Origin of the sequence: Variovorax boronicumulans (assembly GCF_019352895.1) — a bacterium.
Classification (GTDB): Bacteria; Pseudomonadota; Gammaproteobacteria; order Burkholderiales; family Burkholderiaceae_C; genus Variovorax; species Variovorax boronicumulans_A.
Map to the genome: position 1 here is coordinate 1 of NZ_JAAAFX010000004.1, position 56,218 is coordinate 56,218.

Genomic DNA, 56,218 nt, shown 5'->3' on the forward strand with positions numbered 1-56,218 from the left:
CATACCACCAGGAGAAAGCATCATGAACGGCAAGATCGGACTCGAAGAACATTTCGCTACCGCTGAGACGCTGCAGGACTCGGCCGGCTACCTGCCGGCGAGTTCGTGGAAGGAATTGAGCAGCAGGCTGCTGGACATCCACGGCAAGCGCCTGCAGCAGATGGACGAGCACGGCATGGAGATGATGATCCTGTCGCTCAACGCGCCCGCGATCCAGGCCGTGCCCTCGCCGGCACTGGCCAACGACATGGCCATCCGGAGCAACGACTTCCTCGCCGAGCAGGTCGCCAAGCGCCCCGATCGCTTCCAGGCCTTCGCGGCGCTGCCGCTGCAGGACCCGGAGATGGCTTCGAGAGAACTCGAACGCTGCATCCAGCAGTTGGGTTTCAAGGGCGCGCTCGTCAACGGCTTCTCGCAGGTCGACAGCCCGGAGAACGTGGTGTACTACGACGCACCCCAGTACGCGGCGTTCTGGGCCGAGGTCGAGCGACTCGATGCGCCGTTCTATTTGCATCCGCGCAACCCCGTGCCGTCGCGGGCCCAGATCTACGAAGGACATCCATGGCTGATGGGCCCTGTGTGGGCCTTCGGTCAGGAGACCGCCGTGCATGCGCTGCGGCTGATGGCCTCCGGACTGTTCGACAGGCACCCGGAGCTCAAGATCATCCTTGGCCACATGGGCGAAGGCCTGCCCTACAGCATGTGGCGCGTCGACAACTGCAACGCCTGGGTAGACGGTCCGAAGGCGTATCCCGCGAAGCGGCCGTTGGGCGAGTACTTCGCCAACAACTTCTACCTGACCACGTCAGGCAACTTCCGTACCCAGACATTGATCGACGCGATGCTCGAGGTCGGTGCCGACCGCATCTTGTTTTCGACCGACTGGCCCTTCGAGAACGTCGACCATGCGACGTCCTGGTTCGATGCCGCAAGCATCAGCGAGGCGGACCGCATAAAGATCGGTCGCACCAACGCGCAGAAACTGTTCAAGCTGCCCGTCGACGCGCCCGCTTCGCCCGACGCATCTCGCCGCATGGTGGGAGCGCATCGATGAGCGCCACCGGACAGGCGACCGCAACGCCGGATCGCTCCACCGGCGTCAGCACCCGATCGCCCAATCCCTGGTGGGTGGTGCTGGCCGCCGTGCTGGGCACCGCGGTCTCCAACGGCCCGCTGCTGCAGTTCAGTTTCGGGGTGTTCGTGAAGCCGCTGTCCCAGGCCTTCGGGACAGACCGAGCGACCGTCTCATCGGCCGTGCTGATCGGCTTTCTGGTGACGGGACTGTGCACGCCGTATGCCGGGCGCCTGATCGACAGGCACGGCGTCCGTTCTGTCGTCCTGCCCGGCATTCTTCTGTTTGCGCTGTCCATTGCCGCGCTCGGTCTTTCTCCCGCAGCGCCGCTGCCATTCATTGCGCTGTACGGCATCGCCGGGATCTTCGCCGCCGCGCAATCGCCGCTGCCCTATGCCAAAGCAGTGGCCGGCGCCTTCGAGCGCCGTCGAGGCCTGGCGCTGGGCGTATCGATGGCGGGTGTGGGGATCGGAGCGGCATTGCTGCCGCATCTCGCCAACATGCTGATTGCCGCGTATGGGTGGCGTGTCGCCTTCGTGGGATTGGGCGTGACCGTTCTGCTCTGCGCTTTTCCTTCGGTCTACTTCTTCCTGAGAGAACCGGTCGTCGTCACCGGCTCGACGCGATCGACCGTGCCGGGGATGAGCGCACGAGAAGCATTGAGGACAGCAAGATTCTGGTACCTGGGCGTGGTGTTCTTTGCGGTGGTCATGGCTTGTGGCGGAACCATCGCACACATCACAGCCATCCTCACGGACCGAGGTGTATCGGCGACGCTGGCCACCAGCGCAATCAGCGCAGCCGGCGTGTCCCTGATCATCGGCCGCCTGCTGGCGGGATATCTGCTCGACCGCTTTTTCGCGCCGCACGTTGCACTGTTGTTCATCCTTGCACCGCTGCTCGGTGTGGTCCTGCTCTATTTCCCCTCCTCTGCGCTCGTCGTCCTGCTCGCCACCGTGTGCATCGGTATCGGCCTCGGCGCCGAGGTGGACCTGATCGCCTTCTTCATTTCCCGGTACATGGGGATGCGAGCGTTCGGCGAGATCTACGGCTACCTGTTCGCCGTCTTCATGTTCGGCTCGGGCCTCGGGCCTTTCCTGATGGGGCTTTCATTCAGCCGCACGGGTTCATACGGTCCGGCGATCGCCGCCTTCGGTGCAGGGCTGGTCGTCGCGGCCATCGCCATGCTGCGGATGGGTCCTTACAGCTACCCGCTCGACGGACGCGCAGCCGGGCACTGACCCGGAGGACGGCCGCAGCCGTCCACAGACGCAGAGCCTTTTTGGCCTCTGCACAGGAACCGATTGCAAAGAAATCTCGTGTGCGAGTCCCGCCGCGTGGCCGCGGCATGGCGTCCGATCCACGAACAACAAGGAGCAGCCTTTCATGATCTTCCGGCAACGTTCCATGCATTCGCGCGTCGTGCGCGGCACGGCGCTTCTCTCCCTCGCCTGGTTCTCCGCGCCCGCGCAATGCACGGAAGGCGGCGCAAGCGCCTATGCCGTGGGGGTGGAGACGAACCTCGCGGGCCTCATGGTCCCGGAAGGTCTCCACACCTTCCTCTATTACCAGCACTACAACGCCACACGCAGCAAGGACAACGCTGGAAATGACAACGCACGGCTCGCCTACTTCGAGACGGAGGTCAATACCGTCGCGCTCCGATTGAGCTATGTCTGGCCGGGCATCCAGTTCCTCGGCGCCAGTATCGAGACGCGCCTGGGCGTGCCCATCCCCAGCGTCGATCTGTCGCTGGGCATCGCTCGGTCGGCGGCACTGGGGCCGCTGGACCGCAGTGGAAGCAAGACCGGGATGGCCGACCTGAATTTCTCACCCTTGCTGTTCGGCTGGCATGGCAGTTCCCTGCATCAGATCGCAGGATTTGAACTGACTTTGCCGACCGGTGGGTTCGACGCCAACGCCCCGGTCAACTTGGGACGAAACTACCGGGGATTCGCCCCGCTGTACGCGGCCACCTGGCTGCTGCACAACAAATGGCAACTCTCGGCCAAGGCGCGATATCAGATCAACAGCCCGAATCGGGCCACGAACTACAGATCCGGTGATGAACTGAGCTTCGAGTACAGCGCGGGCTTCATCGTGAGCCCCGACCTGGCGCTCGGTATCAATGGCTACCTGTACCGGCAGATGACCGATGACCGCCAGGCGGGCGCGTCTGTCAACGGCAATGGAAACCGAGGCCGCGTCCAGGCCATCGGCCCGTACCTCAGCTTCAACCTGGCGCCCAGGATGGCGGTGATGGTCAAGCTGCAGGCCGAATACGGCGCGCGCAATCGCCCCGAAGGGACACGCCTGTGGGTCCAGACCAAAGTCCCGTTCTGAAGGAGGCACGAGATGGAAAATGACGCGCCGGAATTGAACGGGCAACTGCGTGATGCATTGGCCCTGTCTCGTGCGCTGGTCGCGGCGTATGGTGGGCCCGAGAAGGGACTCGAGGGCGCCAGACGCAGCGCGGAATGGGCCAGGGCGCACTGGAACGAAGGCGGACCGCAGATGAACACCGCCTCGGAAGTGTGCATCCCCGTGCCGGGCGGCGATGTCCAGGCGGTGATCTATCGGCCCGACGCGGGTTTGCCATTGCGACCGGGATTCGTCTTTCTTCACGGGGGCGGATTCAAGACCGGTTCGCACTGGGCCAACGATCGGCAGATGCGCGAGATCGCGCAGGCATGGGGCGGGATCGTGGTGAGCGCGAACTACCTGCATGCGCCGGAACATGTCTTTCCGGCCGCCGTGAACCAGACGGCAGCGCTGCTGCGCACCCTGCATGCACGCGGCAGCGAATGGGGCATCGATGGCCAGCAGCTCGCGTGCGGAGGAAACTCCGCCGGCGCCAGCGTGTCCTTCGGCGCCGCCGTCGATCTCGGACGCGTGCCGTGGCTGCGGGCCGCCGTCGGCATCGTGGGTGCGTTCAGCGCCGACACGTCGACCGAGTCGATGCTGCGGTACGGAAATGTGGGCTTGTTTCCGGACCTCGCGTCCGTGCCATCCATCTTCGACGACTACCTCCCCGCAGAGGCCGATCGAAACGACCCGAGAGCCAACCTGCTTCTCGCAGATCCCCGATTGCTGCCGACGACGTTCCTGGCTGCCGCCGAGTTCGATGTGTTCCGCGATGCCTCTGCCGCGCTGGCTCGCCGACTCGCATCCGCCGCACGGCTGCACCGCCTCAAGGTCTATCCGGGGATGTCGCACCTCTTCTTTGGCTTCAGCGCCACGGTCGCTGTCGCCAAGGAATGCGTGGACGACATCGGTGACTTTTTGCGCGAAACGCTCCCCATCTCACAGAACGATGAATGTCGCCAGCGTGCAGCAGGCCTGCCGCACCTGCCCGGGGATTCGATCGCCAAACCCATGACCGACAACTGAACGGAAACCATGAAGATCCTCTCCTACTCCCTGGACAATCGCGAAGGCCTGGCCATCGAGCTCGACGGACGTTGGCTCGACCTCGGGCGAACTTCTCCCCAATTTCCCGCCGACATGGCGGCCTTGCTGACATGGCCCGACTGGCGTCAGCGCGTGGCCGACGCCACCCGCGACGCCCCTGTATTGGATCTGGTGCGCGCGCAGCTTCTGCCCCCGGTCCGCACCGGCCAGAAGATCCTTTGTGTGGGGCTGAACTACCTGGATCACGTGGCCGAGAGCCCGTACCCGCAACCCACCTACCCCACCTTCTTTCTGCGCGTGGCCTCGTCGCTGATCGCGCACGGGCAGGCACTGGTCAAGCCGCGCGCCAGCGACGCGTTCGACTACGAAGGTGAACTCGTCGCGGTGATCGGCAGCGCGGCACGGCACGTGACGCCCGAGCGCGCACTCGAGCACGTGGCCGGCTACACCGTCTTCAACGAAGCCTCGGTGCGCGACTACCAGTTCAAGGCTCCGCAATGGACCATGGGCAAGAACTTCGACGGGACCGGCGCCTGCGGGCCCTGGTTCGTCAGTGCGGACGAGTTGCCGCCGGGCGCCAAGGGCCTGCAGCTCGTCACACGCGTCAACGGCATCGTGGAGCAGAAGGCCAACACCGACGACATGCTGTTCGACGTGGCTTCGCTGGTGTCGCTCGCCAGCGAGGTGATGACGCTGCTGCCGGGCGACATGCTGGTCACCGGTACGCCCGCAGGCGTGGGCTTCGGCAAGAAGCCCCAGGTCTACCTGCGCGTCGGCGATGTCTGCGAAGTGGAGATCGAGCGCATCGGCACGCTGCGCAACGCCGTCGAAGCCGAACGTTGAACGCGGCCTTCGCCGCCTAGCCACCCCAGCGCCATCCGCGCGCATCAACAGGACCATCGCCATGCCCGCCGCCGATATTGCCTATGTCATCTTCAACCACGAAGACTTGGACCTCGCCCGACGCTTCCTCGCCGATTTCGGCCTCGTGATCAGCTACGAGACCGAAGACGAGATCGGCCTGCGTGCCGCCTCGGCCCACAGCCATTGCTACATCGCGCGCAAGGCCCCGGGGCGTTCCGGACTGGCGGCGATCGGCATGCGCGCCGACAGTCTGGAGATGCTGCGGCAGGTGGCGACCTTTCCCGAAGCCTCCGCGGTCGAGCCCATCGAGCGGCCGGGCGGTGGCTGGCGCGTGCGCCTGAACAGCCCGGACGGCCTGCCCTTTGAACTGGTCCATGGCTGCGAAGCGCAGGCCGCGCTGCCGTTGCGCGAAGCGCTGCGCATCAACCACGGCAATGCGAAGGTCCGCCATGGCGAATGGCAACGGCCCGCGTTCGCCCCGGCGCCCGTGCTGCGGCTGGGTCATGTGGCGATCCTCACGCCGAACTTCCGCCGCAACGCCGATTGGCTGCAGTCTCGGCTCGGCATGGCACCGTCCGACCTCCTGTTCGACGGACAACCCGAGAACCTGCTGGGGGGCTTCTTCCACTGCCGGGGACCGGCCCGCTGGACCGACCACCACACCATCGCTCTGTTCCCCGGCGACGAGGCACGCGTGCATCACACCTCGTTCGAAGTGTTGGACATGGATGCCCAGTTCCTGGGCAACAAGTGGTTGCTGAAACGCGGATGGCGTCCCTTCTGGGGCGTCGGCCGCCACATCCTGGGCAGCCAGGTGTTCGACTACTGGTACGACCCCGACGGCAATCTGGTCGAACACTTCACCGACAGCGACCTCGTCCAGCCGGGCAGCGCGCCGGGACTGCATCCCGTGGACGACGACGCGCTCGCGCAGTGGGGACCGGCAATGCCAGTCTCCACCTTCATCGCGCCCTGGCGCAAGCCGGACTGAATCGTTCATGTCCATGAATCTCTCCGAGGCTTTCGCCGCCTCGTCCAACAACCTCGTCCCGTCGGGTTCGGCGGACGATATCCACGGAAGCCACGCATGACCAACGAACGCAACGACCGCCTTGCGATCCGCGACCTCATCGACAACTGGGCCATCTGGCGCGATGCTGGCGATTGGGATCGATTCGCCACCGTCTGGCATGACGACGGCGTGATGCATGCGACGTGGTTCCAGGGGCCGGCCGCGGAGTTCATACGGGTGACCAAAGAGGGCTGGGCCCGGGGCGTGAGCATCCTCCACTTCCTGGGAGGGACTTCGGTCGATCTGGCTGGCGATCGCGCCATCGTGCAGACCAAGATGACGATCTCGCAGCGTGGTGATGTGCAGGGCGTTGCGTGCGATGTGGTGTGCACTGGCCGCTTCTACGACTTTGTAGAACGGCGGAACGGCCGCTGGGGCGTGGTGGTTCGCCAGCCGATCTATGAGAAGGATCGAATCGATCCGGTAGACCCGAGCGCCAGGCTGGAACTCGACCAGGCAGCGCTTGCGAGATTTCCGGCCGGCTACCGTCACCTGGCCTACATCCAGACCCTACTGGGCTACGCGGTCAAGCTCGACATGCCCCAGCTGGAAGGTGCCGAAGTGCAGAAGCTGTACAGCAGAGGCAAGGACTGGCTGACGGGCGAGCCGCTCTGACCGCCCGCCTCTGCAAGCTGTCTGCCCTGTGCGCCCTCGAGCGAAAAACGTGGCGCGCAGCCTCCATAGCCTCCATGCCACGATCCAGCGACGGTGCTACGGCATCACCATCGGCCATGACAGCACCGCATGCGCCGTGCGTGGCGCAACAGCGGACTGCGTGGCGATCCACCCCATCGCGCCGATCGGGGGATCTGCGGCGCGACGCGAGTTGATGTTCACCTCAGGCCTGACAACTCCTCGGCGCCGTCCAGTTCGCCTGTGGCGCGACGTACATGCCGACCGCCCACCTGCGACGAATCAAATGGCGGAACACCAGATGAGACTGCCGCCTCGCATTGGACGGACGGCACCTCGCTCACCGGCGATGCTGGCTGACATCTCCCACCAGATTCGTCTCCACTTCGCGTCGCGCAAACACCCACTGGCCGGCGGTGCGAACCAGGCTGTCGCGGTACCGTCCGCGGGCGATGGCTTGGAGAAGAAACGGATCGACGGCCTGAAACACGGTGTAGTAGGCACGCGACTGGGCGCGTGTCCCCGCCTCGTCGATCTCGAGGATCAGATTGGTGATGACATGCCTCGTTCTTGGCGTCCCATCGCCATGGATTCGCAGCGCCTCGCGCGCCAGGGCCTCCACGGCCGCAGCGCCCACGGCGGGGGCCCGCCGTTGAGAACAAGTTCGCCCTGGGAAAACAATTGCGCCAGCCCCCTGAAGTCGCCGTCATCCACCATGAAAGCATCGCTTGCGATCAGGTTCTCAATGGCACGCTCGTGGCTTATCGAATAGGACAGCATCGTCTCCAATGGGGCGAACCCCGGCGATCCGGCTGGGGCCATCCACTCGACCCCGGAAGCCATCCTCAGCCCGTGAATGCCACCTGCATCGCAGCCGCCTGGTCTGCGCATGCCCAATGCGCTGCTTGCAGGGGCCGCATCCTTGAATCGCTCGGAGAAGATCGAGCGAGAAGCCTGCCTTCAGGCCTCCAGCAGATACTCGCTCAGATCGACCTGTTGCGTCGGGTTCTCCACCGAGCTCACGCGACGATAGTAGGTGTCGAAATACTCTTCGAAGTGAAGGATCTTCTGGTCTTTGACCCGGTAGATGTTGTAGACCATCATGTCCATGGTCGTGCCGTCCTTGTTGTGGTACGTGCATCTGAAGCGACGGGCCACGAAGTCCTTGTCCTCCAGGTAGATGAGGTACTTGTTCTCGTCGGCGGTGTAGGGCTGCGGCAGGTTCACCGCCGATGCGACGTTCAGGAAGTGGGTGTTTGCGGCATCCCATCCCTTGATCGCATCCTTGCCGGGCAGCAGCACCTTGATGTCCTGGTGCAGATACAGCGTGTTGGCGTTCTCGGGATTGATCCGCCACTCTGTATGCCAGGCGTGAACAACATCTTTCGGACTCATCGACATTTCCTTCTTTAAAAGTTTCACTTGGCCAACTTGCCCCTGCTGCAAACCAGATAGGCAACAGGAATCAAGATCAGAAGGGTGGACACAGCGGCGATCGTGGGATCGACCTTATTCTGGATATCCACCCACATTTTGAGAGGCAGGGTCTCCACGGAAACACCCGCAACGAACGACGTGATGACCACCTCGTCAAAGGAATGAATGAAGGCCAGGACGGCCCCCGAGACCAATGCGGGCCCGATCGTGGGCAACACCACCCTGAAGATCGTTCGTGCCCGCGTCGCCCCCAGGCTCTGGGCCGCCATCTCCAATCGGGGGTCCATCATCAGCAGTGCGCCATACACGACGACGAACACATAAGGAATGCAACCCACGGTGTGCGCGACGATCAACCCCTCTCGGGTTCCAATCAGGCCCCACTGGGCCAACACGCCGAACATCGCGATGGCGAAAACCACCGAAGGCACCACCAGCGGTGCTATCAGCACTGCATAGGCGGCCTTCTTTCGACCTTCGGATGAAATCTTGGAAACGCCGTAGGCGGCGAGCAGACCGAGCGAGGTCGAAATGGCCATCGCCGCCAGCGCGACCTGAAAGCTGATCGATGCAGCCGATCGCCACTGCGCGTCATTCACCAGCGCGCGATACCACCTGAGTGAATAGTCCTGGGGGGGAAAGTCCAGGGACGCCGAGCTCGTGAAGGATGCAACGATCACCACCGCGCTGGGAAGTACCAGGAAGATGCAGACCAGGGCGGCGACCGCTCTGAGCGGAATTCTCCGCAGCGCGCCAGCCGACGACGCCTTCGATCTGAGCCGCGAGAAGAAGAAGCCACTGACCGTCGCAAAGACGGTGCTCCATCCATGGCGTCGCGGCGCCCCTCTGGAGCCGTTCGAGTCTCTTCCTTTCCGCACCAGGATCCTGACGAGGAACCCGCCCAACGGAAGAAGCAAGGTTCCCGTGAGCAACAGCACGGCCAGGGCAGCGCCGGTGGAGAAATTCAGCAGCGACGTGACTTGAACGGCCACCAGGTTCGACAGCAGCACATCCGAGAGGCCACCGAGCATCGCGGGCGTGATGTAGAAGCCGCTCGTGACAATGAAGACGAGCATGCATCCACTCAGGACGCCGTTGGCGGTCTGCGGAAAATAGGCGGCGAAGAAGGTCCGCACCGGTCCGCCGCCGAGGGCCTTGGCCGCCCTGAGCAAAGACGTGTCCATCCTCAGCATCGATGCGTAGATCGGCAGGATCATCATCGGAAGCATGACGTGCACGATGCCGATCATCATGCTGGTGCGCGTGTACAGGATCGCCAGACCATCGTCCGCAAAGCCGAAGTACTGGAGCATGTGATTGACGAGGCCCTCGTCCCCCAGGATCACCACCCATCCGTAGCTTCTGACCAGGAAGCTTGTCAGATAGGGAATGGCCACGCACAGCAGGACGAGCTTCGCCTTCGCAGGAGAAAGCGACGCGATGAATGCGGCAGTCGGATAACCCAGTACGAGGCAGAACAGCGTGACCAGTGCGCAGGTCGACAGCGTGCGCCAGGCGACGTTCAAGTACATCGCATTCTCGAAGATGGCGCGATATTCGGCCGAGGAGAACTCCGGTGCGCGCAGGCTGAGCAGGCCGATCTGCAGCAGCGGGTAGAAGAAGAACACCAGCAGGACGACCGCCGGCAGTGCCAGCGCGCAAGTCGCCACGTCGATCTTCGCTTTCATGAGGCGCGTTCCTTCAGACGACCGACGACCAGGACCCAGGCGCATTTCATTTCAGCACCCATTCGTTCCAGCGCTTGATCAGTGCTTCGGCATTGGTCTTTCCGGAAGCGTCCAGCGCCGAATACCAGTCGGCATTGGCGTAGTAGGCCTTCTCCTTGTTGCCAGGCGCGCCGACCAGGGTGGACGCGAATGCGGGATCGAGGAACTTGAAGGCCGAGCGGTTGGTGGGCGAGTAGCCGGACAACTTCGAGAACAGGGCCTGCCGCTGCGCATCCAATGCGAAGTTGACGAACTTCTCGGCCTCCTGGCTGTTCCTGGCGCCCTTCGGAACGACCAGATGAAGCGTGTAGATCTTGGCCTGCGCGTAGGTGTAGGCGAGCTTTTCGTTCGTCTTCATGACGTTCTGAAAGACGCCGTCGAAACCTTGTCCCATGGCCGCGCCGCCACCGGAGAACGCCTGCTCCTGTTCGGCCCCGACCATCCACCATTTCCTGACGGCGGGTTTGATCTTGTCCAGGCTCTTGAGTGCCCTGTCGACATCGATCGGGTAGAGCTTCTCGACCGGCACGCCATCCGCGATCAAGGCCTCTTCCCAGGGCCCCTGCCCCGGATACGCACCGCTCTGAAGGATCCGAGGCCCCGGAAATTTCTTCGGATCCCAGAACTCGCCCCAGTTCTGGGGTGCATTCACACCCGCCCGGAGCTTGGACTTGTCGTATCCGAGCGCAATCGCATAGTTGAAGAATCCGACGCCGTACTTGTGACGCAGGGCCGGTTCGATCTGTTCGGCCACTGCGGGATCGATGGCCTGGTAGTTGATCTCCGCCAGCAGGCCTTCGCGCGCCAGCACGATCATGGAGGCGGAACTCAGCATGCACAGGTCGATGTCCTGCCGCTTGCTCTGCGCCATCGTCCGAATGACCGCGGGAGCGCATTGCTGCTTGACGGCATTGACCTTGATCCCGGTCGCCTTCTCGAACGGTTCGACGACGGACGTCATCATCGAATCCCCGAGCATCCCGCCGCCGACCAGCACGGTCAGCGATGCGGCTTGGCAGGTTCCGATGAAAAGGCCGCCAAGCACGGCGATGGATTTCATTCCTCGTGTGAGACAAAACATATGCACTCCGTGATCGATCAAAGGAAGACTTAAAAAATCATTGCCGAGGTCTTGTCGAAACGGATGCGCGCACGGTCTCCCGGCTGAAGCGCGTTCCGATGGGCCTCGAATGGAACATTGGCCGACAGCAGACCGGCATCGCAGCGGACCTGGTAATAGAGATAGTTGCCTCGGAAGGAGCTGTGGACCACCTCGCCCATGAAGTCGACGCCATCGGGATCGGTGCGATCGACTGGCGATCCCGCGGGATCGACACGCATGTTTTCAGGGCGGACTGCGACGACCATCGCCGGTCCCGCGTGCGGCGCGGCGCGGCCGTGGAAACTTATTCTTCCAACCGGGGTTGCGATGTCGAAGCCGTGCGCGCCGACGTCGACCAGCGTCCCCTCGATGAAATTGCTTTCGCCCATGAAGTTGGCCACGGCCTTGCTCACCGGCTTCGTGTAGATCTCGGTCGGCGTTCCACGTTGCTGCACGGCGCCGTTCTGGAGCACGACGATCCGGTCGGACAAGGCCATGGCCTCTTCCTGGTCGTGCGTCACGAACACGATCGTGGTGCCGATCTCGCGATGGATCTGCCTCAGCTCGACATGCATGTCCTGCCGCAGGCGCCGGTCCAGCGCGCTGAGCGACTCGTCCATCAGCACCAGGGGTGGATTGAAGACCAGCGCACGCGCCAGCGCGACCCGTTGCTGCTGGCCGCCACTGAGCTGGGATGGCAAGCGGTCGGCGAACGGCGTCATGCGCACGCGCGTCAATGCCGCATCGATGAGGCGCGCCTGCGCCTGCCCGGTGATGCCACGCGCATTGAGCGGAAACGCCACGTTCTCCCGGACCGACATCCGGGGAAACAAGGCATAGCTCTGGAAGACGATGCCCACGTCCCGGCGATTCGGCGGGACGTCGTTCATCGAGCGTCCGTCGATCAGGATCTCGCCATGGGTGGGCCGCTCAAAGCCCGCCAGCAGCATCAGCAGCGTCGACTTCCCGGAGCCGCTCGGACCCAGAAGGGAAATGAACTCCCCGGGTTCGATCACCAGATCGACGTCCTGGACAGCCGCAACACCGTCGAAGTGCTTGCTGATGTGGCGGAACTCGACCCTGCTCGCAGGCGATGTTCTCGCGGTCCGGTCGGCATGTGGATTCATGGCTTTTGAAGATTGATCACTTTGAAATGCTGGCGGGGCGGGGTCATGTCGATCGCGCAAGGGCCGCGCTGCCGGACCCGAACGACCCGGTCAGAACCGAACCGCGGCGCTTCCCTTGAGGGACAGGATTTCGCGCGCTTCATCGGGCGTGGCGATCTCGTGCCCCAGGCTTTCCAACAGCTCGCGCACCTTGCGCACCTGCTGCGCATTCGAGTCGGCCAGCTGGCCGCGCGAGATCAGCAACGAGTCCTCGAGCCCGACACGCACATGTCCGCCCAGGGTGGCGGCCGCGGTCGCCAGGCTCATCTGGCTGGCGCCAGCGCCCAGCACGGACCACTGGTACTGGTTGCCGAACAGCTTGTCGGCGGTACGTTTCATGAAGACCAGGTTCTCCAGGTCCGCACCGATGCCGCCCAGGATGCCCAGCACGAACTGGATGAAGATCGGCGCCTTGAACAGGCCCGAGTCGACGCAGAACTTGAGGTTGTACAAGTGGCCCACGTCGTAGCACTCGTGCTCGAACTTGACGCGGTGTTCATGGCCCAGTTCTCCTGCGACCATCTCGATGTCGCGGAAGGTGTTGCTGAAGATGTAGCTGTCGGACTCGCGCAGGTACGACTCTTCCCAGTCGAACTTCCAGTTTGTGTAGCGCTGCGCCAGCGGATGCATCGAGAAGTTCATGCTGCCCATGTTCAGCGAGCACATTTCCGGCGAAAACCTCTTTGCCGGCGCGATCCGCTCGGCCACGGTGTTGCGCAGGCTGCCGCCGGTGGAAAGGTTGACGACCGCATTCGTCGACGCCTTGATCGCCGGCAGGAAGCCGAGGAAATGCTCCGGGTTGATCGAGACGGCACCATTTTCCGGCTGCCGCGCATGCAGATGCAATACGGCGGCACCGGCCTCTGCCGCATCGATGGCCTGGCGTGCGATGTCTTCCGGCCGATAGGGCAGCGCGTCCGACATGGTCGGCGTGTGGATGGCGCCTGTCACGGCGCAGGTGATGATGATTTTCCGGGACGACTTGGACATGGTTTCTCCGCTTCCAACGATGGGGTCAGTGCTGGACCGGTTGGCGTTGCCAGACCAGCTTGATGACGGTCTCGACGCCGTCCTGGATCTGCGGCGCCGTCGTCAGCACCACGTCTCCCTGCTCGAAGCGGAATGCGCGACGCAGCACGGTCCCGACCCAGTTGGGATAGGTGGACATGTCGACCGCGTGCGACACCCAGCCGTCCGCCAGCGAGAACGCGCCCGCGTAGGCGATGGACGACTTGTAGGCTTGCGCCCGCTGCGATTCCGGCGCGGCTTGCCGGTCGCCGTCCAGCCGTTCGCGGCCGTCGTGGGTGATGAGCGCCATCATTCGGCCGTCGTCGCCGTAGTGGATGACGCCGGTGGGCCGCGCGCCATAGACGTCGTACAGGCGTTCGCCGTCGGGGGCGATGGCATACGCTTCGCGCAGGAACCAGGTTCCGATCAGGGGGGTTGTGTTCATGCGGAGACTCCAGCTTTCAATGTGTGTTCTTGGTTCATGGAAGGATCGCCACCGCACGGCACCAACCGGCCGATGCAGAGCGGACCTTGACGGGAAAGCAGATCACCTGGAAGCCGCTCGATGGCAGCAGCTGCAGGTTGGTCACCTTCTCCATCTGGAAATAGCCGATCTCCCGGCCTGCCTTGTGGCCCTCCCAGATCAGCGAGGCGTCGCCGGTCTCGCGGTAGCGCCGGGCCGTATGGCTGAAAGGCGCATCCCAGGACCAGGCATCGGTGCCGACGACCCTGACGCCGCGCTCCGTGAGGTAGAGCGTGGCTTCTCGTCCCATGCCGCAGCCGCTGTCGAGATAGTCCGGCTGGCCGTAGCGCGCGCCGGCGCCCGTGTTCACGAGCACGATGTCCAGCGGCTGCAGTGCATGGCCGATGCGCGCCAGTTCGGCCTCCACCTCGTCGGCCCGCACGACATGGCCATCCGGCAGGTGCCGGAAATCGAGCTTCACGCCAGGTCGATAGCACCAGTCGAGCGGCACCTCGTCGATGGTCGCCGCCCGCTCGCCGCCGTTCATCGTGGACGCGTAATGCCATGGCGCATCCATGTGTGTGCCGTTGTGCGTGGACAGATCGATCCGCTCGACGGCCCAGGCTTCGCCGTCGGGCAGGTCTTCCGGGCGCAGTCCCGTGAAGGGCTTGGCCAGCGCCGCGAAGGTTTCCCGGTGTTGTTCGTAGCGAATCTTCGGGCCGTTGCCCGGTCGATCGACGGGCAGCCCGTTTTCAATGGCCACGGACAGGTCGATGAACTTCATTGGAGCCGGCATGTGCGAAGGAAGGAGCCAGGAGGTCATGTCGGTCATTGCTTGGTGAGGCCGATGGCGCGCACCAGTTCCGGCCAGGCGCGGTTCTCCTTGGCGAGGAACTGCGCGGCCTCGGACACCGAGCCCCCGGTGGCTTCGCTTGCGTTGTCGTGCAGCGCCTGGATCACATCGGGCTGCTGGAGGATGGCGTTGACTTCGGTGTTCAGGCGGGTGAGCACCTGGCTGGGGGTTCCCGCAGGTGCCACCAACATGAACCACAAGGAGAAATCGATGCCCGCGAAGCCCTGCTCCTCGAACGTGGGCACGTCGGGCAAGGCCTGCGCCCGCTTGCGCGTCGACACGGCAAGGGCCCTGAGCTTTCCGGACTGGATGAACGACCGGACCGTGCCGATGTTGTCGCACATCGCCTGCACGCTGCCGCCCAGCAGGTCGGTGACGGCGGGCACGGCGCCCTTGTAGGGGATGTTGTTCACGGCGATTCCTGCCGAACGCGCGAACAGCCCGGCGCAGATGTGCTGCGGGGAACCTTCACCAGCATTGGCGAGGGTGAGCTGTCCGGGCGCGCTCTTCGCGGTCGCGACCAGATCCTTGAGCCCCTCTTTGGGCGCCCCACTGCCCGTGACGAGGACCAGGGCCGCCGACGAGATCCTGGCGATGGGCGTGAAGGCCTTGAGCGGCTCGTACGGCATCTTCTGGAACAGGCTGGGGTTGACCGCCAGCGGCCCGAGCCCCGCCAGGAGCAGGGTGTAGCCATCGGCGGGCGACTTGGCCACGGCGTCGGCGCCAATGATTCCATTGGCACCGGCCCGGTTGTCGACCACCACGGGCTGCGCCAGGCGCGCGCCCAGTTTCACGGCCAGCAGGCGCGCGATGTTGTCGGTCCCGCCGCCCGGCGCATAGGGAACCACCAGGCGGATGGGTCGCTCCGGGTATTGCGTCGCCGCCGCCGCTGGCAGCCCTGCCAGGGCGAGGAGCAACGCGGTGCAATGCAATGCCAGTTTCAACATGTCGATTCCTTGAGGGTTGCGGTCTGCCTAAATGTTAGTTATTCGATTGACTAAGTAGTTAAGGGGTTAACCCTTAGAGGAGTCCGCAGGGCCGTGGGGCTTGGAAGTGTTCGGCTACCGTGAGCGGGGGGCGTGTCGACATGCGCCTCCCTCGATTTGCGCGGTGGGGGCAAGCCCGACACGGGCTTGGCTCGGTTCAGACGAAGGGCTGCCGCAGCGCTGTTAGTCTTTCGATCAACCAATAATGGAAGTACCCATGCCCTCGAGCGGTCGCTCGTGGCGGCGCGCGCCACACGCGCTGACACGCACGCGCTGACGGTAGAAAAGTTTCAAGCCATGAGAAAAAGCATTCCTCCCGACGACACCCCGACCGCGCCTGAACAGCCCCAACGTCGGCGAAGCGACGCACGCGAAAGCATCCTGCGCGCGGCCGAACAGCTGTTTGGCGAACTGGGTTTCACCGGTTGCTCGATGCGCAATGTGGCCGACAGCGCGGGCGTCAACCAAGGAATGATTCACTACTTCTTTCGCACGAAGGAGGTCCTGTTTCAGGAGACGTACCTGCGTTGCGGCACGCCCCTGGTCGAGGAGCGCATGCGATTGCTCCAGGCGGAGGAAGTCGCCGCGAAGGGCACGCCGGTGCCCGTCGAGCGGCTCATCGAGATCTTCCTGGCGCCCGCCTTCAAGCTGGCGATGAGCGGAGAAAGCGGTCGCGCCTTTCTGCGCATGCAAGCCCATCTGCAGCTCGACGGCACCGAGTTCGGCAACGAACTTCGGCGGCGCCTCTACGACGACTCGACCGGCCGCTTTGTCGCGGCCTTCGCGCGCGGCCTTCCCGACCTGTCGCGCGACGAGGTGTCCTGGCGCTTCATGTTCATGCTCGGCACCTATCAATACGCCTTGGCGGACACCGGCCGCATCGAGGTGATCTCGGCCGGACGCTGCTCCGGCAAGAACTTTGCCGAGTCCCTGCGCCAGATCGTGCCCTTCGTCGCCGCCGCCATGCGCGCCCCCGGGCTGACGGCGCCCAAAGCGTCATCGGCGAAGGGGCGCTGAGGATCGAAGGGCCGCTTTCCGGTCATCGGGCGCCCATGCGTCGCGGCTGGATGAAAGACAGCCCGGCCGGTGGCCGCGCTAGGCGGTGCGCGCCGGCGCGCCCGCGCCCAGAAGGGCCGTGATCTCCTGCAACAGCGGCGAGCTCCTCGTCTTGCGCCAGGCCACGGCTGTCGTGACCACCTGCAGGCGCTCCTTCAGCGGACGCAGCACGACGCTTTCCGGTGCGAGCTTCTTCATCGATGCGGGCACGAGCGCGATGCCCTGTCCGCATCCGACGAATGCCACCTGCGACGAGGCGCTGCGGGTCTCGTGGATCACCCGCGGCGAGAAGCCATGCGCCAGGCACGCCGCGGTGAACCCGTCGAAGGAGACGGGACTCAGACGCCTGGCGACCATGACGAAGTCCTCGTCCGCCAGGCTGGCCAGCCGGATGCGCGCCATGCCGGCGAAGCGATGCCCCTTGGGAAGTGCCACGGCCAGCTTGTCCTGCTTGAGCGGCACACTGACGATGGCCTCGCCGAGATCGCCCTCCAGCCGCGCGAACGCGAGATCGACATCGCCTGATTCGAGCGAAGGAACGGCCTCCACGCTGTCAATCTCCCTGACGGACACCGTCAGGTCGGGGTAGCGCTTCTTGAGCGTCGCCAGAAAAGGCGGGAGCACGTCGAGCATGGCCGAACTGATCGCGCCGATGGTCAGCAGGCCCGTCTGCCCCGCCGCCGATTCCCGCACGGCCAGCTCGAGCTGCTCGAGTTGCTGCACGAACTTGCGCACCGCCGGCAGGATGGCCGCGCCCGCCGACGTGAGCTTGGCACCGCGCCGCGAACGCTCGAAGAGCTTGAGCTTCAGTGCCTGCTCGAGCACCTGGATCTGCTCGGTCAAGGGCGGCTGGGACATGCCGAGCCGTGCCGCCGCCTTGCTGAAGTTCTCTTCCTCCGCCACCGCGAGGAACAGCCACAGGTGGCGGATGAGACGAAAGTTGATCATTTTCTTTCCATAGGCTGTCCGTATCACAGCCATTCATTCTTCGGAATTTACATATGAATCGCCTCCACCGAAAGTCGAATCTTCCTCCTCCGCGTACCACAGCGAATGACCCACCCGACCCTTGACCGCCTCGCCGCGCTGGACACCAACACGGTCTCCGATGCGCTCGACTTCCTCGGCCTGCCGGGCGCCACCTTCGGTCTTCGGCCGCTGTGGAACTGCCCGAAGATCGTCGGCCGCGCGAGCACCATCCAGCTCGGTTCCAAGACCGACGCGAAGCCCGCGGTCCACCTCATTTCCCCCGTGATCGCCGAGATCACGACCGACGACCGGATCCTCGTCATCGCAGGGGGGCTGGACGGCATCTCGTGCTGGGGCGACATCCTCGCGAACGCGGCCAGGGCCCGCGGCATCCGCGGCTCGGTCCTCGACGGCCTCAGCCGGGACATCGATGGCAGCGAGTCCATCGGCTACCCGGTCTATGGCCGTGGCGTCACGATGATCAGCGCGCGCAACCGCGTGATCCAGGTCGACTCGGGGCATCGCGTGCGCATGGCCGGCGTGGACGTCGACGAGGGCGACTACGTGATTGCCGACCGTTGCGGGACCGTCTTCATCCCGGCCGCGCGAATCATCGAGGTGCTGGACCTCGGCGAGAAGATCGCCCACCGCCAGGACGGCATGGTCGAGGCCGTGCGCCGCGGCCGCTCGGTCGCCGAGGTCATGCACGACAAGGAATTCGAAGCCATCCAACAGCAGGAACCCGCCCAATGAACGCAGAAGACCAGCAACTTGTCGCCCTCTTTCACGGCCTCGACACCCCGGGTGTCTCGGACGCCATGGACAAGCTCGGCCTGCCGGGCCAGTGCATGAACGTGATGCCGCTGGACAACTACAGGGGCGTGGTCATCGGCCCGGCCTTCACCGTCAAGTACGCCTCGGCCAGCACGCCGCCCGGCACGGTGGGCGACTTCCTCGACGATGTGGCGCCAGGCGATGTCGTGGTGATCGACAACGACGGCCGCACCGACTGCTCGGTCTGGGGCGACATCATGACGCAGTACGCCGGCACCCGGAAGATCGCAGGCACCGTGATCGACGGCGTCTGCCGCGACGTGTCCAAGGCCCTGGACGATGGCTACCCGCTCTTCACCAAAGGCCGCTTCATGCGAACAGGCAAGGACCGGGTCCAGGTGGAGGCCGTCAATGTGCCCGTGTCGATCGGGACGGCGCGCGTCGTGGCACGCGACATCGTGGTCGCGGACGCCAACGGGGTCGTCGTCGTGCCGCGCGGCCGCGCCAGGGAAGTCGCGGAAGTGGCGCGCCGCATCGAGGAGGCGGAAGCGGCCATCCGCAGCCAGATCGCGCAGGGCAAGTCGATCCGCGAAGCGCGCGCCGCGCGCGGCTACCACACGCTACAGCAGCGAGGCGCGGCGTGACGGCGAAGATGGATGCGTCCCTTCAGCGGCTCAACGTGCACCTCGCCAGCGTGCAGCCCTCGGCGACCTACCGGATGATGGACCGCGTCGCCGCCCGGCGGGCCGAGGGCGCGAACGTGATCTCGCTGTCGGCGGGCGAGCCCGACTTCGACACGCCGGCCCACATCCGCGCCGCGGCGATCGACGCCATCAACGCAGGCCACACGCGCTACACCCCGGTGGCCGGCATGCGCGCGCTGCGGGAGGCGGTCGCACGCAAGTTCCAGCGCGAGAACGGGCTGGACTGCAGCTGGCAGGACACCCTGGTGTGCTCGGGCGGCAAGCAGGTGATCTACAACGCCCTTGCCGCGACGCTGAACGCCGGCGACGAGGTCATCGTGCCGGCGCCCTGCTGGGTCAGCTACCCCGAGATGGTCCAGCTCTGCGGCGGCCGGGCCGTCATCGCGAAGTGCGAACACGGCGCGGGGTTCAAGCTCACGCCCGAGACGCTGTCCCAGGCCATCAGCGCCAGGACGCGCTGGCTGATCCTCAACTCGCCCTCCAACCCCACGGGCGCGGTCTACTCGCGTGACGAGCTGCGCCTGCTGGCCGACGTGCTGCTGAAGCACCCGCACATCCTGGTTCTTTCCGACGACATCTACGAGCACCTGGTCTTCGACGGTGCCGGGTTCGCGACCATCGCGCAGGTCGAGCCGCGCCTGGCGGAGCGCACCGTCACCATGAACGGCGTCTCGAAGGCCTATGCCATGACGGGCTGGCGGATCGGCTTCTGCACGGCACCGCGCTGGCTGCTCGATGCCATGGAGAAGCTGCAGGGCCAGCAGACCTCGGGCGCCAGTTCGATCTCGCAACATGCCGCCCTTGCCGCGCTCGAGGGCCCGCAGGATTTCATCGAGACCAGCCGCCGCGTCTTCCAGGCGCGCCGGGACCTGATGGTGGCGTCGTTGACCGCCACGCCCGGGCTTCGCTGCGACTTGCCCGCCGGTGCGTTCTACGCCTTCGCATCCTGCGAGGGCCTGATCGGCAGGACATCAAAGGGTGGCGTGCCGCTTCGCACCGACGAAGATGTCGCGCTCGCGTTGCTCGAGGAGGCCAATGTCGCGGCGGTCCAGGGCAGCGCGTTCGGCCTCGGGCCCTACATCCGCATCGCGTATGCACTCGACGACCAGGCGCTCCGGCAGGCCTCCGATGCGATCGCCGAGTTCGCCTCGGCTTGCCGCTGAATCGCCCGCCGTCCCTCGTTTCTTGCACCGGGGGCAGGCCGCGCCTTCCCGGCCGCGTCTCCTGCCCGTCCGACGCCACCGTTCGGGCCACCCGATCGGCCAAACCATGGAACCGGGCGCCGTCTGGACGCCGGAAGAAGCCGGGTCAGGCGCGACGTGTCGGTGATCCTGGATTCAGGCACGGGACGTCCATCGGTCACGGCTTACCCTTCAGCGCTCTTCTGCGACGCGGATGGCCGCGATGAGCGCGCGCAGTCCGCTGGAGACGTGGCGGTGTCCGGGGCAGTAGAGACGCAGCCCGCCGTACGAGGGACACCATTCCACCAGCACGCGCTCGAGTCGACCTTCCTGCAGTGCGGCCTTGGCCAGGTGCTCCGGCACGAAGGCAATGCCGAGGCCATCGATCGCCGCATCGACCATGAGCGGCTGATCGCTGAGCGTGATCCGGCCCGCGACGTTGGTCGACTCGACCGCGCCATGGCGCTCGAACGCTCAACGGACATGATCCGGTCCTCTGCGCGAAGGTAGTGCCGTTTCGGCTTCTCGCCCCATGAAGCCCCAAGAAGCTCGGAACGCATCGGCGGCCGGCGCGCCTTCCCGTCGGAGCGAAACGCGAGCATCTCTTGCGCCGGGCCGCGCCAAGGCCGACCCGAAGCGCCGTGTCAGTCCGGCAGCACGCCGCCGAGCACGGTCGAGACGATGCTTTCGAGCGCCCTGTCATAGTGCGCCGTGCTCATCTTCTTGACCTGCAGCACCGCGTTCACGATGGGCTCGTAGTCGGCGTAGAACTGGGTCGAGGCCCAGAGCAGGAACAGGAAGTGCTGCGGGTCGATCCTGCGGATCTTCTTGGCGGCCATCCAGGCCTCGAAGACCTCGATGCTGGCCGCCGTGCTCTTTGCAATGTGGGCCCGGTCAGCCGTCGACAGGAACGCGCCGCCGCGCACCACCTCGTTGGCGAACAGCCGTGCCTCCAGCGGGTTCTTGCGACCCAGCTTCAGCTTGGCCTCCACATAGGCGCGCAGCGCCACGGCAGGCGCCGTCTCCGCCTTGAGTATGCGCAGCGCGCTGTCCCACTCTTCCAGCAGCGGCGCAAAGATGGCGCTGTAGAGCTCTTCCTTGGTGGCGAAGTAGTAGTAGACGTTGGCCTTGGGCAGGCCCGCGACGGTGGCGATCTCGGCGATGCGCGCGCCGTCGAAGCCCTTGGTGGCAAACACCTCGCTCGCCGCCTTGAGGATCTTTCTCTTGTTGCCCGCCCTGATCTCTCGGTCTGCGGTGGTTTCCGGCGTCGTGGATGGTGCAGGTCTGGTGTCGCGCATGGGCAATGGTGTCACTTTTTACCGGGAACAAATTCTAGGGGCCGCGCCGCGGGCAGCGGGAAATCACCTAGTCAAATATTCTGACCAACTCGTCAGTTTTTTCTTTAGAATTTCTTGACGAAATGGTCAGCTTTTAGCGTTTGAATGTACCCCATGCCCCAAGCCCTGCGCAGCGCCCTGCAAGAAACACTGACGAACTGGCAAGCCGACCTGCCCGATGCCTGGCGCGCCGCGCTGGGTGATGTACAGCTCGATTTCGATGGCGTCGATGTCGCCCTGGCGCTCGAAGCCTGGGAGCCCATCTTCCCGGCGCGCAAGGACCGGCGCCTGCCCGGCATGCCCGCTGGCGCACACATGCTCAAGGCCTTCGACAGCGTGGCGCCCTCGCAGGTGCGCTGCGTGGTGCTGGGGCAAGACCCCTATCCGTCGATCGACATCGCCACCGGCCGCGCCTTCGAAGTCGGCAACGTGGCCGAATGGCGCGAGCTCGACAAGATGTTCACCAAGAGCATCCGCGCCTGGGTGCAGATGGTGGCCGAGGCACGCACCGGCGATGCCCGCTACGGCGGCGTCTTCGCCCACTGGCCACACACGCTGCAGGCCATCGAATCGGGCGCGCTGCCCTTCGAATCGCCCGAGGCGCTGAGCGACCGCTGGAGTGACGACGGCGTGCTGCTGCTCAACACCTCGTTCACGCTCAGCCGCTTCCAGGTCGGAATCGATCCGCACCAGTCGCACGGCCATCTCGTGTTGTGGAAGCCGTTGATCGATGCGGTGCTGAACCACCTGCTGGAACGCGAAGAGCCATTGGTCTTCATGGGCTTCGGCGCCTCCGCTGCGGCAGCCCTGCAGTCGGCCGGTGTGGTCGAGGGGCGCCGCCACAACGTGGCCTGCATCCTGCGCGAGCACCCGGCCAGCGCCGACGCCGTGCTGTCCCTGCCCAACCCTTTTGCCCTGTGCAACGCCTATCTCGCGGAGATGGGCAGTGCTCCCCTGAACTGGTGACTTCTTTCATGAACGACGCGAACGACTACGACTACATCATCGTGGGCGCGGGCTCCGCAGGCTGCGCCCTCGCCGCGCGGCTCAGCGCCCGCCCCGACACGCGCGTGCTGCTGCTCGAAGCCGGCGGCAAGGACTCCAACCCGCTGTTCCGCCTGCCGATGCTGATGGGCAAGCTGTTCCAGTCAGGCATCTACAACTGGCACTTCCACACCGAGCCCGAGCCCAACCTGAACGGCCGCAAGCTCTACTGGCCGCGCGGCAAGGTGCTGGGCGGCACCTCGACCATCAACGGCATGATCTACGTGCGCGGGGGCAAGCAGGACTACGACGGCTGGGCCGCCATGGGCAACCCCGGCTGGTCTTACAAGGAGGTGCTGCCCGCCTTCAAGCGCTCCGAGGGCCACATCCAGCGCGAGGGCGCGTTCCACAACACGCAGGGCGAACTGACGGTGTGCCGCGCACGCGGCTGGAACGCACTGCTCGACGTGTTCTGCGAAGCCGGAAAACAGGCCGGCTACCCGCTGAACGACGATTTCAACGGCCCCAGCCAGCTGGGCTTTGGACGCTACGATTTCACCATCAAGAAGGGCAAGCGCTGGTCGACCTCGTTCGCCTTTTTGCGGCCGGCGCGCCAGCGCAGCAACCTCCAGGTGGTCACGCGCGCGCTGACCCACAAGGTCATCATCGAGGAGTCGAAGGCCGTGGGCGTGGCCTACGAAGTGAACGGCCAGATGCACGCCGCGCGCGCCCGCAAGGAAGTGATTCTGTGCGCCGGCGTGGTCGGCTCGCCGCACCTGCTGATGCTGTCGGGCATCGGGCCGGAGGCCGAGCTGGCCCAGCACGACATTCCGGTGATGAAGGCCTTGCCCGGCGTGGGTGGCAACCTGCAGGACCACGTCGATTGCGTCATGGCCTACGAATGCAAGCAGCCCGTGACGCTCTACAAGGACCTGCGTTTCGACAAGATCGCGTTCTCGGTGGTGCAGGGCATGCTGTTCGGTGAAGGCATCACTACGACCTTTCCGTACGAAGCCGGCGCCTTCATCAAGACCTCGCCCGAGCTTGCGAACCCCGATGTGCAGCTGCACTTCATGCCCGCGCTCGAGAAGACGGCCAACCTCTATTTTCCGAATCCGTTCAAGAAGACCAGCATCGAGGCCAAACACGGCTTCACGCTGCGCGTGGGGCCGGTCAACCCCAACAGCAAGGGCCGCATCCGCCTGCGCTCGAGCCGACCGACCGACGCACCGCTGATCCAGCCCAACTACCTGGACACCGACTTCGACCGCAAGACCATGGTGAATGCGATCCGCGCGACGCGCCAGGTCATCCAGCAGCCGGCCTTCGACGCCTACCGTGGCAAGGAAATTGCACCCGGCCCGGAGAAGCAAAGCGACGAGGACCTGATGGCCTGGCTGCGTGCCACCGCCATGACCACTTTCCACCCAGTGGGCACCTGCAAGATGGGCCACGACGACATGGCGGTGGTCGACCACCACCTCAAGGTGCACGGCATTGCCAACCTGCGCGTGGCCGACGCTTCGATCATGCCGGTCATCTCGAGCGGCAACACCAACGCCCCGGCCATCATGATCGGCGAGAAGTGCGCCGAATTCATCCTGGCCGGGCAGTAAGCAGATTCACCGGAAAGAAACGAGCACTTTCATGATCATCGAACACCGCCTCTATACCTTCCGCCCCGGCACCATCGACGCATGGCGCGAGAAGTACGAACGCGAGGGCCTGCCCGTGCAGAAGCGGCACCTGAACACATACGTGGGCCTCTACGTCTCGGAGATCGGGCGCCTGCACACCACGGTGCTGATCTGGGCCTACGACAGCCTTGCCGACCGCGAGGCCCGTCGCGCCGCGATGTACGCCGATCCCGAGTGGCAGTCGTTCATCAAGAGCGTGTGGGCGCTGGACGCCATCCAGAGCCAGGACGTGATGATCATGAATCCCGCCCCCAGCTCGCCGACGCCCTGAGTTCCTCCTCTCCCTGCAAGTTCGCCCGCCCTTCAACCCCAGAGATATCCGCATGACAACCAACGCCACCTCTCGCGCCGCCACCCCACGCCGGCAGATCCTGAAAGCTGCAGCGAGCCTGAGCGGTGTGGCCATGGCCAGCGCGCTGTTCCCGTTGATCGCCCACGCCAAGGGCGGGCTGATCGCGCTGGTGCACACGCAGGCCGCGGGCGATGCCAGCGCGGTCGACGCGATGATTGCGCGCCTGAAGCTGCTGGGCAAGGAAACGGGCATGCAGACCCGCGCGATCTACGCCAAGGACCCGTCGACCTACGAAACCATCTTTCGCACGCTGGGCGATGCCGGCGCGGCCGTCATCGTGTCGACCTTCAACGAAGTCACCGAGCCCTTCAAGGCGCTGGCGCCCAAGTACCCGAAGACGCAGTGGCTGCAACTGTTCGGCGACGAGATGAAGCCGGCACTTCCCAACGTGACCACGGTGTCGTACGACTACTACCTTGGAACTTACCTGGCCGGCATCTTCGCGGGGCGCATGTCGACCACCGGCAAGATCGGCTTCATCGGCGGCATGTCGATCCCGCCGCTGAACGCGGACTTCAACGCCTTCAAGGCCGGCGTGCTGTCGGTGCGCAAGGAAGCCACGGTCACCGTGGCCTTCGCGGGCTCGTTCCAGGACCCGGTGAAGGGCCGTGAGATCGCCACGCAGATGTACAACAGCGGCATCGACTTCATCCAGACCGATGCCGCCGCCACCGACGCGGGCATCATCGCCGCCGCCAACGACAAGCCCGGCCGCCTGGTGAGCTGCCTCGACCCCGCGCAGTACCCCCAAGGCCCCAGGTCGCTGATCTCCATCGTCAGCCTGCACTTCGGCAAGTCGCTGTACGACGAAGCCTCCCGCATCCTGAAGACCGGCAAGGGCGGCTCGCACCTGCACACCGGCCTGGGCACCGGCGTGGTCGCGCTCGAACTCTCGCCGCTGTTCCAGAAGGACGGCGACAAGGCGGTCGCGGCCAAGGCCGAGGCCACGATGGCCGAGATTCGCACCGTGCAGGCGGCCATCCTCGGCGGCTCCCTCAAGGTGCCGTTCAACACCGTCCTTTGATTCTTCCGGCTGCAGCATGAACAGAAGTTCTCCGAACGGCGAGACCACCCCACCGGGTGCCGCGCTGGTGCTCGATGGCGTCACGGTGCAGTACGACACCGTGAAGGCGCTGTCGGATGTTTCCATCGCCTTCGAAGAAGGGCTGATTCATGCGGTGGTCGGCCAGAACGGCGCGGGCAAGACCACCTTTGCGCGCGTCTGCTCGGGCCTGGTCAAGCCCACGCACGGGCGCGTGCGTATCGGGGAAGACGAGATACGCACCGGCCATGTGAGCGCGGCGCGCGCGGCCGGCGTGGAGCTGGTGCACCAGAGCTTCGCCCTGCCGGCCTCGTTCACGGTGGCACAGGCCATGGAGTTCGGCTCGGACCGCCATCGCGGCCTGTTCACCTCGCGCCAGCTGGAAAAGCGTTGGCAGTCGCACCTCGACGGGCTGGGTCTTGCGGTGAGTCCGCGCGAGGTCATTCGCAACCTGCCGATCGAGACGCAACAGGGCATCGAGATCGCGCGAGCGCTGGTGACCGACGCCAAGGTACTCATTCTCGACGAGCCGACCGCCGTGCTCGCACCCGCCGGTGTCGAGACGCTGTTCGAGCGCATCCGCATCCTGAAGAAGCGCGGCGTGACCGTCGTGCTCATCCTGCACAAGATCCGCGAAATGATGGCCATCGCCGACACCGTGAGCGTGCTGCGGCGCGGCGAACACGTCATGGGGCCGGTGCCATGCGCAAGCATCAGCGCCGCCGACCTGAGCCAGTGGATCATGGGCGACGCCAAGGCGCCGCCACCGGCCGGCACCGAGCCCGTCGTCCGAAAGCCCAACCTCGGCGCACCGACCGTCATGCGCATGCATGCGCTGTCGACCCAGCCCGATGCCGAAGGCGCTGCGCTGGCGCACGTGAGCCTGGACATCCGCGCCGGAGAAATCATCGGCATCGCGGGCGTCGAGGGCAACGGCCAGCGCACGCTGGTGCGCGCCATTGCCGCGCTGGTGGAAAGCGCCGGCGGCACCATCGCCTTCGACGGCCAGGACCTGACGCACAGCGACCTCGCCACGCGCCGCGCGGCGGGCCTTCGCATCATTCCTTTCGAGCGCAACGTGGAAGGCCTCTCGCTCAACAGCAGCCTGTGGGAGAACTGGGCCATGGGCCGCCTGCTGAAGAATGGCCTGCTGTCCTTCGTGCACCCCAGGAAGCTGCAAGCCGAGTGCGACACCGCCCTCACGCAATGGGATGTGCGCTACGCCACCTGCAGCCAGCCCGCGGGCTCTCTCTCTGGCGGCAATGCGCAGAAGGTCATCTTCGCGCGCGAGGTGGACGACAGCGCCCGCCTCATCATCGCGGCCCAACCCACGCGCGGCCTGGACATCGGTGCCACCGCCTATGTGTGGAAGGCGCTGCGCCAGGCGCGCGACCGGGGCACCGCCATCATCCTGATTTCTTCCGACCTCGACGAGCTCTTCGACATCAGCGACCGCGTGCTGGTCATGCTGCGCGGACAGGTCGTCGGCGAGTACAGCGCGCCCTACGACCTGCGCCAGGTCGGCCAGGCGATGGTGGGAGCGCACGCATGACGTCCAACACCCTGTCCCTGGCACGCATGCTGCCTGTGCTGCGCGTGCTGCTCTTCGTGTGTCTTGCGCTGCTTCTGTGCGCGCTCGCATTCCTCTTTGCAGGGCTGCCGGTCGGCGAGCTGTTCACCGGCATCCTCGAAGGTGCATTCCTGCGCGACGGCGCGCTGCACCAGGGGCTGCGCTGGGCCATGCCGCTGTTCATCACCGCGACGGGCGTGGCCATCGCGTTCCGTGCGGGCTTCTTCAACATCGGCGCGCAAGGGCAGTTCTACATCGGCTCGATCTTTGCGGCATTCACGGCCGAGTGGCTGTCGGGCGCACCGGCCTGGATCGTCGTGCCCTGTTGCCTGCTCGCGGGCATGCTGGGTGGTGCGCTGTGGGCCATGTGGCCAGGGCTGTTGCGCCTGCGCTCGGGCACCGACGAGGTCATCACCACGCTGATGGGCAACTTCCTCGCGGGCCTGCTGCTGGTGTACGTGACATCCGGCCCGCTGAAAGACCCGACGGGTTCGGGACAGCAGGCGTCCAGCCGTCCTGTTGCGGATGCATACCGCATCTCCGACTCGCTGGGCGTGTCGCCGCTCATCGTCATCCTCACGCTGCTGGTGTTCTTGCTGTCGTGGCTGCTGGCCAACCGCACGGCCTTGGGCATCGTGGCCAACCTGGCCGGGCGCAACCCGACCATGGTGGCGTGGCAGGGCGCGCGCGTCGCACGGATCGGACTGTTCAGCTTTCTCGTCAGCGGTGCGCTGGCGGGGCTGGCCGGCAGCATAGAGCTGCTGGGGCCCAACGGCCGCCTTGCGAGCGGCTTCTTGCCCGCGCATGGTTTCACCGCCATCCTGATCGCGCTGGTGGCGCAGTTGTCCATCGTGGGCACGGCCGTCTCCGCGCTCTTCTTCGGGGCACTGGCGTCCGCCGCGTTGTACCTGCCGGTGATGGTCGGCCTGCCCGCTGCGGCCATCGAGGTGATCAACGCCACCATCGCCCTCTTCATCACGTCCCGCGCCAAGTGGCTGGACAAGCTCCTGACCCGAAAGCCGGCATGACAGACACCCTGGTTTCCATCCTGATTTCGGGCACGCCGCTGATCTACGTCACGCTGGCGGGGGTGCTGGCCCAGCGCGCGGGCGTCTGGAACCTGGGCCTCGAAGGACTGATGATCATCGGCAGTTGCGCGCTGATCGTGGGCATCGTGCAGACCGAATCTTTCGTGCAGGCCATGCTGATTGCCTGCGCGCTGTGCGTGCTGGCCTCGGTGCTGCTGTGGTATGTGGTCGAGAAGCTCAAGGCCAACCCGATCATCGCGGGCCTGGGCCTGACCGGGCTGGGCCTGGGCGGCACCTCGCTGGCCATCCAGGCGCTGTACGACAGCGAAGCCACGGTGACGGCGCCTTTCGGGCTTCCCAAGCTCAACAGGCTTTTCGACGCCGACCTGGGCCCCTTCGGCAGCCTGTCGGTGTTCGTGCTGTTCATGCCGGTGGCCGTGTGGCTGGTGTGGCTGCTGCTGGAGCGCACCCGCCTCGGACTGCAGATGTCGGCCTCGGGCGAGCATCCGTTCGCGGCACGCAGCGTGGGCGTGAACCCCAGCCGCATGCGCCTGCTGGCGCTGGCACTCGGCGGGATCCTGTGCGCCATGGGCGGCGCGGAACTGGCCGGGGGCAGCCTGCAGATCTTCTCGCAGAACATGACCGCAGGCCGCGGCTTCATGGCCTTCGCGGCCGTGATCTTCGGTGCCGGCAGCGCGCTCGGCGCCACCGCGGCGGCACTGTTCTTCGCCATCGTTTCGGCGCTGGGCATCCAGGCCCAGCTGATCTACGGCGGCGCGATCTCCAACGACCTGCTGCAGGCCCTGCCCTACATCGCCACGGTCTTCGGCGTGTGGCTCAGCACCAAGCTGCGCGGGGGCCTGGGCTCGATCCGGGGCACGGCAGAGATGCGGGATTGAGCGCGAGCGAATGCAACCGAACATGACGTCGACATCGAAGCCCCTCCTGATCCAGGGCGCGGAAGTCCTGACCATGACCCGGCCCCACGGCGAGCGCCCGGTGCGCGCCGACGTGCTGCTGCAGGGCGGCAGGATCGCCGCCATCGGCATCGGCCTTGCGGTGCCCGATGCGTGCGAAGTCATCGCCGGGCACGGCAAGCTGCTGATGCCCGGCCTCGTCAATGCGCACACCCATTCGAGCGAGACCTTCTTCAAGGGCCGCTACGAGCAGATGCCGCTGGAGACCTGGCTGCTGTACGCCTACACGTACATCTCGGGCGCGCCGATTCCCGACCGCCTGCTCTACCTGCGCACCCTGCTGCTGGCGATGCAGTCGCTGAAGAACGGCGTGACCACGCTGTGCGACGACTTCTTCGACCCGATGGCACACAGCACCGAGCGCCTGGGCATCGTCTTCCAGGCCTACCGCGATGCGGGCATTCGCGTGAACGTGTCCAGCGCCGTGCTCAACAGGCCGGTGCTCGACTCCACCCCCTTCGGCCACGAGATTTTCCCGGAGCACCTGCGCAGCCAGCTCAGCTTCGGCGCGCCCACCACAGCCACCGACTACACGGCCTATTGCCAGGAAGCCTTCAGGCAATTCCATGGTCAGGCCGATGGCCGGCTGCGCTTTGCCATCACCCCATCGGCGCCGCAACGTTGCACCACAGACATGCTGCAGGCCTGCCACGCGCTGGCCGTGCAGCACGGCGTGCCCCTGCACACCCACCTGCTCGAAACCAGGGTGCAGGCCGTGGCCGGCCAGATGTTCTACGGCAAGACCTTGCTGGCCCACATGCACGACATCGGCATCCTGGACCGGCACACCACGCTGGCCCATGCCATCTGGATCACAGACGAAGACATCGCGCAAATGGGCCGGGCCGGTTGCTCGGTGGTGCACAACCCCTTGAGCAACCTCAAGCTGGGCTCGGGCCTGGCGCCCATCCGCAAGCTGCTGGACGCGGGCGTGGCCATCGGCCTGGGCACCGACGGCCTGTCGTCGAACGACAGCGCACGCGTGTTCGACCTGATCCGCTTCGCCACGCTGATGCACAACACCGGCGGCACGCTGCCGGCGCAATGGCTCAGCGCCATCGAGACGCTGCGCATGGCCACGATCGACGGCGCCCGCACCGCCATGCTCGACGACGTCACCGGCTCGCTCGAAATCGGCAAGGCCGCCGACCTGGTGATGCTCGACCTGGACAACGACAACTTCCGGCCCAGGAACGACATCGTCAGGCAGCTGGCCTACTGCGAGAACGGGAGCTCGATCGAGCTGGTGGTGGTGGCCGGGAACATCGTTTGCCGCGACGGCCAGCTGGCCACGGTGCGCGAGCAAGACGTGTGGGGCGAGCTGAACCAGCTCCTTCCCGCGTACCTGGAAGACCACGGCCGCTGGGAAGTTGCCAACCGGGTGTTCGAGCCCTGCTTTTCCGAAGTCGTCAGGCGCTGCAAGGAAACAGAGATCGGTCTGCAGCGCTAGGTGTGAACAGGCCCCAGCGGGCGGATGCGACGCAGTCGCTGAAATCGAAGGTGGCTTCACGCCGCTTGCCGTCAGCACGCACGCTCGCGGTGACCGGCTCCCCGCGCTGCAAAAGAGGCTTCAATTCCATGGCGGCGCCGCGTGGAATGCGCGTGTTTTTCAGTAGCTCGCCCGTATTGAAGACAATAGCGACAGCGCGGCCCGGCATTTGACCGGCCCACCGCCTGTTGCGCCCCGCTGGGGCCTCTTTTCCCATGACCGAACCACAATCCCTCCCCTTCTTCTCCCGCCTGTCGATCGCCGTCGGCAGCTTCTTCGCGCTGCTGGGCGACGGCCGCCTGGCCGCGCGCGTGCAAACGCTGCGCAACGGTGCGCCACTGGCCAGCGAGGTGCCCCCGCCCGCACCTGTGCAGACGCCGCCACCGCCGGCGCCCGCGCCCGTGCGCGCGACCGCCAACGTCGACGCTGCCCTGCAACTGCTGGCGCTGCTGCAGCGCGAGTCGCGCTTCGTCGACTTCCTGCAGGAAGACATCGCGGCCTACTCCGATGCCGATGTGGGCGGTGCCGCGCGTCTGCTGCATGGCGGCGCGCGCAAGGTGCTCAAGGACACCTTCGACCTCGAGGCCGTGCGTGGCGAAGCCGAAGGCAGCCGACTGACGCTGCCGGCGGGCTTCGACGCCGCCGCCGTGCGCGTGACCGGCAATGTGGTCGGCCAGCCGCCGTTCACGGGCACGCTGCAGCACAAGGGCTGGCGCGCCACGGCCGTGCGGCTGCCGGCGCTGACCGAAGGACATGACGCGCGCGTGATCGCGCCCGCAGAGGTCGAGCTGTGAGCGCCGCCCGACCGCCAGCAGGTGCTCGCAACGCTGTGCGTCGCGCGAAGGTTGTCGCATGAGCCGCTACGCCATCGGCATCGACCTGGGCACCACGCACAGCGCGCTCTCCTGGGTCGACCTGCAGACCGAGGGCACGGCGCCCGAGATTCTTCCCGTCGCCCAGCAGAGCGGCCCCGGCGCCGTGCAGGACTTCGTCCTGCTGCCGTCCTTCCTCTACCTGCCGCATGCCAGCGAGTTCGCTGCCGGCGATCTGGCCCTGCCCTGGAACGCCGCGCCCGACCGCATCACCGGTGAATGGGCGCGCAGCCACGGCGCGCTGACGCCGATCCGCCTGGTCTCCAGCGCCAAGAGCTGGCTCGGCCATGCCGGCGTGGACCGGCGTGCCGGCATCCTGCCAGCCGAGGCACCGGTCGAGGTCGAGCGCATCTCGCCGCTGGCCGCCAGCACGCACTACCTTCGACACCTGCGCGATGCCTGGAATCACCGCCATCCCGAAGCACCGTTCGACCAGCAGGCCATCACGGTCACCATTCCCGCGTCGTTCGACCCGGCCGCGCGCGAACTCACCGCCGAGGCCGCCCAGGCCGCCGGCTACCGGGACATCACGCTGCTGGAGGAACCCCAGGCCGCGCTCTACAGCTGGATTGCCGGCAGCGCTGGAGACTGGCGCAAGCAGGTGCAGGTCGGCGATGTGATCCTGGTCATCGACGTGGGCGGCGGCACCAGCGACTTCTCGCTCATTGCCGTGACCGAGGAGGCCGGCAACCTTCAGCTCAACCGTGTGGCGGTGGGCGAGCACATCCTGCTGGGCGGCGACAACATGGACCTTGCGCTGGCCCATGGTGTGGCGCGCGGCATGGCCGCTGAAGGCCGGCAGCTCGACCCCTGGCAGATGCGTGCGCTGACCTACGCCTGCCGCCTCGCCAAGGAGCAGCTGCTCGGCGACGCCGATCTCCAGAGCGTGCCGCTGGTCGTTCCCAGCCGGGGCTCCAAGCTCGTTGGTGGCTCGATCAGGACAGAGTTGAAGCGCGAGCTGCTGACCACCCTTCTGCTCGACGGCTTCTTCCCGGCCGTGGAGAGCAGCGCCCGGCCCGTCAGCCGCCCGCGCGCCGGCCTGACCCAGATCGGTTTGCCCTATGCGCAGGACGCCGCCGTCACGCGCCACCTGGCCGCGCTGCTGGGCCGACAGCTCGGCGCCACGGCGCAACTCGCGGGCTTCACGCAGCGCGATGACGCGAGCTTCCTGCATCCCACGGCCGTGCTGTTCAACGGCGGCGTGTTCAAGTCCGAACTGCTGGCCGATCGTGTGCTGTCCACGTTGAACGCCTGGCTGGCCGCCGACGGCGCGCCCGCCGCACGGCTGCTGCAGGGCGCCGACATGGACCATGCCGTGGCGCGCGGCGCGGCCTACTACGGCCAGGTGCGCCAGGGCCAGGGCATCCGCATCCGCGGTGGCACGGCCCAGGCCTACTACGTGGGCATCGAGTCGAGCATGCCGGCCGTGCCGGGACTGGAGCCCCCCGTCCAGGCGCTGTGCGTCGCGCCCTTCGGCATGGAGGAAGGCTCCGAGGCGCCGCTGCCCCCGCAGCAGCTGGGCCTGGTGGTCGGCGAATCGGTGCGCTTCCGCTTCTTCGGGTCGTCCGTGCGGCGCGAAGACCGGCCCGGCACGCTGCTGGACTTCTGGTCGCCCGAGGAACTGCAAGAGCTCGCTCAGATCGAGGCCACGCTGCCGGCTGAAGGCCGCGCGGCGGGCGAGGTCGTCCCCGTGCAGCTGCGCGCGCGCGTCACCGAGATCGGCACACTGGAGTTGCTGGCCGAAGCGGCAGGCGGCGTGCATTGGAAGGTGGAATTCGACGTCCGCGACGCGTGATGGCCGCCGCCTTCCGCATCGGCATCGACCTGGGCACGACCCACACCGTGCTGGCGTTCGCGCCGGTCGGCGAGGAGGACATCCAGGTCTTCGCGGTCCCGCAGAGCATCGCGGCCGGCGAGGTCGCACCGCGGCCCCTGCTGCCTTCCTTGCGTTTCCATGCGGCCGAGGGCGCGCTGGCCGCGGCCGACCTTCCCTTGCCCTGGCCCTCGGACGAGCCGGCCATTCTGGGCGCCTTCGCGCGTGAACTGGGCGAGCAGACGCCAGGCCGGCTGGTGGCCAGCGCCAAGAGCTGGCTGTCCCATCCCTCGGTCGACCGCACCGCCGCCATCCTGCCCTGGGGCGCGCCGGCAGAGGTGGCCAAGGTCTCCCCGCTGGCGGCCAGCGCCAGCTACCTGCGACACCTGCGCCAGGCCTGGGACCAGGCACACCCTGAAGCGCCGCTCGCGCAGCAAGCCACCGTGCTCACGGTCCCGGCTTCGTTCGACGACGGCGCGCGCGAGCTGACCTTGCAGGCCGCCGCGCTGGCCGGCCTGGGCACCATCCATCTGATCGAGGAGCCGCAGGCCGCCTTCTACGACTGGGTGTTCGCCCACCGTGCCGACCTGGCACGGCAGCTGGACGGCACCCGGCGCCTGCTGGTGGTCGACGTGGGCGGCGGCACCACCGACCTCACGCTGATCGAGGTCACGCTGGACGCAGCGGGCCGGCCGCAGCTCGCGCGCACGGGCGTGGGCGACCATCTGGTGCTGGGCGGTGACAACATGGACCTCGCGCTCGCGCGCTGGATCGAGCCACGGCTGTCGGGAGGCACGCCAGGACAACGCCTCAGCGCCATCCAGCTGGCCCAACTCACCCAGCGCTGCCGCAGCGCCAAGGAGCGCCTGCTGGCGCCGAACGGACCGGCGCAAACGACGGTCACGCTGCAGGGCAGCGGCAGCCGGCTCATCGGCGGTGCGCGCTCGGCCACGCTCACGCGGGCCGATGTGGACCAGCTGCTGGTCGAAGGCTTCTTCCCGCAGGTCGCGGCCGACGCCCAGCCCCTGCGCGCGCGTGGCGCCCTGGTCGAGTTCGGCCTGCCCTATGCCCACGACGCCGCCATCACGCGCCACATTGCAGCCTTCCTGCAGCGTCAAGGTGGCGACCTGCCCGACACGCTGCTGCTCAACGGCGGCGTGTTCCATGCGCAGGTGCTGCGCGAGCGCCTGCTGGCCACGCTGCGCAGCTGGCAGCCGCCGAGCGTGCCGCCGATCCGCCTGCTGGAAGCGCCGCGACTCGACGCTGCCGTCGCGCGCGGCGCGGTCGCCTACGCCATGGCCCGCGCCGGCAGTGCGCCGCGCATCCGTAGCGGCGCCGCGCGGGCCTACTATCTCGCGCTCGAGGACGGTCAGGGCGTCTGCGTGCTGCCGCATGGCACGCCCGAAGGCGAGGCGGTGCGGCTCGAAGCCCGGCGCTTCAACCTGCGCCTGGGTCGGCCGGTGCGATTCAACCTCGCCACGAGTGCCGTCGACCTGCAACACCGCGCCGGCGACCTGGTGGCGTTGCAGGACAAGCTGCAGCGCCTGCCGCCCATCGCCACCGTGCTGCAGCCCCAGGCGGGCGCGGCCGGCGAGGTGCAGGTGCTGCTCGATGCCCAGATCACCGAGGTCGGCACGCTGGAGATGCACTGCATCGCGGCCCAGCCGGAGGCCGGCCGGCCGCGGCAGCGCTGGAAGCTCGAATTCCAGCTGCGCGGCGACGCGGCCGCGCAAGAGGCGGCGACACCCGTCGCCGCGCATCCGCGCCTGGCCGAGGCGCTGGCCGCCATCGCCCGCGTCTATGGCGACAAGAAGCAGGACGTGAACGCCAAGGAAGTCCGCCAGCTGCGCGCCACGTTGGAACGCCTGCTGGGCGAGCGCGCCACCTGGCCGGCCGCGCTGCTGCGCACGCTGTTCGGCGCGCTGCTGCAGGGCAGCCGGCGCCGCCGTCGCTCGTTGCAGCACGAGCGCACCTGGTTCAACCTGGTCGGCTTCACGCTGCGGCCGGGTTTCGGCGACCCGCTCGACGGCTGGCGCATGGAACAGATGTGGAACCTGTTCGGCCCCGGCATCGCCCACAGCGACGACAACCAGCAGTGGTCCGAATGGTGGACGCTGTGGCGCCGCATCGCGGGTGGCCTGGATGCCGAGCAGCAGCAGAGCGTCTACGAGGTCATCGCCTACTACCTGCAGCCACCCGGCGTCACCGACATCGCCGCACCCGAGGGCCCCTCCATGCAGGCGCTCGACGAACTGCTGCGCATGGCGGCCTCGTTCGAGCGCATCCAGCCGGCCGACAAGATGCAGTTCGGCCGCTGGCTGCTGCATCGGCTGCGGCAAGGCGCCGGGGCCGAGCTCTGGTGGGCGCTGGGCCGGCTGGGCGCGCGCCAGCCGCTGTACGCCAGCCTGCACCACGTGCTGCCGCCCGCCATCGCGCAGGACTGGCTCGTGCAGATTGCCGACATCACGCCGGATTGGGCCCGCGACGAAAGCGCGGCCTTCGCCGTCGCCCAGATCGCGCGGGCCACGGGCGACCGCGCGCGCGACCTGCCGGAGGCACTGCGTCTGCAGATCGCAGAGCAGCTGCAAGCCGCCCATGCGGCGCCGAGCTGGGCCGCGATGGTGCGCGAAGTGACGACGCTGGACGAAGCCGACCAGCGCCGCGTGTTTGGCGAGGCACTGCCGCCCGGACTGGTGCTGGTCCGCGGGTAGTCAACGCAGCGGGTGCCGCGCACCGATCTTGCCCCCCTTCTTTCAGGACACGCGCCATCGGCCATCTCGGCACGCGCAGCGGCAACCTCGGACGCGGCACCACGGCCACGCCTGCAGAGACCACCGTCAACGCGCGTTGGCATCGCGCAAGCGCAAGCGACGGCAACACCGCCCCCGGCGCGCAAGGCGCGTCACGTTCATGCCGTGCCTCCTGCGTCATACTGCCGGCGCCGTGCTTTCCCATCCACACTGTTCAGTCGACACACCCTTCACATGCTCCGCGTTCCCCAGACCGTCACCCTGGTCGGCTTCGGCGCCGTAGGCCAAGCCGTCTTCCAGCGAATGCGCGACGGCACGGGCCCTCGCATCACCCACATCGTCGTGCGCGAAGACCGTGTCGAAGCCACACAGGCGTCGGTCGGCACCGCCGCGCAGGTCTGCCATCAGGTGCCGCAGGACACGCGGCTGCTGGTCGAATGCGCGGGCCACAGCGCGCTGGCCGCGCATGTGCTGCCGGCCCTGGCCGCCGGCATCGAATGCGCGGTGGTCTCGTCCGGCGCGCTGGCGGATTCGGGCCTGGCCGCCCGACTGGCCGATGCAGCCCTGCGCGGCGGCACGCAACTGCATCTGCTGGCCGGTGCCGTCGGCGGCCTGGACGCCATCGCCGCCGCTCGCGGTGCCGGGCTGGACAAGGTGCTCTACACCGGCCGCAAACCGCCCGCGGCCTGGCGCGGCTCGCATGCCGAACAATTGCTGGACCTCGACGCCCTGCGCGCCGCCACGGTGTTCCTCGACAGCACCGCCCGCGAGGCCGCGCGCCTCTATCCCAAGAACGCCAACGTGGCGGCCATCGTGGCCCTTGCCGGGCTGGGCCTGGATGCCACGCGTGTGCGCCTGGTGGCCGACCCCGATGCCGTCGACAACACGCACGAGATCGAGGTCAGCGGAGCCTTCGGCGAGATGCGCATCGTGGTCAACGGCAAGCCACTGGCCGACAACCCCAAAACCTCGGCCCTGACGGTGCTGTCGGTGGTCCGTTTCCTCCAGAACCGCGTGGCGGCGATCACCGTCTGAAGGCGTGCCGCGCCGCTGAAAGCCCTCAATAGGGCCGGCTCGCGGTCGGATTCAGCAGGTGACGACGCAGATTGGCATCGCCCGCAAAGCGCCCGGTGATGTCCAGGATGCGCGCCACTTCGGCCGGCGTGTTGTAGCCGCCGAAAGACAGTCGCACGGCCCCCGTGTCCAGCAGGTTGGACACCACCCCTTCCATGTAGAAGTACTTGCGCAGCGCGAACGACTCCGGGTGGCGCAGGCAGACGATGGAGCTGTTCTCGCCCTCGACGTCCGACGAGAGCAGCTCATAGCCCTGGGCGCGCAGGCCGCTGTCGAGCTGTGCGCCCAAACCCAGCACCCAGGGCGCCAGCCGATCGATGCGAGCCCGCTCGATCATCAACAGCGCTGGTGCCAGACCATAGACCGCGGGGTAGTTGATGTTGCCCCCCTCCAGGATGCGCGCATCGCCACCGGCGCCGGAGTCCAGCTGCCAGTCGGCGACGTTGCGCTTGACCTTGTTGACGACCGACGCACCGAGGAACGCGGGCTCCAGCTCCGCCAGCAACGCCGGCGACAGATGAAGGAACCCCAGACCCAGCGGGCCCAGCAGCGGCTTGTAGGCACCGCAGGCCAGCGCATCGACGCCCCAGCCCTGCACGTCGATCGGCAACAGGCCCACCGCCTGGATGCCATCGACCACCAGTCGGATGCCGCGTTCGCGGCAACGCGCACCCAGTGCCTGGATATCGGCACGCACGCCGGTGCTGTACTGCACATAGGACACCGCGATCAGCCGCGTCCTGTCGTCGACCCGTGCCCACAACGCGCCCAGCGTCACATGCCGGTCTTGCGTGGCGGCCACGCGGACCTCGACGCCGCGCCGGCGCAGATGGAGCCAGGGCACCACGTTCACGGGATGCTCCTGGTCGTCGATGACCATGTTGTCGCCTTCGCGCCAAGGGAAGCCCTGGGCCACGATGTTCAGGCCCTCGGTGGTGTTCTTGGTGAAAGCCACGTGCCGCGCGTTGCCGCCGATGAGCCGTGCGATCTGCACGCGCACGCCTTCAGCCGTGGCCAGCCATTCGGGCTTGTCCGCGCGTGCGTGCGTCACGCCACTGAAAAAATCCTGGATCGCTTGGCTGACACGGGGCGACAGCGGGCTGCTGTAGGCCTGGCATGCGTAGATTTTTTCCTGTGTGATGGGGAAGTTATCCCGGAACGCCTGCTGCCAATCCATGTCGGTACTGCCTTGTTGTGTCCGACGGATTCTAGAAATTCGCTGGCACGCTCAGCGCATAAGCATGGTTGAAATCCTTCTGAGCAAATGGCTCGGCGCTTTCTAGAATTTCGCCTCACAGCGCCCGGCGCCCGGCGCCCGCCCCTGACCCCTGCCACGTTCGTGCGGTCCGGAGCATCGATGGGCCCGCGCCGTGGATGCGCGCTCCGAGCCGCATGCGCGCACCGTGCGCGCCTCACTCTTCCACCTGGACCTCTCTTTCATGCGCTTGAATTCCTCCACGCCCCTGCTTCGCGGCGCTGCCGTCTTCGCGCTCGCGGCGTGCACCGCGATGCTCGTCCATGCCGGCCCCACGGTCGACGCCATCAAGAAACGCGGCCAGCTGGTCTGCGGCGTGAGCCAGGGCTCGGCCGGCCTCTCGCTGGCTGACAGCCAGGGCAAGTGGAGCGGCCTCGACGTCGACATCTGCAAGGCCCTGGCAGCGGCCGTGCTGGGCTCGCCCGACAAGGTGCGCTATGTGCCGCTCAGTTCGCAGCAGCGCTTTCCCGCACTGGTCTCGGGCGAGATCGACGTGCTCAGCCGCAATACCACCGTTACCTCGGGCCGCGATGCCGGCCAGCCTTATGTCTCCACTGCCGTGGTCTTCTACGACGGCCAAGGCTTCCTGGTGCCGCGCAAGCTGGGCGTCAAGAGCGCGACCCAGCTCAACGGCGCGCAGGTCTGCGTCCAGCCCGGCACCAACAACGAACAGAACCTGGTGGACTGGTTCGCGGCCCACAAGCTGAAGTACCGGCCGGTCGTGATCGAAAACCTGGTCGAGCTCGAGAAGGCCTTCTACGCCGGACGTTGCGACGTCTACCTGTCCGACGCTTCGACGCTCGCGGCCAGTCGCGCGGCGCGCGCCGCCAAGGCCGACGACTACGTGATCCTGCCCGAGCGCGTCAACAAGTCGCCGCTCAGCCCCTGGGTCCGGCGCGAAGACGGCAACTGGGCCGACATCGTGACCTGGACCGTGCATGCCGTGGTCGCCGCCGAAGAGCTGGGCCTGACCTCGGCCAACGTGGACAGCTTCCTGGAGAGCAAGGACCCGCAGATCCGCCGGCTGCTCGGTACCGACCCGGGCATCGGCAAGAACTTCCAGCTGGAAGAACGCTGGGCCTACCAGGTCATCAAGTCCGTCGGCAACTACGGCGAAATCTGGGATCGCAACGTCGGGCCCCGCACGCCGCTCAAGCTCGAACGAGGGCAGAACGCGCAGTGGAACAAGGGCGGCCTGCTCTACGCACCGCCCTTCCAGTAATCCGTCGGGCGCGTCGCCTGCACATTCTCCCGGTTCCCCGGTCCTTCGTCCGCGTCGGGGAACCTTCCTCGTCTTCAGGCCAGCGCGCCGACCCGACCGCTCGAACACCCTGGGGCGGTGATCGCGTCGCACTTCGACCTTCCCGTGCATCGCCGTGCCTGATTTCAGTTTCCTGTTCGAACACGCCGGTTTCCAGATCGCCGAAAGTCTGCTCGACGCGGGCCCCGCAGACACCTACCTTCACCTGCTGCTCGCCGGCCTGGTCAACACCGCGACCGTGGTGGCCGTGGCCCTTCCGCTGGCCACGCTGCTCGGGCTGGTGGTGGGGCTGCTGCGCCTGACACGGCATCCCCTGCTCTATCGCGCCATGGCCCTCCTCGTGGAGCCCGTGCGCAACACACCGGTCCTGCTTCAGCTGTTCGTCTGGTACGCGTTGCTGCTGAGCCTGCCGGAGGTGCGCGAAGCCTGGCAGCCGCTGCCCGGCGTCTTCATCTCCAACCGGGGCCTGGCATTGCCGATGGTCCAGGGCACGGGAGCCTATGCCGGGTTGCTGGGCGCGCTGGCGGTGTCGGCGGTCGCGCTGTGGCTGCTGCCTTTGCCCGCCCATGGCGCATGGCAGGCGCTGGGCCGTGTGCGGCAGCGCATGCGCTGGCCGATGCTCGTCGCCCTGCTGCTGTGGGCGGGCTGGCGCCTCGCCTCCTTGCCGGGCCTGGTGGTCGAGGTGCCCGAATTCTCCGGCCTCGGCCTGGCGGGCGGCTGGGGCCTGAGCCCCGAGTTCACCGCGCTGGTGCTGGGCCTGACGGTGTTCCACGCCATCTACATCTCCGACATCGTGCGCGCCGCCGTGCTGGCCGTCCCCACGGGGCAGATCGACGCCGCCCATGCACTCGGCATGCGCCTGCCCGGCGTGGCGAGCGCGGCGGTCTATCCCTATGCGGCCCGGGCCGCCCTGCCGCCCTTCGCCAATCAGTGCCTGATGCTGCTGAAGAACAGCACGTTGGCGATCGCCATCGGTTATCAGGAACTGACGGCCATCGTTAACACGACCATCACCCAGACCGGCCGCGCACTCGAAGGCATGGCCCTGGCCGCCGCATGCTATCTCGCCGCCAGTGGCGTGATGGCCCTGGTCCTGGCGCGCTACAACGCACGGGTGACCCGGCAAGGCATCGAGGGGGCGGGAACGAGCCGCCTGGGCCAGCGGCTGGGCGTGCCTGCGTTGACGGCGCAGGCCTTGTGGCACGGCCCGTCGCGAGCCCTGCTCAGCGCGGTGCTGGCGGTGCTGGGCGTGTGGGCGCTTTGGGCCGGCGTACGCTGGGCCCTGCTGTCGGCGGTGTGGACCGGCGGTGCGCAAGCCTGCGAGCAGGCACAGGGTGCTTGCTGGGTGGCTGTCTCGGCGAATTGGCAGCTGCTGATGTTCGGCACGATGGCGCCCCAGCAGCGCCCCGCCGCACTCCTGGCCATCGTGGGGGTGGTCGCCGGCGTCGGCCTCGCCTTCGTGCCGCACCTGGGCTTGCGCTCGCGCGTCGCAGGGGCAGTCGCGGCCTGGCTGCTGGCGGGACTCGTGCTGGCCGGCGTGTTCGTCGGCGCGCCGCCCGTGTTGCCGGTCCAGTGGGGCGGGGTGCTGGTGACCGTGGTGATGTCGGTCGCATCGATCGCGCTGGCGCTGCCGCTGGCGGTGCTGCTCATGCTGATGCGCCGCAGCCAGCAGGGCTGGCTCCGCGCGCCGGCCGTGCTGCTGATCGAAGCCGTGCGGGCCGTGCCCCTGATCACGCAGTTGCTGCTCGTGTCTTTCCTGATCCCCGTCTGGTGGGGCGGCGACTGGTCGGCTTCGAAGTTCCAGCTGGCGCTTGCAGCGCTGGTTCTGCATACCGCCTGTTTGCTGGCCGAAGTCCTGCGCGGGGCGTTGCAGGCCGTGCCCGCCAGTCAGACCACGAGCGCCATGGCGTTGGGCATGCGGCCTGCCGCGGTGCTGTGGTCGGTGCTGCTGCCGCAAGCCCGGCGCATCGCCGCACCCGCTGCGCTGGGCGTGTTCGTCGGCGCCGTCAAGGACACCTCCCTGGTCACCGTGATCGGCGTGTTCGATGTATTGAGCGCGGCCAAGGCCGCGGTGGCCGATCCGACCTGGCGCCCCTACCATGTCGAGCTCTATGCGGCGGTAGCGCTCTTCTATTTCCTCATCTGCCTCGGCCTGTCACGCCTGGCCGAGCGCATGCGTCGGCAAGGCAGCGGCACGCTGGACCCCTGAACTCCGCGCTGCCCATCGCATTCATCGAACACGTTCGTACGACGGATGGCCCGCAGTGCCGTCGCATGCGTTTGCTCGCGACGGCGGCGTCGATCCATTGCGATCGCTTCAACGCCGGGCCGGAAGGAGGCGATCCGGCTCGCCGACCGCTTCAAGCGCTGCGGGCCACCGGGCCTTGGCGTTCGTCCCGGTGCCGGCCTGTTCAGCCCCTGCCCTCACACCCCATGGACGCCCGCGGTGCTGCGCTTCAATTGCCCGCGGACTTCGCCGCCGGGCCAGGCGCGGGTCGAGACGCTAACGTACCAGAGACCGGCCAGGAGGTCGGCCACCTGGGCCTGCGTCAACCTGCTCCTGCCGGTCAGCTCATAGCCTGCGTCGGCGTCCGTGCCGCGCTGCTCGGCCTGGCCGTGCGGCGGCAACTGGACGGCCAGCGGGCCGTTGCGGCCCTTGGCGGCAGGGCCATAAAAGCCGGCGAGCGTCGCCGGTCCGCTCAGGCGTGCGTAGTTCACGCGCCACGTGAACTCGCCGGTGGCCAGTGTCAACGTTCCGAACATGGAACCGCCGGCATTGCCGGTGCGACGCGGAACCACCTCCTCGGTCCCGATCCAGCAATCGATCGTGACCCATTCCGGCGGATCGCGCGGCACGGCCACGGCCTTGTCCGATGATCCGATCCCCGAGACCAGCGCGCAGCCCGAGGCGGCCAGTGCCGACAGCGCGGCAGCGCAAAGGACGGTTCTTCGTCGGAGTGTTCGGCGTACGGGTTCGAGCATGGCAGACGGCGGCCGGATGAAAGCGCACAGCGCGGGTCTTCACGATAGCCGATGTGGACGGCCCGTGCCGTGGTGCGCGTCTTCTCACGCTGGCCGCGCGCCGATGCCGGACCGCCGCATTCAGGAAGCGATCCGTTGTTCCGGCTGGTCCACCCGGGCCCCCACGAGATCGTAGACGCCGGCCACGTGGATCGCGCGCTTGAGGGCTTCGATCTGGGCCACCGCCTGGAATTTGGCAGTGAAGCTGGCCGGGCTCCTCAACACCAGGAAGTCCTGCGCGCTGCGGAGCTCCCAGATCCAGCATGTCTTCGACTCGGGAATGACGACAAATCTCACGGCCTGCGCTCCGCGCTCGTTCCTGCGGCTGCGCGCAGGCACCATGCGTGCGCAACAGGACCCTGCAGTAGTAATTCGCATTATAGATACGCAGCGATGCCGGCGCCGTCGGACTGGCGACGCGGTGCGCGGACACGCTCGCTCCCCACCGAAGTGCGCGGGCACGGTATCGAGAACCGGGGCCGAAGCGCCGGTCTCACGGTGGGTTCGCACCGTTCAGTGAGGTGCCTCGGCAGCGCATCCACACGGTCAAGCAGGACGCGACCGACCGGTCGGCCAACGCCCTGGCGCACCGCTCCTGACCGACATGGCAGTGACTTGAAGCTGCGCTAGCATCGCGCCCCTCTCCTGACAACGGTCGGGCAGGTTCTATCGGGACGATGGCGAAATGGCGTTGCACAAGAGGTTTCCGGGGTTGAGATGCGCATGCGAGCCGGTCTCGGCCGATCGCATGGAACGCAGCTTCTGGATGAGGCTGCTCCCCGGCATCAGGGCCTACCGCTGCCGCACCTGCGGCACGGATTTCCTAGCGTCCAAACGAGCGATGGATGCGCTGGTGATCGCACAGCGTCAACACGCTTTCGAGAGCCGACGCGGAGCCCGCTGAAACGCGAGGGCCTGGCCGCCGGAGGCACTGCCCGGGGCCTGCGTCTTGACATTCATCCTCTAATGCAACATCATGAGTTGCATGATATTTGAAGAACTGCCGACGCGCACCGTCGAGCATCGCATGCGCATGCGCATGCCGTCGCAAGGAGAAGCCCCATGACACCGTTCTCCGACCCGAGCCTCGTCTCGCGCTACGCCGAGAAGACCGCGAGGATCGTCCCCGGCGTGCAGGACCTTCACCGGATGGCCAGTGTGTTGCTGGCGGAACATGCCTCCGCCGATGCACGGGTGCTGGTGCTCGGCGCCGGCGGCGGGCTCGAACTGAAGGCCTTTGCCGAACTGCAGCCGGGCTGGCAATTCGATGGAGTGGACCCTTCGGCGGAGATGCTCGCGCTGGCGCGCACCGCGCTGGGCCCCCTCGCCTCGCGCGTGCGCTTCCACGAGGGCTACATCGACAGCGCCCCCGAGGGGCCCTTCGACGCGGCGACCTGTCTTCTCACGCTGCACTTCCTGCCGGCAGCCGAGCGCCGCACGACATTGGGCGAGATCCATCGCCGGCTGCGGCCCGGTGCGCCCTTCGTCGTCGCGCATCACAGCTTTCCCAACGAAGGTCCCGCACAGGACCGCTGGCTCGCGCGCAACGCCGCCTATGCGATCGCCTCCGGCGTGCCTGCGGCACAGGCCGAGAGCAGCATCGCGGCCATCAAGGAACGCTTGCCCGTGCTGTCGCCGGAGCAGGACGTGGCGCTGCTGCACGAGGCAGGATTCTCGAACGTCGAGTTGTTCTACGCGGGACTCACCTTCAAGGGGTGGACGGCCCGCAAGGCCTGACATTGCGGCACGGCCGATCGCGCAACGAAGGCGATCGCGTGCCGCGGTGTCGGCCCGCCCTCATGCGGGCCATCGTTCGCGCGCCTTCAAGGCCGCCTGCCGTGCGGCCGCGATCGCGGGGTTGCGGCGCTCGCGCACCTTGTTCGTCAACGCCGCACCGGCCAAGGCCGGCGTGCCGGCGTCGAAGGGTGGCGCCGCGAGCATGCACAGCGGACAGTGCAGTGCGTTGGCCGACAGCTCATGCACGCCGTCGTCGGTGTGCAGCACCCACTTCGCGGCACCCTGGTTCGTGCACACGAGTTCCATGCTTTGCGGATGCACGATCGGCGCGGCCACCGCCACACCCAGCGCCAGCACGAAGCACAGCAACACCCAACGGACCCACACCGCCGAACGCTGTCGGAAGGCGGTGTGGACAGGGGCGGGCGCGGGCATCGGCGCGGATTATCACGCGCTCGACGGTGGGCCGGCGCACGCGGGCTGGCGCCTCGCGCCGGTGAAGATCGAGACCGTTGCGGCTGCGGCATCCATGTTTCCAAAGCGCTCAAGGGCCGCGCATCGTGCCCAGGACGGCTAGGATGGCCGGGTGCCGAGCCTCGTCCCAGGCCCCGAAAGCCAGGCTGCCAGATGACCAGCCAGAGGCAGCCTCTTCACAAAGATCCGAAGCGCTGGCTGCGGATCTAAAAACACTATTATTTGATGATGAAAATCGCCACCTGCTTTTTCAATTGGTGGCTCACGAAGTGTCAGGCAGGATCAAACGGCAGCGCAAGTCGTTGATTTTTCTGGGAAGTTGGGTTCGACAAGAACCTGCATGTGTCACGATGGCGCATGTTCCTTGGGTAGCTAGGTGGGTAGCTAGACTGCCCAGCTACCCACCCTTCCAGAAATGCCGAAACTCAGCCACCTCCTCTCCGACCTCCAGATCAAGCGCTGGATGGCCCGCGGCGAATCCGTCGCGAAGTCCGACGGCGACGGCCTGACGTTCACCCTCTCGAAGAGCGGCACGGCGAGTTGGGTGCTGCGCTACCGCCAGGGTGGCGGCGTCAGGAAGGAAGTGACGATCGGCAACTACCCCGACCTGTCGCTGGCCGGCGCGCGCGAAGAAGCGCGCTCACTGCGCGCCGCGGTCGACAAGGGCGTCGACCCGGCGGCCGTGAAGCAGGAACGGAAGACGCGCGCGGCGGCCGCCTGGACGATGAACGACCTCATCGCCGACTACCGCGAGAAGGCGCTGCTGCCCACCAGGTACGCGCTCCCCACGATCGCCTACCGTAACGCTGACATCAACAACTTGATCGCGCCGAAGCTGGGCGCGCGCCGAGTGGACCAGGTGACCAGCATGGACGTCGTCACTGTGCTGAAGGAGTGCGACTGGACCTGGACGATGACGAAGAGAGCGCTGACCACGGCCTCCAAGCTGTTCGATCACGCCTGCGGCCTCACCATCATCCCGATCAACCCTTGCGCCGGCATCAAGCTGACGGCCATGAAGGGGCCGCGGCCGCCGGTGCGCAAGCGCCTGATGCTCGCCATCGAGGAGCTGAAGGTGATCCTGACGGGTATCGACTTCATCGGCCGCGAGAACGCGCTGGCGTTCCGGATCCTGCTGGCCACGTGCGTGCGGGGCGTAGAGCTGGTGAAGGCGAAGAAGGCGCACCTCGACCTCGAGCGCGGGACCTGGTGGGTGCCGGACGATTCCGTGAAGACGCGCAGCGGTTTCCTGGTCCCACTGGCGCCCGCCGTGGTCGAGTGGTTCCGCGAGCTGATCGACATCTCAGGCGATTCCGCTTACGTGCTGCCGGCTCGCCGCGGCGACCGAGTGCTCGCGCTCGGCGACGTGCCTGTGGGCCGCACCACGCTCTGGGCAGCCTTCAATCGCGCCTTCGTGCGGGGCGACATCGACATTCGCCGGTTCACGCCGCACGACACGCGCAGTACGGCCAAGGGCCACCTGCGGAACCTGGGTGTGTCGCGCGAGATCTCCGAGATCGCCCTGAACCACAAGCTCAAGGGCATGGAGGGCATCTACGACGTGCGCGAAGAGATCCCGGAGCGCCGGCACGCCCTCAAGGTCTGGGCCGACTTCCTCGTGGCCTGCGAATCAGGCCAACCGCCGCCGAGCGGCAATGTAGTCCCGATGAAACGGGCAGCCTAGCAGTCCCAGGGAGGGGTTGCAGAAGGGACAATTCCCTATGCTCCGCCACCTCGCCGCCCTGCTGCTCGCCCTCCCCATCGCTTCCGCCGCCGCGCCGCCGACCAGCACCTGCCTCGTGGTTCGCATTGCTGACGGCGACACGCTCACCGCGCGCTGCGGCATGCCGGGCGACTACCAGCAGGTCAAGGTGCGCCTGGCCGAGATCGATGCACCGGAGAAGGCCCAGCCGTTTGGCGAGCGCAGCCGGCAGGCCCTGGCCGCGATGTGCGCCGGCGAGCAGGCGGTGCTGCGGCCGACGGTCACGGACCGCTACGGCCGGACCGTGGCGCGTGTGGAGTGCCGCGGCAAGGACGCCAACGCCGAGCTCGTGCGCACCGGCATGGCCTGGGCCTACACGCGATACCAGACTGATCCGCAGTTCCCGCAGCTCGAGCACCAGGCTCGCGCGGCGCGGGCGGGGCTGTGGGTGGCGCTGGGCACGGCGGCCGAGCCGGTGCCGCCGTGGGAGTGGCGCAAGGCCAAGCGCGGGAACTGAGCGCGCGGCGCTATGCGGCTTCGGTGACCGGCCCGGCCTCGTACACCTCAGTCGGCGCCAGCGGCATCAGGCCGCGGGCCTGCGCCCCCAGTTCCCGCCGAAGCTGTACTGAGGACCGAGCCGCCCCACAACGCAAAAAGAGCCCCCAGCGCCGAAGCGCCAGGGGCTGGTGGGAATGTGGTGCGCGCTCAGCGCGACGGAACGCTACTGGGCGTCGGGCTGGAGGCTGTCGTAGGCCCGCTCGCAGCCGGCGGCCCGGATGCCGCGCTGGTCAGCCGTTGCTGCGAAGACTTCCGCCAGGCGGTCAGCCCCTGCAAGCACGTCGGCAAGCACTCCGATGGGGTCGCCTCCAGGGACTGCCGAAGCTGCGGGGCAAGCCGGGGAACGCCGGCGGGCAGCGTCGGCGGCGAGCTGGGCGGCGTCGTGCAGGCTGCCGCCAGCGCGGCGAGCATCAGCGAGATCGCCCGCAAGGGCAGCGAGTTGGGTTTGTGCACGGGAGGCCTCCAGGTCCATGACGCTCTGGCGTCGGGAAAATTCATCGCGCTGCGCCTTCATGGCCAGGCGCAGGGATTCGGCGTCGGTGGCGCGCTGCTCGGCGGCCTCCTGCTTCAGGCCGGTGATGCGCACCGTCTGCGCACCCAGCGCGGCCAGCAGCACCGCGACCAGCAGCAGCTTCCAGTTCGCCAGCAGTAGGCGGCCGGCGGCGATCATGCGAGCGCTCGATAGGCGTTCCGCAGGCGCCCGTCGTAGTTGTGGGCGGCATAGTCGGCTCCGTTGTAGAGCCTGGCGAACGTGGCCCAATCCCGGGCCTTTAGCGCGCGCTGCATCGCGCCGGCTCGGTCGTTCTTCAGGAACGACACGAAGGCGTCGAGCTGCTTGCCCTCGCTGGCGTACATGGCGTTGATGAAGCCCTGCAGCGTCATGAAGCCCGCCGTCTGATGGTTGAAGCCCATGATCTGGAACTTGCCCCAGGACGCCGACTCGAGCGCGGCCGTGCGGTCGAGGGCCGCGGCTTCTGCGAGGCGCCCGTGCTGCGCCGAGGTGGGGCCGTAGCCGCCTCGCGTGGGATTCGAGATCTGCGGGTGCGTTGCGTCGAATCGGCCCTGCGTGCGCCGGCTGAACACGTGGCGCTCGAACAGGATGGTCGGCTCACCGCTGGCCAGGAACCCTCCGTTCGGTGCCTCGATCTGGGCTACCGCCTTGATGCTCGGCACATCGACGCCCAGTGCATCGGCTGCGCGGGAGAAATCGTCGGGCACAAGTGTCTTCATGGTTCGCTCCCGTCTTCGTTTCGCAGATCTCCCGGTCGCGTCTTGTCGTTCGGCAGCGTCGAGGGCTCGCCGCGCCAGTGCTTCACGGCGATGGCCAGCACGTAGAACGCCAGAGCTGCGGACATGAAGAGCCCGCCTTCGCTGACCCAGCCCTGTCGAATGACGCGGCACGCCGTGGCGAAGGCACCGATCGCGATGGCAGCGAGCGCGAACCGCTCGGCGGTCGTGTCCTTCACCGTCGGCGAGAACACCGCGACGGTAGCGCCGAGGCCGACGATGCCCCAGCAGATGACGGAGAGCACCGCGTGCGCAGTGATGATGTAGGCGTTCATTTCGGAGCTCCTGATCTGCGTTGCAGCCAGTCGAGCGCGATCTGCCAGAGCGCACCTACCGGCGTGGTCTGAATCCACTCCCAGGCGCGCGACATGATCGCCATGCCGAACAGGCCGAGCAGGAACCCCGTGAGGCCCTCAGGAAGCCCGATGCGCTGGGAGAGCCAGGCGGTGCCGAAGTAGCTGAGCACCGAGCCGGCAGCAGCCATGAAGAGGCGCTCGGGCCACGAGCCTTGCAGGAACCGCATCGACACGACGGCACCGGCCACACCCGCGAGCTTTGCGGCCCAGGCATCGAAGTTCACATCGGCAGGGTTCATCGGCATCGGGGGCCTCTGAAATGGTGGTCAGTCATGGGTACCTTTCAGGCATGAAAAAACCCGCCGAAGCGGGTTTGCGTAGGGGCTGCATAGAACTCATGGGGCGGCAAATATCAAGGCGTTGGAGGTCGCCCCCGTGTCTGCGGTGGGGTCGATAGTGCTTGTCATGGTTCCGGAAGTGCTCTCGCCAGAGGCGATGCTGCTAGTGAAGATTCCCATGCGGTTCTCGGCAATAAGCGGTGTGCTTCTTATGGCCCAGCCGGGAGCCGACAGACCCGTGACGCTCCCTCCACTGGCAGCCAAAGTGAGAGAGCCGACCGCCATTGCGAGCCTGCCATTTCCTGCGGAGGATATTGAGGGAAAGGCGATCGAGTTGATCGTCGACGAGTCGAGGGAGGCAGTGGACTGAGACTCGGCGGCCGGCGTGCCCGTTGACCCCGCGATGGCGATAATCTGGCCGATGATTCGGCCGGATGCCGCTTGCGTGAAAGTGACCGCTCCGCCGCCCTCAACGCCCGTGGCGGCCTTCGTATAGACATGGGTGTACTGCGTGACTCCCGAGGCTGAGGCAGGCCCGGCGTTAGAGACCAGCGTCCATCCCGAAGGAGGGTCGAAAGCCGCGGCCGACCGTCGCATGATCACGGCGACGAGTAGGTCACCGTCCAGGGCTCCTAGTGGCACTTTGGGAGCGACAGTCGTATCCGCCGCGCGGATGATCATCGCCCCGGCGTCGCGAAACGTGACCACGCCAGCGCCGCTAGAAAATGGGGCGGCAAGGCCCAGAACTCCCGGGAGCGGCATCATGTCGAAGTGTCTCCGCAGAAGCGATAGGCCGCCGCCGTACCTGAACCATTGGTGCTCACGTAGAGGCCAGCCATCGCGCCATTGCCGGCCAGCTTTGTGTGGCTCTGCCGATTCTTGATGCTGGCGCCATCAGCTGCCGTCACTGCCACCTGACCTGCACCGTCCTGGACAAGTGTGCAGGTGAACCCAATAGGCAAGTCGTTTGGCAGCGTGAGGGTGATTGCAGAAGCATTGGCCAACTCGACAATCTTCCCGGTGTCCGACGCCTGCAGCGTGTAAGTCGTTCCGGTCTGACGGTTGACGCTCCCCTTGTAGCCGCTCATCGCATCAGCATCAGAGATAACGACGCCACTTGCTTGCAACGTCTTGCCTCCGGTGCCGTCGAAGCGCGGGAGCGTGTTGTCGGTCGAGGATGCCGGACCAACTACATCACCGGTTCCTGCGAGCGTGCCGTACTCCAGTGCCGTCCCGCCCGAATTGACCTTCAAGACCTGGTTAGCGGTTCCGAGACCCAGTCGGGACGGTGCAGCCACACCGCTCGTAACAGTGCCCCCAACAATGATGTCGCCGACTGCCGTCATCGGATTGGCCATACCCCCACCTGCCGCCGCCGCACCATATGCCTCTCGATAGTCGGCCCAGCTGAACACCGAATCCGAAGAAGCCACGACAGAGTACAGGCGCATGAAGCCTGCGGTGTTGTTCCAATTGGTGGTGGTCGTGGCTGCTGTAACCACCCCGGTGGAGCGATCCGCCACGATGTAGTTTGTGACACTGGGAGCGAGTGTTACCCCGCCTGGCAGGACCTCGTTCCCGAATGCCCGGCCGCCGTAGTAGGTCCAGCCCAAGCCGCTGGAACTGAAAGCGTCCATCCCGAAAACGCCAGCAGGCGATACAGCTTGGAAGTTCTGATTGACGATCGCGTTGGCACCGGCGGCTTCGTAGACCGGCTGTAGTTGAGTGCTCATATGAGGCCCTGGTTCGGTTGGTATGGAATGCCGCGCCCTACGGTGGCGCTCAGCTGATAGATGCGATACGGGATGGGCCCGGAGGCGGTGTAGCCATCTGCCAGCACCTCGCCAGCCGAATACGTCGCCGTGGGCGCGTAGGCGCGAATCACGCGCACGATCCTGGTGTAAAAGAAGTCGTTGTAGATGACCACCTCATAGGCTTCGCTACCTTCCCCCAGCGGCACGATGCCTCGCTGCCAGTTCGTCTGCATGCGTGTGCGTCTGTCCCAGGTCCACACCACCGCGCCCGAGACCGAACGCCGACGAACGTTGACGGGGCTAAAAGGACGCAAGCCGTAGCCGGTGCTTTCGGCGGTAGCCGAATCCACCGTCGATGCGCTGCGGCCAACACTCACGCCGCGATAGAACTTGGTGCTTCCAATGCCGCCAGCCTCAAGGCTCACATGCAACATCCCCGCGTTGTTCAGCAGGACGAAGCGGTCGCCGACCTGGTGGTGATATGCCACCTGCTCGGTGCCACGCAACCCGCGGAGCAACCCAGTCAGCAGATAGCGGCCATTCCCAAGCGGCGTCGCCTCTCGGAACTGGAAGACTTCCCACAGGGCATCAGGGAACCCGTTGACCTCATAGCTCACGCTGAGAGCGGCCACATTAGCGCCACCCACAATCATGGCCTCCCATGTCGCGCTATGCAGTTCGCCGGATCCAACATTCACGACCAGCTGCGTCGTGTTATCGACAAAACCGAAGCCCACAGCAGGGCCAACATAGGCGCTCTCTGAGAATCCTATCGTCGCCGAACGCGTGACCGACCCTCGTGGCTCAAGAACAGAATCGGCGTCGCCGACTAGCAACGTGGAGCCCCGGTAGCCCGTCGATCCCAGCGCCTGCAAGGCCACGTAAACCCCAGCGTCATCATCGGCGTCGCGCAGAATCGGCATGCCCTCCATGACGACGACACGCGTCGGGGGCGGCAAAGGCGCGACCTCCTGCCCGCGACGCCCCGCGCCGCCCACAGCGGTCTGGGCGTAAAGCTCAGCATCAGCAGGCACCATCTCCACCTCAATCAGCGCTCCTGTGTCCGTCGCTTGCACCCACCGCCAATCCGACAGATTTCCACGCGGGTACTCCACCGTGGTCACATCACCCGCACTGACGTAGGCGTCCTTGCGCGACAGCTTCACGCTGCGACGGTTCCGGTCGTTGTGGTTGTCGTAGAGGATTCGATGCGCCGCGGTGGCAGCCTGATCGGCCGACATGGCGATCGCGATCTCGACGCTGTAGTCGACGGTCGCGCCCGTCACCTGGCGGCGAGCAATCTCGGTCGAGGTCTGGTAGTCGAAATCCGGGTTGATGTAGCTGACGGTGACGCTTCGGTATAGCTCCGTCTCGTTGGCCCGCGTGAGCGGCATCGGATCCCCAGGCTCCGAACCTTCCTCAACGCAGCCCAGTTCGTCGTAGCCGATCGTCGACACCGATGCCTTATCCGATCGGCTGAAGAAACTCAGCTTTCCATCTTCATCCGCGGCGTCGATGGCAAAGGCCGTCATCAATGGCTGAATTCCAGCGCGCGCGCTTGCCGGGTTGCTGATTGTGTAGCCATGGACGAAGTGCTCAATACCGCTCACACCGATTTGCGCTTGCGAAAGCCCGGCGCGCATGCATTCTTCTTCTACGATCGCACTGACATCTACAGCTCTAGGCGTGAGACTCTGGTACTGGATCAGAGAATACTCTGCGGGAACTGCGACAAACCCCGAATCGTTCGGCCCCACAAGAGCACCAGTTTCGCTGGCCCACATCGTCGACGGTACAAAAGACGGAGTCGTCGGCCCCGCAGTAGTCGCTAGCTCGGACCATGTGTTTCCGATGCTGAAAATCGTGTAGCTCACGGCATCGATCCTGTACCTTAGGAACGCTGGAGTCCCTGCGTTGAACTGTGCATACGCTGTATCCGATGGAGCGTGAGCTTGGGGGCCCAGAAGATCGCTGGAAACCTCTAGATCATCGTTAAACGTGACCATTCGAAGCCGTCCGTCGAGCCACAGGATCACTTGCAGCATTCCCCTGCCGAAACCGATCTGAGCCACCTGCGCCAACTCACCGTAGCTCTGGAGCGGAATCACACTCGAACCGCCCCGCAGGACAACGACCGAACTCGTGTCTTCTCCCACGATCCCCACGGCATAGGAGCCCGTCATCTGGTCATGTGCCGCGATCGTGCCTGGTCCACCATAGTGGTTTTCCAAGCCAATCGGCATCCTTCCTTCAAAGATCGTTGACATGCCGCCTTCCAAACTCACGGCATAGAAGTACTGAGTTTCTGGAAACTTGAAATCTGGAATCAGCGCCTCTGGGCTCGCTGATCTCGAGTTGATTGGAGTTGCAATGAACGCTCCATTGCTATGAAGAGGGACGATGATCTCGTTCACCTTGCCGCTCCAGGCAGGGCCGACGTTCCACACGCTAAGATTGCGCCCGGTCAGCGTCCGGGTTTGGTTGTAGTGCCAGATCAAGTCACTCTTGATCACAGCCGTCGCTTGCTGGAAATCTCCAGTGCGAGGCGCGCTACCGTAAGCCTTCAAATCTACGGATGCAACAGGATCAACGCATAGCTCGAACGAGAACTGCGGTACGCGTCCACCAGGACACTCCACGTTGTTCATGACGACGGACACAACGCCTCGATAGGCGAGCACGTTCCCTACGCCGTAACGAGCCTCCTCAGTCGGGTCTGGTAGTTGATTTTCTCCGCCGGCGTAGACGATGAGTGAAGCGGCCGGATTCTCCGCACTCGCCAATGCAGATCCTACGGATGTGCCAAGGCTCGCGTCGTAAATCAGCTTTCCATCCTTCCAGATCTTCCTCACGGCATAGCTCGCTCCTTCGCGCGCCTCGCAAAGCAGCGTTCGAATATTGACATAGTAGCGGTACGTAGTGGACTCGACTCCACCTCCACCCTTCCCCTGGCTCTCCGTCGTAGAGACTTCCATTTTGTCGGTTGATTCGATGACGTTCCCGCCCAGACGCACCGTACCCCAGACCCTGGGGATACCCGAGCCTTCAGTGCTGACCGTGACCTTCTGGTCATCGATACGCGGCCCCTCCACCTTCTGCGCCGGCGTGAGTGCACTGCCCACGAGCGAGCCGACCACGAAACCCAGTTGTGGATACCCGAAGTAAGAGCCGACGACGAAGCCGACCGCGCCGAGCGCCTGCTGCATGCTCATGCGGTGACTCCTGGAAAGCGGAAAGTGCCGATCAACGACGCGCCGTGACTGCGCAGCCAGTCATCGGAGAACCGATGCTCGACGACTTGCGGGGGCTTCTTGCCATCGACCCGCTGCGAGAAGGCGTGAATCAGCGACAGGCCGCCATACAGGTAGTCGCCGAAGATGCCGATGTGGCGGTTCGATCCGAAGGCCATGACAGCGATGTCGCCGGGCCGCGCCGCGCCGAATGCGATCGGCAGCAGGTGCTCGCGGCACTGCTCGAGCATCGACTCGTCAGCCGCCTGGCGCGCATAGTCGCGCGTGTCGAAGTCGGTGATGCCCAAGGCATGCGCAACGAGCAGGACGAGACCGAGGCAGTCCATCCCCTCGCGGCTGCGGCCCTGATGCCTCCAGCGGCACCCCAGGTGCGTGCGCGCCTCTGCGACGATCTCGGAGCCGGTCACAGGTTCGTTCCTTCGGTGCCGCCCAGGCCGAGTACGCGATCTGCACCTGGGATATTGGGGAACCCGCGGTAGTTCAAGACATTCACCCACTTTGACCGGCAGTCTTCCGCGAGGCGCTTGCGGCAGCCGGGCACAGCCTCATAGGTCATGCCTACCTCGGGGTTCCGCGACAGAGGCAGGACGAGCGAGAACACACCGGCAGAAAAGCTGTCGATTTCCATCTCCTCGCCGGTCATAGGGCCGCCTGTGACACGAAACAGGCCGGCGCCGAAGTAGTCAGAAGGCTCGGCGCGTGACGAATCGGCGATGGTTCGGCGGTTCGTCACGCCAGTGACAGCCCCGGCCACCGTGATGGGCGTGAGATTCACCTTGCACCGGTCATCGCCGAACTGCGCCGTGCAGTTCTTCGTGACGACCTTGCCGTTGGTCTGCTGCAGGGCCTGGGCAATGCCGCGCATCTCTGCAGTGAACGCGCTTCGGCCGACCTTGAGATCGCCCAGCGTGCCGCTGCCGATGACCATGTGGCCCATGGAGAGGTCTCGGTAGTTGACCTCGAAGATGGTGTAGCGGCACCCATCCCAGAGACCGGACAGGAACTCGGCTTCAGTTGCGAGGTCTTCGGAGAGCGTGCCTGTGGCCTCGGAGTTCGTGACGGCGGCGCCGACCTGCTGGGAGATGGCCGTCGGGTTGATGCCGTCCTTCGTGCGGTACACCTCACCGAGGTACAGAAGATCGCGCGAGCAGGTTGTGACCGTGACGATCTCGCCGTCGGTTCTCTCGAAGCGCCACTGCCGAGAGATCGTGGTCGAGCCCTGCGCGTAGTGGGCGCGCAGCTCAGGGGAACATGCCTTCATGTCAGGCCTCTCGGATTTCGATGAGATTGATCGTCGGCCCAGAGACCAAGCGATCGTCGAGGTCGCCTGGCCGCACGAGATCCCAATCCATGTTGTCGTCGGCGAACTGCACGGGCACGTAGAAGGAGCCTGCCCAAGTCAGCGCCTCGTCGGGCTGCGGGTACTTGTGGCCCTGGCCTGCGGCGGTGATCGTCTTGCCGGTGGTGTTCGTGGCGAGGGTGTAGACCGCGCCGGTCAGCGCGGTTACCGTGTGGCTCCTTCCGTTGAGCAACGCGGCGTCGGCGCCGGCGATCCCCTGAAGCCAGAGCCGGCCGCCGACGAGCACCCCAATGGAACTGCTTAGCGTGACCTGAGTGCTCGCCCCTACCGCAACCGCAGTCACGGTGCGCGTCGCATCAGGGACGAAGGTCGCGTAGACCGGACCAGCGCTCAGGGCAGCATTGCCGGCAGCGGTGCCGAGCGTGACGGGGGCCCCGCCGCGGAACAGCAAGGGCGTCCCGTTCGGTCGCGTGACGGTACGAGCGCGTGTGCGCGTCGAACTCGCCGCTTTCTTGAACTGG

General features: G+C 66.3%; 53 protein-coding genes and 1 pseudogene (1 of these 54 cut by a window edge). 28 read left to right on the top strand and 26 right to left on the bottom strand.

Annotation, left to right across the window (positions count from 1 at the left end; all coding sequences use genetic code 11):
• The first annotated feature begins 22 nt into the window (after positions 1 to 22).
• From K0H49_RS01555 to K0H49_RS01585, 7 genes are all read left to right on the top strand, one after another.
• Complete coding sequence (locus tag K0H49_RS01555) at positions 23 to 1,054, top strand: amidohydrolase family protein (protein ID WP_219209396.1); 1,032 nt, start codon at positions 23 to 25, stop codon at positions 1,052 to 1,054.
• Entirely contained in the window at positions 1,051 to 2,313 is a 1,263-nt protein-coding gene (locus K0H49_RS01560; protein ID WP_219209397.1) for an MFS transporter, read from the top strand. Before K0H49_RS01555 ends, K0H49_RS01560 begins: the two co-directional genes overlap by 4 nt.
• 145 nt (positions 2,314 to 2,458) lie before the next feature.
• Positions 2,459 to 3,415 carry a SphA family protein gene (locus K0H49_RS01565; protein ID WP_219209398.1) on the top strand — a complete coding sequence of 319 codons (957 nt, stop codon included), beginning with the start codon at positions 2,459 to 2,461 and terminating at the stop codon, positions 3,413 to 3,415.
• A gap of 12 nt (positions 3,416 to 3,427) precedes the next feature.
• Complete coding sequence (locus K0H49_RS01570) at positions 3,428 to 4,462, top strand: alpha/beta hydrolase fold domain-containing protein (protein ID WP_219209399.1); 1,035 nt, start codon at positions 3,428 to 3,430, stop codon at positions 4,460 to 4,462.
• A 9-nt stretch (positions 4,463 to 4,471) separates the two neighbouring features.
• Positions 4,472 to 5,326: a fumarylacetoacetate hydrolase family protein gene (locus tag K0H49_RS01575; RefSeq protein WP_219209400.1), complete on the top strand. Its 855-nt coding sequence runs from the start codon at positions 4,472 to 4,474 to the stop codon at positions 5,324 to 5,326.
• Between the two features lie 61 nt (positions 5,327 to 5,387).
• Entirely contained in the window at positions 5,388 to 6,338 is a 951-nt protein-coding gene (locus tag K0H49_RS01580) for a VOC family protein (RefSeq protein WP_219209401.1), read from the top strand.
• Between the two features lie 96 nt (positions 6,339 to 6,434).
• Positions 6,435 to 7,034, top strand: coding sequence for a nuclear transport factor 2 family protein (locus tag K0H49_RS01585; RefSeq protein ID WP_219209402.1), 600 nt, complete (start codon positions 6,435 to 6,437; stop codon positions 7,032 to 7,034).
• Positions 7,035 to 7,392: 358 nt separating this feature from the next.
• Here K0H49_RS01585 and K0H49_RS01590 read toward each other — a convergent pair whose 3' ends face one another.
• From K0H49_RS01590 to K0H49_RS01630, 9 genes are all read right to left on the bottom strand, one after another.
• Positions 7,393 to 7,689 (bottom strand): nuclear transport factor 2 family protein, encoded by a 297-nt coding sequence (locus K0H49_RS01590; RefSeq protein ID WP_219209403.1) that lies wholly within the window; start codon positions 7,687 to 7,689, stop codon positions 7,393 to 7,395.
• A gap of 323 nt (positions 7,690 to 8,012) precedes the next feature.
• Entirely contained in the window at positions 8,013 to 8,447 is a 435-nt protein-coding gene (locus tag K0H49_RS01595; RefSeq protein WP_219209404.1) for a hypothetical protein, read from the bottom strand.
• Between the two features lie 23 nt (positions 8,448 to 8,470).
• Entirely contained in the window at positions 8,471 to 10,177 is a 1,707-nt protein-coding gene (locus K0H49_RS01600) for an ABC transporter permease subunit (protein ID WP_219209405.1), read from the bottom strand.
• 46 nt (positions 10,178 to 10,223) lie between these two features.
• The gene (locus tag K0H49_RS01605; protein ID WP_219209406.1) at positions 10,224 to 11,276 is read right to left on the bottom strand and encodes an ABC transporter substrate-binding protein; all 1,053 of its coding nucleotides are present in this window, start codon (positions 11,274 to 11,276) and stop codon (positions 10,224 to 10,226) included.
• Between the two features lie 50 nt (positions 11,277 to 11,326).
• A complete protein-coding gene (locus K0H49_RS01610; protein ID WP_219209407.1) occupies positions 11,327 to 12,445 on the bottom strand; it encodes an ABC transporter ATP-binding protein in 1,119 nt (372 codons plus the stop codon).
• 90 nt (positions 12,446 to 12,535) lie between these two features.
• Positions 12,536 to 13,474 (bottom strand): 3-keto-5-aminohexanoate cleavage protein, encoded by a 939-nt coding sequence (locus K0H49_RS01615; RefSeq protein ID WP_219209408.1) that lies wholly within the window; start codon positions 13,472 to 13,474, stop codon positions 12,536 to 12,538.
• Positions 13,475 to 13,499: 25 nt separating this feature from the next.
• Complete coding sequence (locus K0H49_RS01620; RefSeq protein WP_219209409.1) at positions 13,500 to 13,937, bottom strand: lipocalin-like domain-containing protein; 438 nt, start codon at positions 13,935 to 13,937, stop codon at positions 13,500 to 13,502.
• 34 nt (positions 13,938 to 13,971) lie between these two features.
• On the bottom strand, positions 13,972 to 14,739 hold the full coding sequence (locus K0H49_RS01625) for a cyclase family protein (RefSeq protein ID WP_257624554.1): 768 nt from the start codon (positions 14,737 to 14,739) through the stop codon (positions 13,972 to 13,974).
• A 44-nt stretch (positions 14,740 to 14,783) separates the two neighbouring features.
• Entirely contained in the window at positions 14,784 to 15,755 is a 972-nt protein-coding gene (locus K0H49_RS01630) for a Bug family tripartite tricarboxylate transporter substrate binding protein (protein WP_219209410.1), read from the bottom strand.
• Positions 15,756 to 16,091: 336 nt separating this feature from the next.
• Between K0H49_RS01630 and K0H49_RS01635 the strand changes: the two genes are divergently transcribed.
• Positions 16,092 to 16,811, top strand: a complete 720-nt coding sequence (locus K0H49_RS01635; RefSeq protein WP_219209411.1) for a TetR/AcrR family transcriptional regulator — start codon at positions 16,092 to 16,094, stop codon at positions 16,809 to 16,811.
• Positions 16,812 to 16,889: 78 nt separating this feature from the next.
• Here K0H49_RS01635 and K0H49_RS01640 read toward each other — a convergent pair whose 3' ends face one another.
• On the bottom strand, positions 16,890 to 17,798 hold the full coding sequence (locus tag K0H49_RS01640) for a LysR family transcriptional regulator (protein ID WP_219209412.1): 909 nt from the start codon (positions 17,796 to 17,798) through the stop codon (positions 16,890 to 16,892).
• 105 nt (positions 17,799 to 17,903) lie between these two features.
• On the opposite strand from K0H49_RS01640, the gene K0H49_RS01645 reads away from it, so the two are divergent.
• From K0H49_RS01645 to K0H49_RS01655, 3 genes are read left to right on the top strand one after another with little or no spacing between them, the layout of a single operon-like run.
• On the top strand, positions 17,904 to 18,572 hold the full coding sequence (locus K0H49_RS01645) for an RraA family protein (RefSeq protein ID WP_219209413.1): 669 nt from the start codon (positions 17,904 to 17,906) through the stop codon (positions 18,570 to 18,572).
• Positions 18,569 to 19,237 (top strand): RraA family protein, encoded by a 669-nt coding sequence (locus K0H49_RS01650; protein ID WP_219209414.1) that lies wholly within the window; start codon positions 18,569 to 18,571, stop codon positions 19,235 to 19,237. Before K0H49_RS01645 ends, K0H49_RS01650 begins: the two co-directional genes overlap by 4 nt.
• A gap of 8 nt (positions 19,238 to 19,245) precedes the next feature.
• On the top strand, positions 19,246 to 20,460 hold the full coding sequence (locus K0H49_RS01655; protein WP_219209415.1) for a pyridoxal phosphate-dependent aminotransferase: 1,215 nt from the start codon (positions 19,246 to 19,248) through the stop codon (positions 20,458 to 20,460).
• Positions 20,461 to 20,670: 210 nt separating this feature from the next.
• Here the strand turns inward: K0H49_RS01655 and K0H49_RS01660 are convergent.
• Positions 20,671 to 20,907 (bottom strand): annotated as a pseudogene (locus K0H49_RS01660) (LysR substrate-binding domain-containing protein); the annotation flags it as partial.
• Positions 20,908 to 21,122: 215 nt separating this feature from the next.
• On the bottom strand, positions 21,123 to 21,776 hold the full coding sequence (locus K0H49_RS01665; protein ID WP_257624555.1) for a TetR family transcriptional regulator C-terminal domain-containing protein: 654 nt from the start codon (positions 21,774 to 21,776) through the stop codon (positions 21,123 to 21,125).
• Between the two features lie 153 nt (positions 21,777 to 21,929).
• Between K0H49_RS01665 and K0H49_RS01670 the strand changes: the two genes are divergently transcribed.
• From K0H49_RS01670 to K0H49_RS01725, 12 genes are all read left to right on the top strand, one after another.
• The gene (locus K0H49_RS01670) at positions 21,930 to 22,781 is read left to right on the top strand and encodes a hypothetical protein (protein WP_219209417.1); all 852 of its coding nucleotides are present in this window, start codon (positions 21,930 to 21,932) and stop codon (positions 22,779 to 22,781) included.
• 8 nt (positions 22,782 to 22,789) lie between these two features.
• Complete coding sequence (locus K0H49_RS01675; RefSeq protein ID WP_219209418.1) at positions 22,790 to 24,415, top strand: GMC family oxidoreductase; 1,626 nt, start codon at positions 22,790 to 22,792, stop codon at positions 24,413 to 24,415.
• Positions 24,416 to 24,446: 31 nt separating this feature from the next.
• Positions 24,447 to 24,767, top strand: coding sequence for an NIPSNAP family protein (locus K0H49_RS01680; RefSeq protein ID WP_219209419.1), 321 nt, complete (start codon positions 24,447 to 24,449; stop codon positions 24,765 to 24,767).
• A 52-nt stretch (positions 24,768 to 24,819) separates the two neighbouring features.
• Positions 24,820 to 25,872, top strand: coding sequence for a BMP family ABC transporter substrate-binding protein (locus K0H49_RS01685; protein WP_219209420.1), 1,053 nt, complete (start codon positions 24,820 to 24,822; stop codon positions 25,870 to 25,872).
• Positions 25,873 to 25,888: 16 nt separating this feature from the next.
• Complete coding sequence (locus tag K0H49_RS01690) at positions 25,889 to 27,442, top strand: ABC transporter ATP-binding protein (protein ID WP_219209421.1); 1,554 nt, start codon at positions 25,889 to 25,891, stop codon at positions 27,440 to 27,442.
• On the top strand, positions 27,439 to 28,488 hold the full coding sequence (locus K0H49_RS01695) for an ABC transporter permease (protein ID WP_219209422.1): 1,050 nt from the start codon (positions 27,439 to 27,441) through the stop codon (positions 28,486 to 28,488). The genes K0H49_RS01690 and K0H49_RS01695 overlap by 4 nt, the downstream gene beginning before the upstream one ends.
• Positions 28,485 to 29,387, top strand: coding sequence for an ABC transporter permease (locus tag K0H49_RS01700; protein WP_219209423.1), 903 nt, complete (start codon positions 28,485 to 28,487; stop codon positions 29,385 to 29,387). Before K0H49_RS01695 ends, K0H49_RS01700 begins: the two co-directional genes overlap by 4 nt.
• 73 nt (positions 29,388 to 29,460) lie before the next feature.
• Entirely contained in the window at positions 29,461 to 30,915 is a 1,455-nt protein-coding gene (locus tag K0H49_RS01705) for an amidohydrolase family protein (protein WP_219209424.1), read from the top strand.
• A gap of 254 nt (positions 30,916 to 31,169) precedes the next feature.
• Positions 31,170 to 31,748, top strand: coding sequence for a DUF2760 domain-containing protein (locus K0H49_RS01710; RefSeq protein ID WP_219209425.1), 579 nt, complete (start codon positions 31,170 to 31,172; stop codon positions 31,746 to 31,748).
• Between the two features lie 58 nt (positions 31,749 to 31,806).
• Entirely contained in the window at positions 31,807 to 33,621 is a 1,815-nt protein-coding gene (locus K0H49_RS01715) for an Hsp70 family protein (RefSeq protein ID WP_219209426.1), read from the top strand.
• Positions 33,621 to 36,350: an Hsp70 family protein gene (locus K0H49_RS01720; RefSeq protein ID WP_219209427.1), complete on the top strand. Its 2,730-nt coding sequence runs from the start codon at positions 33,621 to 33,623 to the stop codon at positions 36,348 to 36,350. The genes K0H49_RS01715 and K0H49_RS01720 overlap by 1 nt, the downstream gene beginning before the upstream one ends.
• A gap of 273 nt (positions 36,351 to 36,623) precedes the next feature.
• A complete protein-coding gene (locus tag K0H49_RS01725; protein WP_219209428.1) occupies positions 36,624 to 37,424 on the top strand; it encodes an aspartate dehydrogenase in 801 nt (266 codons plus the stop codon).
• A gap of 25 nt (positions 37,425 to 37,449) precedes the next feature.
• On the opposite strand, the gene K0H49_RS01730 is transcribed toward K0H49_RS01725, so the two are convergent.
• Positions 37,450 to 38,640, bottom strand: coding sequence for an aminotransferase class V-fold PLP-dependent enzyme (locus tag K0H49_RS01730; protein ID WP_219209429.1), 1,191 nt, complete (start codon positions 38,638 to 38,640; stop codon positions 37,450 to 37,452).
• Between the two features lie 262 nt (positions 38,641 to 38,902).
• On the opposite strand from K0H49_RS01730, the gene K0H49_RS01735 reads away from it, so the two are divergent.
• Entirely contained in the window at positions 38,903 to 39,940 is a 1,038-nt protein-coding gene (locus K0H49_RS01735) for an amino acid ABC transporter substrate-binding protein (protein WP_219209430.1), read from the top strand.
• A 154-nt stretch (positions 39,941 to 40,094) separates the two neighbouring features.
• Positions 40,095 to 42,188 (top strand): ABC transporter permease subunit, encoded by a 2,094-nt coding sequence (locus tag K0H49_RS30935; RefSeq protein ID WP_219209431.1) that lies wholly within the window; start codon positions 40,095 to 40,097, stop codon positions 42,186 to 42,188.
• Between the two features lie 215 nt (positions 42,189 to 42,403).
• Here the strand turns inward: K0H49_RS30935 and K0H49_RS01745 are convergent, their stop codons facing one another.
• Both K0H49_RS01745 and K0H49_RS01750 read right to left on the bottom strand, forming a co-directional pair.
• Entirely contained in the window at positions 42,404 to 42,961 is a 558-nt protein-coding gene (locus tag K0H49_RS01745) for a CHRD domain-containing protein (RefSeq protein WP_219209432.1), read from the bottom strand.
• 120 nt (positions 42,962 to 43,081) lie between these two features.
• Positions 43,082 to 43,297 carry a hypothetical protein gene (locus K0H49_RS01750; RefSeq protein ID WP_219209433.1) on the bottom strand — a complete coding sequence of 72 codons (216 nt, stop codon included), beginning with the start codon at positions 43,295 to 43,297 and terminating at the stop codon, positions 43,082 to 43,084.
• A gap of 765 nt (positions 43,298 to 44,062) precedes the next feature.
• Here K0H49_RS01750 and K0H49_RS01755 point away from each other — a divergent pair.
• Positions 44,063 to 44,737: a class I SAM-dependent methyltransferase gene (locus K0H49_RS01755; protein WP_219209434.1), complete on the top strand. Its 675-nt coding sequence runs from the start codon at positions 44,063 to 44,065 to the stop codon at positions 44,735 to 44,737.
• A gap of 60 nt (positions 44,738 to 44,797) precedes the next feature.
• On the opposite strand, the gene K0H49_RS01760 is transcribed toward K0H49_RS01755, so the two are convergent.
• Entirely contained in the window at positions 44,798 to 45,172 is a 375-nt protein-coding gene (locus K0H49_RS01760; RefSeq protein WP_219209435.1) for a hypothetical protein, read from the bottom strand.
• 454 nt (positions 45,173 to 45,626) lie between these two features.
• Here K0H49_RS01760 and K0H49_RS01765 point away from each other — a divergent pair, with 454 nt between their 5' ends.
• A complete protein-coding gene (locus K0H49_RS01765) occupies positions 45,627 to 46,895 on the top strand; it encodes a tyrosine-type recombinase/integrase (protein WP_219209436.1) in 1,269 nt (422 codons plus the stop codon).
• A gap of 37 nt (positions 46,896 to 46,932) precedes the next feature.
• Positions 46,933 to 47,430: a thermonuclease family protein gene (locus tag K0H49_RS01770; protein ID WP_219209437.1), complete on the top strand. Its 498-nt coding sequence runs from the start codon at positions 46,933 to 46,935 to the stop codon at positions 47,428 to 47,430.
• A 204-nt stretch (positions 47,431 to 47,634) separates the two neighbouring features.
• On the opposite strand, the gene K0H49_RS01775 is transcribed toward K0H49_RS01770, so the two are convergent.
• From K0H49_RS01775 to K0H49_RS01820, 10 genes are all read right to left on the bottom strand, one after another.
• Positions 47,635 to 48,141 (bottom strand): DUF2514 family protein, encoded by a 507-nt coding sequence (locus K0H49_RS01775; protein ID WP_219209438.1) that lies wholly within the window; start codon positions 48,139 to 48,141, stop codon positions 47,635 to 47,637.
• Complete coding sequence (locus K0H49_RS01780) at positions 48,138 to 48,701, bottom strand: N-acetylmuramidase family protein (protein ID WP_219209439.1); 564 nt, start codon at positions 48,699 to 48,701, stop codon at positions 48,138 to 48,140. The genes K0H49_RS01775 and K0H49_RS01780 overlap by 4 nt, the downstream gene beginning before the upstream one ends.
• Positions 48,698 to 49,033 carry a hypothetical protein gene (locus K0H49_RS01785; protein ID WP_219209440.1) on the bottom strand — a complete coding sequence of 112 codons (336 nt, stop codon included), beginning with the start codon at positions 49,031 to 49,033 and terminating at the stop codon, positions 48,698 to 48,700. The genes K0H49_RS01780 and K0H49_RS01785 overlap by 4 nt, the downstream gene beginning before the upstream one ends.
• Complete coding sequence (locus K0H49_RS01790) at positions 49,030 to 49,359, bottom strand: hypothetical protein (protein ID WP_257624556.1); 330 nt, start codon at positions 49,357 to 49,359, stop codon at positions 49,030 to 49,032. Before K0H49_RS01790 ends, K0H49_RS01785 begins: the two co-directional genes overlap by 4 nt.
• 90 nt (positions 49,360 to 49,449) lie before the next feature.
• The gene (locus K0H49_RS01795) at positions 49,450 to 50,157 is read right to left on the bottom strand and encodes a hypothetical protein (protein ID WP_219209441.1); all 708 of its coding nucleotides are present in this window, start codon (positions 50,155 to 50,157) and stop codon (positions 49,450 to 49,452) included.
• A complete protein-coding gene (locus K0H49_RS01800; RefSeq protein ID WP_219209442.1) occupies positions 50,154 to 51,125 on the bottom strand; it encodes a hypothetical protein in 972 nt (323 codons plus the stop codon). Before K0H49_RS01800 ends, K0H49_RS01795 begins: the two co-directional genes overlap by 4 nt.
• Positions 51,122 to 54,358 carry a phage tail protein gene (locus tag K0H49_RS01805; RefSeq protein WP_219209443.1) on the bottom strand — a complete coding sequence of 1,079 codons (3,237 nt, stop codon included), beginning with the start codon at positions 54,356 to 54,358 and terminating at the stop codon, positions 51,122 to 51,124. Before K0H49_RS01805 ends, K0H49_RS01800 begins: the two co-directional genes overlap by 4 nt.
• Complete coding sequence (locus K0H49_RS01810) at positions 54,355 to 54,804, bottom strand: C40 family peptidase (RefSeq protein WP_219209444.1); 450 nt, start codon at positions 54,802 to 54,804, stop codon at positions 54,355 to 54,357. Before K0H49_RS01810 ends, K0H49_RS01805 begins: the two co-directional genes overlap by 4 nt.
• Positions 54,801 to 55,658: a DUF2163 domain-containing protein gene (locus tag K0H49_RS01815; protein ID WP_219209445.1), complete on the bottom strand. Its 858-nt coding sequence runs from the start codon at positions 55,656 to 55,658 to the stop codon at positions 54,801 to 54,803. Before K0H49_RS01815 ends, K0H49_RS01810 begins: the two co-directional genes overlap by 4 nt.
• A gap of 1 nt (position 55,659) precedes the next feature.
• Positions 55,660 to 56,218 carry the 3' portion of a hypothetical protein gene (locus K0H49_RS01820; protein ID WP_219209446.1) on the bottom strand. 362 nt of this gene lie beyond the right edge of the window, so only the last 559 of its 921 coding nucleotides appear in the window; its start codon lies off the right edge, out of view; it ends in the stop codon at positions 55,660 to 55,662.

Coding starts and splice junctions, on each gene's coding strand:
- K0H49_RS01795 (WP_219209441.1), bottom strand. CDS start 50,157: ATGATGCCGCTCCCGGGAGTTCTGGGCCTTGCCGCCCCATTTTCTAGC.
- K0H49_RS01600 (WP_219209405.1), bottom strand. CDS start 10,177: ATGAAAGCGAAGATCGACGTGGCGACTTGCGCGCTGGCACTGCCGGCG.
- K0H49_RS01595 (WP_219209404.1), bottom strand. CDS start 8,447: ATGAGTCCGAAAGATGTTGTTCACGCCTGGCATACAGAGTGGCGGATC.
- K0H49_RS01705 (WP_219209424.1), top strand. CDS start 29,461: ATGACCCGGCCCCACGGCGAGCGCCCGGTGCGCGCCGACGTGCTGCTG.
- K0H49_RS01715 (WP_219209426.1), top strand. CDS start 31,807: ATGAGCCGCTACGCCATCGGCATCGACCTGGGCACCACGCACAGCGCG.
- K0H49_RS01785 (WP_219209440.1), bottom strand. CDS start 49,033: ATGAACGCCTACATCATCACTGCGCACGCGGTGCTCTCCGTCATCTGC.
- K0H49_RS01780 (WP_219209439.1), bottom strand. CDS start 48,701: ATGAAGACACTTGTGCCCGACGATTTCTCCCGCGCAGCCGATGCACTG.
- K0H49_RS01800 (WP_219209442.1), bottom strand. CDS start 51,125: ATGAGCACTCAACTACAGCCGGTCTACGAAGCCGCCGGTGCCAACGCG.
- K0H49_RS01630 (WP_219209410.1), bottom strand. CDS start 15,755: ATGTTGAAACTGGCATTGCATTGCACCGCGTTGCTCCTCGCCCTGGCA.
- K0H49_RS01605 (WP_219209406.1), bottom strand. CDS start 11,276: ATGAAATCCATCGCCGTGCTTGGCGGCCTTTTCATCGGAACCTGCCAA.
- K0H49_RS01760 (WP_219209435.1), bottom strand. CDS start 45,172: ATGCCCGCGCCCGCCCCTGTCCACACCGCCTTCCGACAGCGTTCGGCG.
- K0H49_RS01575 (WP_219209400.1), top strand. CDS start 4,472: ATGAAGATCCTCTCCTACTCCCTGGACAATCGCGAAGGCCTGGCCATC.
- K0H49_RS01690 (WP_219209421.1), top strand. CDS start 25,889: ATGAACAGAAGTTCTCCGAACGGCGAGACCACCCCACCGGGTGCCGCG.
- K0H49_RS01625 (WP_257624554.1), bottom strand. CDS start 14,739: ATGAAGTTCATCGACCTGTCCGTGGCCATTGAAAACGGGCTGCCCGTC.
- K0H49_RS01585 (WP_219209402.1), top strand. CDS start 6,435: ATGACCAACGAACGCAACGACCGCCTTGCGATCCGCGACCTCATCGAC.
- K0H49_RS01730 (WP_219209429.1), bottom strand. CDS start 38,640: ATGGATTGGCAGCAGGCGTTCCGGGATAACTTCCCCATCACACAGGAA.
- K0H49_RS01670 (WP_219209417.1), top strand. CDS start 21,930: ATGCCCCAAGCCCTGCGCAGCGCCCTGCAAGAAACACTGACGAACTGG.
- K0H49_RS01645 (WP_219209413.1), top strand. CDS start 17,904: ATGACCCACCCGACCCTTGACCGCCTCGCCGCGCTGGACACCAACACG.
- K0H49_RS01745 (WP_219209432.1), bottom strand. CDS start 42,961: ATGCTCGAACCCGTACGCCGAACACTCCGACGAAGAACCGTCCTTTGC.
- K0H49_RS01580 (WP_219209401.1), top strand. CDS start 5,388: ATGCCCGCCGCCGATATTGCCTATGTCATCTTCAACCACGAAGACTTG.
- K0H49_RS01650 (WP_219209414.1), top strand. CDS start 18,569: ATGAACGCAGAAGACCAGCAACTTGTCGCCCTCTTTCACGGCCTCGAC.
- K0H49_RS01685 (WP_219209420.1), top strand. CDS start 24,820: ATGACAACCAACGCCACCTCTCGCGCCGCCACCCCACGCCGGCAGATC.
- K0H49_RS01735 (WP_219209430.1), top strand. CDS start 38,903: ATGCGCTTGAATTCCTCCACGCCCCTGCTTCGCGGCGCTGCCGTCTTC.
- K0H49_RS01775 (WP_219209438.1), bottom strand. CDS start 48,141: ATGATCGCCGCCGGCCGCCTACTGCTGGCGAACTGGAAGCTGCTGCTG.
- K0H49_RS01555 (WP_219209396.1), top strand. CDS start 23: ATGAACGGCAAGATCGGACTCGAAGAACATTTCGCTACCGCTGAGACG.
- K0H49_RS01560 (WP_219209397.1), top strand. CDS start 1,051: ATGAGCGCCACCGGACAGGCGACCGCAACGCCGGATCGCTCCACCGGC.
- K0H49_RS01720 (WP_219209427.1), top strand. CDS start 33,621: ATGGCCGCCGCCTTCCGCATCGGCATCGACCTGGGCACGACCCACACC.
- K0H49_RS01790 (WP_257624556.1), bottom strand. CDS start 49,359: ATGCCGATGAACCCTGCCGATGTGAACTTCGATGCCTGGGCCGCAAAG.
- K0H49_RS01635 (WP_219209411.1), top strand. CDS start 16,092: ATGAGAAAAAGCATTCCTCCCGACGACACCCCGACCGCGCCTGAACAG.
- K0H49_RS01615 (WP_219209408.1), bottom strand. CDS start 13,474: ATGTCCAAGTCGTCCCGGAAAATCATCATCACCTGCGCCGTGACAGGC.
- K0H49_RS01665 (WP_257624555.1), bottom strand. CDS start 21,776: ATGCGCGACACCAGACCTGCACCATCCACGACGCCGGAAACCACCGCA.
- K0H49_RS01725 (WP_219209428.1), top strand. CDS start 36,624: ATGCTCCGCGTTCCCCAGACCGTCACCCTGGTCGGCTTCGGCGCCGTA.
- K0H49_RS01755 (WP_219209434.1), top strand. CDS start 44,063: ATGACACCGTTCTCCGACCCGAGCCTCGTCTCGCGCTACGCCGAGAAG.
- K0H49_RS01710 (WP_219209425.1), top strand. CDS start 31,170: ATGACCGAACCACAATCCCTCCCCTTCTTCTCCCGCCTGTCGATCGCC.
- K0H49_RS01675 (WP_219209418.1), top strand. CDS start 22,790: ATGAACGACGCGAACGACTACGACTACATCATCGTGGGCGCGGGCTCC.
- K0H49_RS01655 (WP_219209415.1), top strand. CDS start 19,246: ATGGATGCGTCCCTTCAGCGGCTCAACGTGCACCTCGCCAGCGTGCAG.
- K0H49_RS01770 (WP_219209437.1), top strand. CDS start 46,933: ATGCTCCGCCACCTCGCCGCCCTGCTGCTCGCCCTCCCCATCGCTTCC.
- K0H49_RS01565 (WP_219209398.1), top strand. CDS start 2,459: ATGATCTTCCGGCAACGTTCCATGCATTCGCGCGTCGTGCGCGGCACG.
- K0H49_RS01700 (WP_219209423.1), top strand. CDS start 28,485: ATGACAGACACCCTGGTTTCCATCCTGATTTCGGGCACGCCGCTGATC.
- K0H49_RS01680 (WP_219209419.1), top strand. CDS start 24,447: ATGATCATCGAACACCGCCTCTATACCTTCCGCCCCGGCACCATCGAC.
- K0H49_RS01620 (WP_219209409.1), bottom strand. CDS start 13,937: ATGAACACAACCCCCCTGATCGGAACCTGGTTCCTGCGCGAAGCGTAT.
- K0H49_RS01805 (WP_219209443.1), bottom strand. CDS start 54,358: ATGAGCATGCAGCAGGCGCTCGGCGCGGTCGGCTTCGTCGTCGGCTCT.
- K0H49_RS01610 (WP_219209407.1), bottom strand. CDS start 12,445: ATGAATCCACATGCCGACCGGACCGCGAGAACATCGCCTGCGAGCAGG.
- K0H49_RS01640 (WP_219209412.1), bottom strand. CDS start 17,798: ATGATCAACTTTCGTCTCATCCGCCACCTGTGGCTGTTCCTCGCGGTG.
- K0H49_RS01570 (WP_219209399.1), top strand. CDS start 3,428: ATGGAAAATGACGCGCCGGAATTGAACGGGCAACTGCGTGATGCATTG.
- K0H49_RS01765 (WP_219209436.1), top strand. CDS start 45,627: ATGCCGAAACTCAGCCACCTCCTCTCCGACCTCCAGATCAAGCGCTGG.
- K0H49_RS01815 (WP_219209445.1), bottom strand. CDS start 55,658: ATGAAGGCATGTTCCCCTGAGCTGCGCGCCCACTACGCGCAGGGCTCG.
- K0H49_RS01695 (WP_219209422.1), top strand. CDS start 27,439: ATGACGTCCAACACCCTGTCCCTGGCACGCATGCTGCCTGTGCTGCGC.